Source organism: Serratia sp. L9, assembly GCF_050632285.1.
GTDB lineage: Bacteria > Pseudomonadota > Gammaproteobacteria > Enterobacterales > Enterobacteriaceae > Chania.
Genome location: NZ_CP192593.1, coordinates 57,672 through 115,342, shown reverse-complemented (window position 1 = coordinate 115,342; position 57,671 = coordinate 57,672). Strand labels below are relative to the sequence as shown.

The window sequence follows — 57,671 nt, the reverse complement described above, 5'->3', positions numbered from 1 at the left end:
GTCATCATCTGATTGTTCCTGATGTAGTATACATTTCATCCAGATGTTTTTGCAGAGATTTCAGGCCTGCATAGCTGAGCTCTGGGCCATCGCCATACATGACGCAATCATCTATGGCTGGCCTGTGGCCATTAACGCGACACAACCATATGCTATCCCCCACACTATTTTACTTCCAAGAGTAGCATTTACTTTCCGAACAAAATATGTCCATTAAATTTTTTGCCGCTTGTGTTAAGGGCCGATCTGCGGAGTAAAAGAGGCAGAATTCGACATCAGGAAGTCGCTCTTCAATCGGAATAACACTTATACTTGGAGAAAGAAAATGTGAACGTACCATAGGCTTGGTTGCAACAGTCAGATAATCCGCAGTTGTAACCATTTGTAAGGCTGCAGTCTTGCTCCCGCGCATCACCATTTTATCTAAAGAATTAAACAGCAGCAATTCCAGTAAGTTTTTTTGTCCCAATGACATTATTGGCAAGAACCAGTCAGCCTCCTGTAATTGACTCAATGAAGTGCAACGAGATAACCGATGACCTTTGCGAGCGCATACTTTGAATTCGGTTTTAAACAAGGGTTCCTGTACCACTCCACTTAAATACTCTGCAGGTATAGCCGTGCCAATTATAAAATCAAGTTTTCCACTACGCAATGAAGGTAGAAGCTCACTGACTTGCCCCTCCACGTTATAAACATTCAAAGATGGATTACTTAAACTGAATTTTTTTAACACCATAGGGAATATGGTTGAAATGAGTGTTGGTGATAAACCGACGGAAACGGAGCAAGATATCGAATTATTAATGTAGCCAATTTCATCAAGGGCACGATTTAACTCATTTAAGATGATTTCTATACGTGCATTAAATTTTAAGCCGGCCTCGGTAGGTATCACCCCCATTTCCCTCTCATCACCAATTGAGTTCCTAGCGTTTTCTCTAACTCCTGTATACTACGTGTTATCCCTGGTTGGGATTGTTCAAGAGCCTTTGCTGCTGCACGAATACCACCTTGCATAATTACAGTCTGTAATACTTGTAGTTGCTGGAGCTTAACTAAGTATTTCATAAGGCCTCATTCTTAATACAATTAGCATAATGTTTTTTGACAATATTAACGACCCCACAAATGAGGTTTGAAATGACAAAAGTAAAAATACGTGCTGATAATTTATGATGTTGCTACCGTTTACTTTCCCCTTGGTACTTCATTACACATAACAAGGAGTTGATATTTTACTTTCTACGCTTAGAGAGGGTTCTAATTCTTCGTATTTCTTTTTTATAACCAGCATTGATTATCAATGGCTGCAATGTTCTTATGCCCAACTTTATTAATGCAGAGCGCTTATTATGACTCACCGTTTTGATGCTAACTCTTAAGTCTTTAGCAATGAGCGACATTTTTTCCCCATTAAGCAGTCGCCGTAACACGAAATTTTCTCGCAGAGAAAGTGTCTGCATCGCTTTTCTACAAGATTTAGGTTCATCTCTTGCCATTTCGATTACGTCAACTAACTGACTTTCTATCATCCTCAGTGATTTTGAAACATCCAATATTCTATCAATACTGTTGAGTGAAAAGAGTAAATATTGGGCCATGACCCTATTAGGGACAATATCCGCGACCAGTAATATTCTGGCTTTTGGATTTACACTCGGTAAATATTCACCAAAAAACTCAAGGTAGAAACAGGGTCGTCAACTGCGCTACTTAACGTCACTATAATGATATCTACACAACGAAGCACTTTTAAATGCTCCTCAAACTGACCAAAGTGGCTAGTACTGGTAACAATCTTACATTTCTTGGCTACGTTTTTTTACGCAGGAGATCTTCAATACCCATTCTGGTATAGCCACAGGGGCACTGGATCGCTATATTTTTCTTTGTCATGACATCTCCTTATGAAAACAGATATCCTTGTCAAATCCGCATCACTTAGGTGTTCGGGGTAATAATAAAGTTCAGGGAATCCGTGTGCATCCCTGCTTTGGTCGATGCGCTCTTGAACAGGTTTATTTCGGGAGTCCAGCACATCTGGCTGCGACCGTTCCCGATATCATTCCCTTGTTGCAGGCTTATGTAATTGGTTGTGCCAGAGGCGGGGAATTTATAGTCATTCGCCGAACCGCCCACTGAACTCTTCAATTTCAAATTATAAAATAGCTGGCTACTATCAGGGCCGTGCATTGTAAACAGACTGCGTCCCCCTTGTGTGCTCGGGGTATTGCTCACACTCAACGCATAGGTATTTTTCTTCACGCCGGCCAGCACGTAGTTAACGCACAGGTTGTTGCTGTTGATATTTTGGATCGTGGCGAGATAACCGTTACTCGACGCGGTTACATCGGGCAAGTCTCCCACATCCGTTTTGTCAAGCACCCACTTGGCAGTTGACATTTTAAACTCTGGCTCTGGGGGCATCACCTCGGTGATCGGCGGAACCGGCACGCTTGGAGAACCAGAAGTACGTATACAGGTACCGTTCGTTTTGGTGGGTATGAACCAGTAAGTGCCACCACTCACGGAGCCGCCATCATTCGCGGCAGTTGTAGAGATTGCTGCTGCCGGGTATGCCTTATTAGCTACTGTTGGCGTGATAATAAATGTCACATGCCCGCCAGTGGTCAATATCAGATCCCCTGTAGGCGGACCAAGGGTTATGCCTTGGCTGTAATAGCTCGGCGTACCGCGGGTAACCACCCCAGCAGGCAGTGTAAGATCCTTGATGGGTACCGGATTCCACACGAAGTTTGTCGAACTCAAACCCGTCCCTGAAATCGTCGGAATTTTTATTTGGACACTAAGGGACGTGTTAGGATGAATATTAGCGCCGCTTTGGTGCGCCATACGCGTCATATCAAAAACTACTTTCCATTGATTATTACCTATGTCGCTAATTGAACAGTTACTCAAATCCATTCTGTAGACCGTATCAGCAAACGTGGGCTGAATACTGTTGCCCAGCAGGAGCGTACCTAAAAAAGCACAGCATGGAAAACTTACCTTCATCATAATTCCTTAATATTTTACACGCACAATAAATTTAAAAATCACAATTTCTACCACCCAACATACTGACGTATCATCTTTCAATGAAACGGTCTCTTATACGTCACTAGGCATCCCACTTTTTTATGAAATTATTTTAATGGGCAAAACAGCAACAGATTAAAATGGCCAGCTGTCATTCTCAAATTACGACCCTTTAGCCGCAAATTGAGATCTATAATGAGAAGACGATGTTAAACCTTCGCCTCAAACATCAGAACCAGTTCGCCCACATAATTACCCGCGACGTTCCTGAATCCCCCGGCGGGTTCATTGGCCCCTACCGTTATCACATAAAGCCCTGTAGATATCCCGCCACCGACGATCGTATTACTGACGTTCAGCGGGACGGAACTCAGCGTTTGCAACGCAGTACCACTGCTGCCAAACTGCACCCGCTCATGGGTGAAAATCAAAGTAGCGTCGGCTTCATTGGTCAAACTCATCGGTCTGACCAGTGAAACTGCAAAATCACGACCATTGCGGATGTTCACTTCCACGCTGACCTGCGCCTCATAGCGGGTGATATCACTGCCCGTACTGTTTTTCAGCTCCAGCGTGTCGTACCAACCTCCTCCTGGCTTCTGTACCGTAATTTGCGGTAGATCGGTCAGCTCAACACTGACCTGTACAGTACCCAGATTGGTGTCTGCCGCATTCACAGTGCTCCCTGACAGCAGCAGAGCAGCCGCCATCATCTGTAACCATTTCTTCATCATGCTGACCCCTTCTTTATTATCTCTTATGTACCACACTGCAGAGTAAACGGTTGGTCTTGTGCCTTGCCGTGCAAGGCCTTGCCTGCAATCTGTCGCGGCGTTCCGGGGTAGATATTAATATCATCCACGTCTTTGCCATCCTGCTTTAGTTCGCTGAATTGCACCCGTATTGTGCCAGTAGCCTCCAGTTGCATTCCTTGTGCATTACAATTATACCGCCAGGTCGCCACCTGATTCATCGGTAGTTGGCGTATCAACCCCATATATCCCAGATTAATCAGCATCACATTACCGCCAGTTCCGCTGACGCTTGCCTTCTGCTGGGGTATCACGCCTAACCGGTACACTTTTTCCCGTTCAGGACGTTTCAACGCCGTGATCTTCACCGGTTTATCCTGGCCAGGCCCCAGTGACAACTTGAAAGGGGCGGCGTACAGATAGGGATCTTTGATGATACCCAACGGTATCCGCTGCTCTTCTTGCGGCGGAACGCCGGGGTTAGCCACTTCGAACAGGGTGATCTCGACATATTCTTGCTTGTCCCCGATGTTCAATACCCGAACGTCAGTCTGAGCGTCCTTCATCTCGATGATTTTTGGGGAGATGTCAATTAACGCCAGAACCATTCCCCAAGGGAGTCCACACAGCAGTATCCCGATGGCAACCTTACGGGCAGCGCACGTCAAACGGTTTGCCATCAGCATTTCCTTTCACACTTTTTGCCGCAAACACCAGCGGTGTCCCAGGATACACATTCTGCTCGGATGGCATACTGCCCGCCGGGTTCACCTGCAAACCGGTGAACGACATGTGTACATTTCCCGTTGATGTCAATTGCAACCCCTGTGCCGTGCACTGATGTGTCCATCCATGCGTTTGAGCTGTCGTCGGGGGCTTGTGATGCACCACCACACCATACGCAACACCAAAATTTACCGGGGCCTTGATTTTGTCCTTACTCCCGTCATCCACCACCTTGATGCTGGACACGGGCACGATGTACAGCCGGTAGACCATTTCCCGTGCGGGGGCCTTCAACGCCACCAGATTGATATCCCGTTTCTGTCCGGGCCCCAACGTCAATTTGCCTGGGTTGACCATCATCTCCGGCAGGGCAACATCACCCATCGACTTTTTGCGCTCCGGACTTTGGCCGGGATTTTCAACCAGGACCAGATCGATCTTCAGGTACAGTGGCTTATCACCGAGGTTACTGACCTGCACTGTACGGTTCTGCTTGCCCTCCACCGTGCTGCGTGCCGGCATCACCATCAACTGACCATCCGCCTGTACCGGACCGCAGGTCATCAGCAACCCGACGGCACCGGTGAGAAAGAGCAGGTTCATCATTTTCTTCATGGTATTACTCGCTTGTTGTCTGGCTGTTACGTATCGGACCCTGCACCTGTGCTAGCAAGGCGGTACCGATACGGTATTTACCGGGGCATCATCTGGCCGTCACGCACAGATAGCGGCTGTCTTTGGGTTCCGTCAGATCACAACGGTAGCGTTGTTGCTGGCCTTCTACCGTGATATGCCTGAGCAGCGTAGAGGACGCAACGGAGAACAGGCCGTTCGGGTACACGGTGTCACCGGTCTCTTTCACCGTGCCACTGACTGGCTGACCGCTGGCTGTCACCAAGAAACCGTTGTACAGCATGTTCATCTCCACCTCGGCGTTCACCGGATACACCTGCCCGGGATGCGCGCGAACCACATTTGCCGGCAGACGGATATTCATGTCGGTCCCTGTGTCCACGGACTGCGCACCGGCGAACACCACGTCCTGATAACTCCCCAGTGGCACCGCATAGGTGCTGCCCCCCGCCACCGGGTGCCCCTCAACCCTGAAGCCGTACTTCATATCCCCCAAGTTGGGCGTAGTGACCAGCATCGCCACCCCGCTCGGGCTGGTGCGTCCCAGGGCAAGGCCGTCTTTGCTGGCGGCCACCATTCCATTGTAGTTAAAACTTCCGTTGGTCACTCGGTCGTCCACGCCAACACGTAATGAGGCGTCACCGCGGGTGCCGCTGCGTTTTCCCATCACGCCGAATGAATTGGTCCGCCCCACTTCACTGAAGTCCGCCCCGGCGGTGGTCGTCCCGGTACTGTCCTCAAAGTCACGGGTGTAACTGCCGCCCGTGTGCAATCTGTCATTTTCGTAAGCCGCGTTGAACGTGGCATTACTGTTGTCGAGCATGATGGTGGTGTTCAGAAACACCCCGTAGTTGTTGTCGCTCTGGTTATACCCGCCCTTCTGCACCCCGGTGGAAATCACGGCCCACACCCCGTTCCCGCGCGCATTCCATGAGCTTTGCAATTGATGGAGTTCGCTGCGGTCATACCGGTTGTAGTTGTAACTCAACCGCGTCGGGCCAACCTGTCGGCTGTAGTTAAATGCCGTGCTGTTGCGCGCCTGATAATACTCGGAGATCGACGTATTCTGGTATTGCGAGACGGTCAGGGAGCCCAAGGTCTGACTGCTTGCACTCAGGCTGGCGTACCCCCCGGTACTTTTTTCACCGGCCATGATCCCCAGGGTCGGGGCCACATTCAGATCGCCGATCAGCATGGGCCGGGTGAGGTTGCTCTCTGCCGCCCAAGCATTGCCGCTGCCCTTGAGTAGAGAGCTGCTGGCGGCAAACCAGCTGTTCTGGAAACTGCCCCCCGCATTGACGATTTTCTCCTGGGTGTTCAATTCCTTGCCCAGCGTCAGGTACCAGCCCGACCCGGTGCCGTAATTGACGTTGGCTATCTGCTGGGTTTCACGACTGAGCACCTGACCGTTGCGGTTCACCAGGCGGACTTCCACGCTGTAGAACCCCCGGGCAGCAGGTTGTAGTCAATCTCGTTGCGACCGATCATAGCCGGTACCCGACGAATAAGTCGGCCATCGCGATAGAATTCATAGTCACCCTCGCTTGTGGCGAACAGCACCAGATTGCCCGTGGATTTTTTATCCTGATTGAGGTTGTCCTGGCTTCCCAGGGTGACAAACTGGTCAAAACTCGGGTTCAGGGACGTGTTGACACTGCCCGCCGCCGCATCCCGCGCATCCTGGCGTCCGCCACGCAGGTAGGTGGACGCAAAGTTTTTCTGCAGATACCAGGTACTGATCCCCTGATCTGTCTCTCGGGCGTCATAGTTGCGGTTCTGGCTGTAGTACCAGCTCAGGTACCCATAGCTCTGTGCGGGCAGTCCCAGAAACCCCTGACCAAAAGCGGACACCGCCCGGTATTCTTCCGACGACGCGCGCACATCCAGCGATTGGTTGTGGATGAAGCTCAGTCTCGTTGCAGGTTGTACGTAGCGCGATTCGCCGTTGTTGATGGTCAGCGATTTTTTCACCTTGTCCAGTGAGACCGTCTGGCCACTGAGGGTAAACTCACAGCCGGTCGGGCAGAGCGCATAGGGGATCTGGGAAAGTACGTTGTTCAGTATGGCGATCTGCTCTGCTGAAATCCCGTTGCGGCGGTACAACTCATCATCGAACGTGAGCTGATTCTTCTGTTCAGACCAGTCTAGCGGTCCCGGCAAGGACATGCCGTCCAGCGTGGCCAGAAACTGCGTTGACGTGTCCTGATCGGACTTGGAAAACCCGGCAGGCACCTGATACTCAATTTGGACATCACTTGCATACGTTGCGGCATACGGAGCCAATAGCAAGAAGGATGTCGTTGCCCATCCCGAGAAAACTTTTGCCATGGAGAATCCATTCCATAATTTAAGTAAACGACACTAATAATAATTAGATTGACAATAACCAGCTGAGATATAATTTGTTCTAAACGACGCAACAATAATTAACTACAATAATCAGTCAAGCCTTATCAATTAGACCGACATTCAAAAAAACAATTCTTAATAACAATTTTTAATTTTCACCTTATCACTTGGCGAAAATGCAATTGAACTGAATAATAGGGCCATGGCACATAGCCCTATTGTTATCTCAAAGCCCCTGTCCCGGTATTACACCGGGGTGATTTATGGTTTTGGTTCGAACAGCATCACCAGGTCGCCCTGGTATTGGCCGTTGTTTGCATCCGCGCTGGCTCCCCCCACCATGGTAGGGGCATCGGCCAGGATCTGCAGATCATAGATATTGTCAAAACCGCCGTTGGCCACGGTTGTTTGGGTGATGGTGTTGGCCGATCCCGAGGCAGGCAGGGTTTTACCGGCAAAGTTGACGACCACGTTCTGGAACTCTGCACCATCATCTTTATGAATAACAACCGCCTGAACCAGTGAGACATCAACTTTCTCCGCCTTGCTGAAAATACGCACGGGCAAAACGTTAGATGCAAATTCAGTCTGGGTGTAGTCTTTGGCATAAAGCTCTTCCGTGGTATACCAGGATTTGCCATCGGGCTTTGAAACATAAATTGCATCGTTAATCGTTGCCACGAGGTTGATCTTTTTCTCTACACCGTCAGCGGCATGTGCCATACCGGTGGACAGAACAGCGGCGGCAACAACAGACAGAAGCATCTTTTTCATTAGTAATTTCCTTATGATATCAATTAATTGACAACCTTCACCAATACGAGGCGTCAATATTTTCCGTTCTATAATGAACCTGGTTCAAATAATCCTTTAAAAAAGATTATTTGGAATGAACTCATATAGAAAAGAGTCTAAAAACAATAATTAATCGGTCACCTTTGTTGTTATATCTATACTTTACAGAAGAATTTTACACATAGGAAGATGTTTATTTTCTATACATGATGCGGCTTTGTTATATCACATGAAGCATATTAGGACTCTTCTCGGTTTAATTAATTTAAACCCTTACATCACGTGGCTTTTAATAAGTTATTTCTTAAAAAATAAAATAAAAATACGATGATTTTAAATTACTATTTACAAAAATTTACAAAAAGCGAAGCAATGAGGCATATGAAAAGCAACAGTAGCCTGCATGCGGCGGGAGCGAAGAGTTTGTTAGAGAGTGATTTCATTCAGCCATCGTAGCTTATTATACTCCCGCCGGCACTGTTGCAAAAATCTGGAGGTGATAAACTCATCGTCACCTTTTGCTGACGGAGCTGCACATGAACCCATTCAAAGGCTGGCATTTTCAGCGTGATATCATCCTGTGGGCGGTACGTTGGTACTGCAAATACGGTATCAGTTACCGTGAACTGCAGGAGATGCTGGCCGAGCGTAGTGTAAATGTCGAGCACTCCACTATTTACCGCTGGGCTCAGGGCTCTGTCGCATTAAGAGCTTGTCGGGTAACATGCCGTATCTTCAGGGTGTTATCTATCCATGTCTATGATCCAAAATGCCTTCAGTCGCCTGCATTACCCCATCGATGTTATCGTTAAGTGTGTCCGCTGGTATCTGGCTTACTCACTGAGTTTGTGTAACTTGGAAGAAATGATGGCAGAACGCGGTATTGTCGTTGACCATTCCACGCCTCTTCGCTGGGTAATCCGTCTGGTGCCCTTGCTGGATAAGGCATTTTGCCGACATAAACGCCCCGTGGGTCGTCGGTGGCACATGGATGAAACCTACATCAAAATCAAAGGGCAATAGAAATCTCTGTACCGCGCGGTGGATACTTCAGGCCAGACCATCGACTTCCTGCTGACCGCCAAACGGGATGTTGCAGCCGCCTTGCGCTTTTTTCGCAAGGCTATTCGTCACCACTGCGAACCGGAGGTCGTGACAATTGATAAAAGTGGCGTCAATACGGCAACGCTGGCCACACTCAACGCCGACAGACACTATGAGGAAACGATTTTAGACAAAGCAAATATCTGAACAACCTGGTTGAACAAGATCACCGGAATATCAAACGCCGGATACGGTCGATGCTGGGATTCAAATCGTTTCGACGAGCACAAGCGCCCTAGCAGGTATCGAACTGATTCACATGATACGCAAAGGGCAATATCAACCTCCGCAAAGTGAGGGATTGTCACCTGCGGAACAATTCTATTTGCTGGCAGCCTAAATAATCGGCAGCGCTAACTATGGCTGGCCTATGGCCGTTAACGCGACACAACCGGGTTCAGCGTTATGCGCCTGAAATGGAAAAACGACTACGCTGGTACTGGCGTAACCCTTCCGATCTTTGTCCGTGGCATATTGATGAAACGTACGTGAAGGTCGATGGTCACTGGGCTTATCTTTACCGGGCCGTTGACAACAAGGGCCGCACTGTCGATTTTTGTGCTACCTCATCGCGAACTTTGCAACATTGCCATAATTAGTGATAAGTTGCCCCTATCGTTTATTTGCTTTTGCTCAATATGTAAAATATCACAAACAACAATATCTTGAAAAATAAGTAAACCTGCAGTGGTCGAAAGCCGTGTCATTGCATTATGGTTAATCTAAAAAATCGGTATCAACCAGATGAAAATATCAATAACTGCTATAATTTCAAATGTGTAAAGGTTCTGTGTTTAGTTAGTGGAGTGATCATCCATAAGCCACAATCGACGCATCGAAGGAATGAATGAGACATAATTTAACATATTGAAACTATTAACATAATAATGGGTGAAGGATGTTTATGCGCTACATTATTGACTCAAATTTTGAGTTTTGCCCAGAAAGTTGCCAATTGACCACCTTCGGTACGGAAAATTTTACTATTACTCTTAATGCCCCAGCCAGTCGATACTTGGAGTTGCTCCTTGAGCGGCGTTCTGACCTGGTACTCCAACATGACTTTTACGAGTATGCTTGGGGGGACGATGCAAAGAGCGTATCCGTTAATACGCTTTACCAAAATATAGCCTTACTGCGTAAATCATTACGAAGCATATCAAAAGACTATAATACAATGGTATTGACAATACCGAAGCAGGGATTTCAGTTTAATAACAACTTCTCTGTACAACAGTTGCTTGGCGTACAAGAGCCTATCCCATCAGTAAACGATGATGTCGAGATAAACAGTGTCTCTCTGCAGGAAATGCTTAATGAGTCTCCGCCCCCCGCCAGATGGTTGGCGTTCAAGAAAAAATTGAAAAAACCTCTCATTTATAGCGTTATAGCACTAGGTGTTATGGCTTTTTTTCAGCATTTTATTTCTTCCAAGCAAAAAAGAGAGGGTATCGCCATTGAATAATTACACCCTTTACCCGGATAATTCCAAATGTGTGATCTATGCCAATTCAAATGCTCACGATATAGCAAAAATAATCAACTCTATTCAATCATTAGGTGTTGATTGTAAAACACACCCCTATCTCTATATCACAACGTTTAAATATAGTAATCGTACCTCAGTTGTCGCCTGTCCTCTTCCCATCGAAAGCCCTAAGTCGCCTGTATGCACAACCTTTAACCTAATTGGCATGAACATAAAATGAAAAGAAAGTCCATTATCCTCAGTATTGTTGCCATTGGCATACTATTTTCATCGATTTACCTCTTTTTCATTGGTAACCGAGAGGAAATAAGCATCACTTGTCATGGCATTCTCGTCACCAAGAATAATCTCACTTCTAGCAGGGCACGGATTTCGATATTCTTGTATGCGACGAATGGCAGAGTTAACTTTGACGGGATTGTGAATACCAAAGACAATAAGGCAACCATTATACGTCGTGCTTCATCATTCAACTTCAGCCATTACGGGCACACTTTTATAATATACCAATCAACAGTATCCGAACTACCGGGCAATACGACTCCCTCAGATTTTCTCATAGGGATGTACCCTTCATTTATGTTATTTAATGGTAATGACTATCGTTTTAATATGTACCAAGTAGGGAACAGTGGCTATCTATTTATGAGTGATAAATTTGTCACCCTTTACTGCGTCCGTTGATCCCAGTGATAACATACCACTCGGTTGATATATTACTGTTCGAGCTGTATTGTTGCCCTGATTTGACCCGCACTTATCAAACTTGCTCAGGTACCAGACCCACTTTCGACGTATAAAACCCTTCAAGCAATAACGGCAGGATACGTATTGACATTAACCCTAAAAATTTTATTCCGGTTATGGTCTAACGTTTTCTCTTGAAAAATCTCGAGTCCAACGAAGATTTTCACAGTTTTCACCTTAAGCCTCACATACTGGGATCATACAAATATCACAGCATATGGTTACAGACATTCCTCTGCCTCCTCAGAAGATAAAATGTCTTTGAAAAACCGTAACACGAGTTAATACATGACGATCTCCTTCATTAACAGTGTAAATATGCAGAAAACTTTCTGAATGTAAGTAGACTAATTTACGAGGTGACTACTCGTTGATTCGCTCACAACATAAGTCATCATAGTGAACATACTTTCTACGATTTAGAGACCATTATAATTATTATAGCATGATAAAAATCTTATTAAGGTTGACTTTTCACACATTTAGAATTCGAAGTTATTGCTCATTCGATGAAAAAACAATCGTCAATTTAGTGAATACATTTTTATTTAATGTGACCCGCTCAACATAGTACTTGTTAGTAATATATTTATCAAAAGCATAAGAACAACCCCATGAAGATACACTTTTTTTGACTGACTTGTCATCTACATAGCCTGGATGTAAAACGCAGACAACGTTGTAAAGGGCGGGCTATCCTGCGACTGGCGGCCTCCCACCTGACGTGGTCAAAGGACGATATCATGGTTGCGCAAAGCTATAAATAGTTGTCGTGTTATATGACTGACCCACGTGGAGGGCTTCACGATAGTGTGCCTGACCATCCATTCCTCCGACATGACTAACTGAGCGTTGTCTCTAATCCTAGGTACGATAAAATGTTATTAATTGAATGTTATCTCATCTTAAGATGTTAATAAAAAATAATTATCGTTTAATTCAGAACTTGATTAAGCTGATTTTTCTATCATTCGTGTTTTTAGCAACGTAGCATATTTCCCATTAAGCCACACGTATCGGAAATGATTTTCTATAAGGCTTAAATTTATGTTCATGCAATACATAAAGTGTTCCAACGTAACTATTTTATTGGTTGCGATATTCATTTAGAAAAATTGTGATGATTCGTAAATGAGCTGAATAGGGAACTTAATGTTTTGGACGCTATTTTTAACTTGATTGTATGCGTCAGAAATCGAAGTTTTTAAATCAATAAAGATACACTCATATGTCTTTATTAAAAAATTTAGTGGGAGTATTTAGATGAAAAAAATGGCGTGTTATATATAGTTTCTGATGACAACTATTTTTCATTAGGTGCTAAAGAGGTATTGACACAATCAGGATATCAAGTGGCCATCATTGATACAAAACGCTTGCTGCGCCTAGATACTTTTATTAAACTCCAGCATGAAGATACTATTTTACTATCATCTGAAAATGAAGACCTGAGTCAAATTACATTATTTCTTGCCATCGCATCAAATGTTAAAATCATTCACTCCATTTCTGGTAACGTACCTTCAGATATATGGAAAAAAGGTATTCTATCAAAAAAACCGCAATACATGAATTTCCTTGCTTCACTAAATATTTGTTAAGTCAAAAGTATAAATTTAACTCAATTGAGCTCACGTCTCGTGAAGTAGAAATCATAGGTGATTTACTAAAAGGTAAAAAAACCATGAGATTTCTAAAGAAATGAAAATATCGGAAAAAACTGTAAGCGCCCATAAAATAAATGCGTTAAAGAAGCTAGGTCTGATCAGGCTAAACTCTCGAGCTATCGTCATTTACACAAATCATCACAACCTGTTGCAGTCAAGAACAAAGCAGTAAAGGGGTTTGAGGGCCAATGATGTAAAAAAATCACGCTAAGAAGATAATTAATTGTTTATATCGAGATTTAACGGCCTCAATTCCTCTTCATGGGGCCCTCCGCCGGAACCGTCGAAATTTCCGTTACCTCAGTTTCAGCCCGGCAACCAGCGTGTCCAGAACAATAATTTCATTGCTGCTCTGGAAGGTATAAGGGGTCAGTTTGGATATCGAAAATTATTGTACGTTAAGGCTATTTTTTGACCTTTCGACTTTAGCGGGTCTCAGCCTACGAAACTTACCGGAAGCCGGTATCCGGTTGCTTTTCCAGATATAATCGCCTGTCAGATTGATATGCTCCCAGCCTAGCGGGGACAAATGCGACAGCAATTGCTCGTTGATCTTCACCCCTTTACGCTTCAGGGTATCGACAGCTCTTTCCATATAGACGGTATTCCACAGCGAGATAGCTGCCGTCAGCAGCGTCAGTCCACTGGCGCGATAGCTCTGATTTTCCGGTTTTCTGTCCCTGATTTCACCCAGCCGGTGCAGGAATACCGCACGCGCCAGCGCGTTACGGGCCTCTCCTTTATTCAGTCCCGCCTGCACCCGCCGACGAAGTGCCGGATCACGGAACCAGTCGAGCATAAACAGCGTTCGTTCAATACGCCCAATTTCTCTCAATGCTTTGGCAAGTCCATTTTGCTTTGGGTAGCTGGCAAGCTTTTTCAGCATCAGGGATGCCGTCACTGTTCCCTGCTTTATCGAGGTTGCCAGACGCAACACTTCACGCCAGTGAATTTCTATCTCTTTCAGGTTCAGCCTGGTCGTTGATATCAGTGACTGAAGCGCTGGGTACTGGTCCACTTTCCCTTTGATAAACAGCTTCTTGTCGTGGAGATCCCTGATTCGCGGACAGAACGCAAATCCCAGCAAATGCATCAAGGCAAAGACATGATCGGTGAACCCAGCGGTATCGGTGTAATGTTCCCTGATTTCAAGGTCGCTTTCGTGGTACAGCAAGCCGTCGAGCACATGGGTTGAATCCCTGACCCGACTGATGATGCAGGTGTAAAACGGGCTGTATTGATCCGAGATATGGGTATAAAACTGACGTCCAGGCTCCTGCCCGTATTTCGGGTTAACCTGCCCTGCGTAGCGGCCTGAGCTGCCAGTTCTGAAATTCTGTCCATCTGATGATGACGTTGTCCCGTCTCCCCAGAATGCCGCCAGTGGTCTTTTCCCCTGCGCGTTTACCAGTTCTGCGAGGGCGGCTGAATAGGTTTCGTCGCGGATGTACCATGCCTGGATATCTTCCAGTGATGATTTGGTGCTTCCGGGGCAGGCTTCTGCCATTTTGGTCAGACCAAGATTGATGCCATCCGCAAGGATGGTGGTGAGGAGCAGGCGGGTATCGGGACGGGTAATGTCATTTTTTATATGCGAAAAATGTCGGGTAAACGTCGTCCAGCTGTTTACCTCATCGAGAATTTCCGTGATTTTAGGGCGCGGTAGCATGCTATAAACCAGCTCTGCCAGCGGTGAAACCTGCACCGGGACGCAGTTATCAAGCGGAGAGACTTTTACTCCCCTGTCAGATATTTCCACATCGGGCAGCTCACCAAGGGCAGCCATGGCATTGACCTCTTCAAGCCTGGACTGAAGCAGGGTCATACGGCTGGTAATGTACTCATGATAATCAGCAGATACGGGCAGGGGCAGCGCCGGTGTGAGTTTGTCAAAGTCCTTTTCGGGAATGAGGTAATCATCAAAGTTTTTGTAGCGGCGTGAGCCTTTAACCCAGATGTCCCCGGAGCGCAATGCACCCTTAAGCTCGCTGAGCGCACAAAATTCATAATACTGCCGGTCGATACCCGCTGGTGTGATCACCACCTTGCGCCAGCTTTCAGGAACAAACTCAAGCGGCGCTGTCGCCGGAACTTTACGTGACTGTTTCCGGTACATATCCTTAATCACAACCAGCGCATCAGCCAGAGGTTGCGCTGCCGGGGTGGCGACTAACTGTAAAGCGGACAACATGCGTGGGGCATATTTCCGTAATGTGCTGTATTTCTCAGTAATAATATGCAGCGGGTCAAAATTATTTTTTCTGGCAAGATGGCGAGTTTCCTCCAGACTGGCGACAAATTCAGGCCACGGGAGTATGTTTTCTATTGCGAGCCATGGATCGCCGCCGGAATCGCGGGCATCAGACAGCGCCTGGCCGACATCGATGTACTGCCTTAGTTTTGACTGGATCAGCTTTCCGGTCTGCTGAAGGCGCTCAGCCTGTGTTCTTTTGGCTTTGCTGAAAAGGCTGTTCAGCATTCGCTCATGCAGCTCAATCACTTCGTCTGTCAGTGTGGCTCTGGCTTCTTCCAGCACGCACACCAGGATCGCATGACGCCGGGCTGCTGAAAATCGGGTCAAATCCCGGCTGCTCATCTTTCGGCCTTCCCGCGCCAGTTTCAGCAACCGGTTCTGGTGAATGGTACGATCTATACCTTCCGGTAATGCCAGCGATTCAATGCTACTGAGCCGATCAAGATGTTGCAGCACGTTCTTACCATTGATTTTACCCGGAGGTTGCAGAAGCCATGTCAGCCTGGAAGACTGATTATCCGATGACTCAAGTAAACGATCCAGGGCATCCCTGTGAGCCGGAGTTAACGGGGCATTCAGGGTCTGAAACACGATTTTATCGCCGCCTGCCATGGCCTCAGCACAGGTACGCTCCACGACATCAATCGCGGGGATTATCACGTTGTTCTGCCGGAGCCAGACCAGCAGTTCTTCGGCCAGGAGAATACCTTTATCGGTGCGCGTCGCCATCGGCAACAAGTGTGTAATACAGTCCTGCTGTATTTTGCCGGTGAACGCTTTTACGCCAAGATAACGGTACAGTTCGGTTAAATGTTCGCGTCGCGTGGTTTCCCTGCCGGAAAGGTAAGCAGGCCAGAGATCCCCGGTAAGTTTTAGCCTGCTGGCGATATGCTTCAGCAGCGCATCAGAGGGTAGGATTTTTTTATCCGGTGCAAAGCCGACATTTTTCAGATAGCAAAGAAGGACGGCAAAACCAAAACGGCTGGCAGGCTTACGGTGGGCACTGATAAGTGCCAGATCATGTTCACTGAAATACGCCATCCGGGTCAGCGTTAACTCATCGTCCGGTAATGCCAGTAATGATTCTCTTTCCGACAGAGAAAGAATCTGCCTCCTTGCCATATAGTTTCCCTCATAAATTATTCGGTGCGGTATTTTTAACAAAAATACCTATCGCACAAGGGTACACCCCGAGGCCATAATCAAAACATGACGGCACACGATGAATGACATAACCTATATGCGATAGAGTAAATGCAATAACCTAAATGCGATAATGTGGTGATAAAATGTTCATCAGAGCTTATTTGAGGGCATCGACGGAAGATCAGTTCGCCGATCGTGCAAAAGAGATGCTGGAGCAGCTCGTCCAGGAGCGGGGGCATAAAATCGCCAGTTACTATCGGGAAAATATCAGTGGTACAAAACTTGAACGCCCGGAGCTGGGACGCTTACTGATGGACAGTCACCACAATGATATCTTACTGGTCGAGCAGATAGACCGCCTGACCCGTCTGAGCAACAGCGACTGGATGACGCTGAAAAAGCAGATAGATCAACATGAGTTGAGGATTGTCAGCCTTGATGTGCCCACATCATGGCAGGCACTGTCAGATAAAGACCCGTCGCAGGCCGACCCGATCACTCGCGCAGTAATAACCGCCATCAATAGCATGCTTATCGACCTGATGGCCGCAATGTCACATAAGGACTGGCTGAATCGCCGCCAGCGTCAAAAACAGGGGATTGAACGGGCACATACATTGGGAAAATACCGGGGTAAACAGGCCGATCAGGAACGGCATCAGAAAGTCCTGTACTACCGGCAGGTCAAGAAACTGAGCATCCGCGAAACCGCAGATGCAACGGGCTACAGTGCTTCGCAGGTTTGTCGGATACAAGCGCTTTATAAAATGCCTGAAATGCTGTGATAGCGATGTTTACGTATTTTACTAATTGAGCGTTGTATCTAATCCTGGAGCAGGTCAACGTTACAACTTGTATAACTTTATAGAAGATATTAACGGCGTGGACATGCTGGAGTGCTGGACTTTTAAGGTCTATGTACCATTATTACTTTAACTAATATTTTCATAAATAAATCACTATGGACATTCAGTCACGGCGTCAACTCCTCTTATTACGTAGTCAAAGTAAAGAAGAACATAAAGAGCTCTTAGCCGATCCTGCGGACTGTGAACCAGAAACCACATTCGCACAGAGAATGGCAGACAGGATTACGGGTGGGATTGCAAGTTGGACATTTATTCTTGCACAGACCACCGTTATTATTGTCTGGACCACCTATAATTTGCTAATCAAAAAAACGGTTTTGACCCATACCCTTTCGTGTTACTAAACCTGTTTTTGTCATTCCAGGCTGCTTATACGGCTCCGGCCATAATGATGAGCCAGAAACGGCAAAACATGAACGATGCTCGTCGGAATGAAATTGCGTCCAATGTCAACGTTAAAACGGATCTTGAGCTTTATGCACTGCATGAAAAAATCGATACCATGAAAGATAAGGAAATCGCAGAACTGAAGAGCTCCATTGCTGAATTGCTTGACGAGTTAAAAAAATACAGCATCCACCGACTAATAGCCTCTGATAGGGCGGCCGACGAAAAGTTTTAGAGTAACGGCACCAGAGGAATAACCCAATGATTAAGAACCTATCCCAAAAGGAATTGTCAGTTAATAAATAATGGCAATTTCTGAGGGACGTATGGCAGGCAACAAGTGGCAGAACAGCGATGAACTTTGGGAGAAAATGGCTCCGCTGCTCCCAGAACATAAAATCCACCATCCGCTAGGCACGCATCACAAGCGGGTTGATAATCGTGCCGCAATGAACGCCATTTTCTTTGTGCTCAGAACAGGTTGCCAGTGGAATGCCCTGAATGCCACAGGAATATGCTCGTCAAGCTCCGCTCACCGCCGCTTCCAGGAGTGGTGTGCAGCAGGGGTTTTTGAACGGTTCTGGCAGAATGGGTTGCTGGCCTGCGAGCAGTTGGATGCCATCGACTGGTCATGGCTGTCGATGGATGGCTGTATGACGAAGTCACCGCTGGCAGGCTCAAAAAACAGGACGGAACCCCACAGACAGAGGGAAACAGGGCGTAAAGCGTAGCCTGATGACCGATGCGAACGGGCTTCCCCTCTCGCTGGTTGTCGCAGGGGCAAATACCCACGACATAAAGCTGGTTGCTAATACTCTCGACGCCCTTCAGACGGGCAGGCCAGGTAGAAGGCTCCGCCTCTGTATGGACAAAGGTTATGAAGCCGAATGGCTGGAGGCCTATCTGAAAAGCCGTCGTTACGAACCTCATATCCAGTCAAGTAAAGAAGAGTCGGAAGCCACCAAAAGCACGGATTTTAAAGCTCACCGCTGGGTAGTGGAGAGAACGCACAGTTGGATGAATCGCTTCCGTCGAGTTCTGACTCGCTGGGAGAAGAAAGTCGAAAATTATGAGGCGATGCTGCATCTTACCTGCGGCATCATTGTCTGGAATAAAATCCTATTGGGATAGGCTCTAAGTGTGGAATGGTCAGCGATAACCCCAAGCTCTGCCATTATCTCTTCCATTTCGATGTATTTGCTGGTACCGCGCTGTACGTTTTGTCTTTCCGGAATCTGCACCTGTGCTTTAAGTGTGGCTTTGTTCCGGGCGGGTCTGATTGCTGCGCAGTTCATGCGTGAACGTATTTCCGGCAAAGATGACGACCCGGACGGGCCGCCACTGGGTTATTTCTTCTTAGCGGGGACTTTATTGCTTTTACTTCCCTTGACTGTTTCATTTTCAATGGGAGGAACAATGCCCAGGTCGGTGCCAGTCACTGGATTCGCGGAGGGATCAGAAGCTGTCCGGTCAGCGAGGTTCTTTAGTTTAGCTTTCTGTCCTGCGGTTAACGCCACGCTTGCCGTCCCATCTCCACCGTCAACCGCAGGGCGTGGGTCTGCAATATAGGTAAAGTTCTCATCTGAGTTCCAGCTCCCCCGGACATTATTGTCGCCAGACATATTGTAATAAACACTGGCGTACTGTTCGATTGGCGGAAGTTTACCCGGCGGGAAATTATCCCGGATAGAGTACAGCGCCTTTTCGAAAGAGATTTGATGAGCTACTTCGCGTGTCATCAGAAACCCCAGTGCGTCCTTCACACCCGGATCGTCTGTGAGATTGATCAGTCGTTCATACAGGATCTTGGCACGTGCCTCGGCGGCAATATTTGAACGCAGATCGGCCGTTACTTCACCGATGGTATCGACATACGCAGCAGTCCACGGAACGCCAGCGGAATTGGTCAGTGCCGGTCCGCCTCCATAGAGAAGAGAAGTAAGATGGCTGTCATTGCCGTTACCTGTAATGGTTCGGTAAAGTTCACCTTCTTTATCTGTTCCTTCTGCGACATCGCCTTTGGCGCCTTTGTTGAGCATGCCCACCAGTGAGCCAATAATTTCCAGGTGGCTCAGTTCTTCAGTGGCAATGTCCATCAGCATATCTTTGCGCCCCGGATCTTCGTCACTCAGGCCCTGCGTAAAATAGCGACAGGCAGCGGCAAGTTCCCCTGAGGGCCGCCAAATTGCTCCAGAAGAAGATTTGCCAGACCCGGATTTGGACCAGCCACCCGGACGGTATACTGAAGTTGTTTTACATGTCTGAACATAGCTCACTCCACCATCATTTGGGAAAAGAGCGCCAGCTCTGAGGCTAGTCGCGCGAAACAAGAGAGGATTATTTTTTGGCTTCCACGCCCGGGGCGGCAGAACGCACCAGAAACTGTTCTGTCACAGCCGGGAGATGGGTAATTAACCACTCAGCCATGGCGACCTCCTGTTCGCGGATAGCCGTAAAAATTCTTGCCCCTTCTTCATCCCCTATCAACTCAGCCGCAGCAATAAGCGAGGTATAGCTTGCAATTTCAAGTTGTTCAAAAACATATCCACTCATCGCACCTTTGACGACCTCATCCTCAGCCATCATTCCGGCAATCGCCTGTCCCTGAGCGGCCAGTTTTCCAAGCGTATCCTTGACTACCGAGCTTGATGTGTCATACCGGTCAATGACGGACTGCACCATATTCTGTTGCTGCTGAGTTTCAGCAATATGTTGTTGAATACGGGCTTTCAAATCCGGGTAATGTTCAAGACGACCGGCCATTTTCTCGAGTATACTTTCAGCCTGTTTCTCCATGGCATATGCGTCTCTTACCCAGTCAAGATAGTGTTCTTCGTAGGTCATATCAAACCTCATGTTCAGTTATGGCCTGCGGATATGCGCAGAAGCATAACCGCAGCCAGAGTTTCAGGGACATGAAAAAAGGTTACGGTTGCTGATCTGAAATAACCGACAATTTTTCGTCAGTGGCCTTCTCTTCTTTCAGAGTGGCCTCGAGCAGCTTTGCTGCTTCCCTGTACCCCAGTTTTTTGGCCAGAGCTAACAGTGTGCCGTAAGTGGCGATTTCATAGTGCTCCACTTTCTGGGCTGCGCCGATAAGACCTGCATCCCGTACCGGACCTGCTTCTACGGCGTCTATGATTTCCTGTGCTTCTTCAGCCAGGCCCTCTAGCGCATGGCATTTCATACGTTTGATTCGTACACCCTCTGTGCTATCAACTAACTGATCCAGGCGTTCAATCTGACCCTGCGTTTCTTCCAGGTGCTGGTTAAATGCGGCAACCAGCGTGGGATCGGTGGCGGCGCGTGCCATTTTGGGTAATGCACGAGTAATTTGCTTTTCTGCACTGTAAACATCAGATAAATCATGAATAAATAGATCTTCGAGTGTATTGATTGTCATTAGTTGCTCCTGTCGAATTCAGCGTGTAAAGAAGAATGAGGCGTATCATTTATGCAGTTATTAAGCGTAGCGGACATTCAGACAGGCGACATGATGAGCCAAAAAACCTGAAATGAGTATGTTTCTGGGAATGTTCCTGGCAAACTGCCATTGATTTTCATTGCTGTGTACGGGGATATGGTGTGGACAGCAGCTCCGCGTCTTTCAGACGTTGAGTATACGCCTGTGATACATGCTGATGAGACCTGCCAACCCACGATGCGACCGGCGAACACATCTATGATAGACGCCAGATAAGCGAAGCCCTGCCAAATGATCACATAGGTGTCTTCGGTGCGATGGGACTGAGAGCAGCCCATTGTGAGTCGTATTCGTCCCGACTATCCAGAACCATACGGAAGGCCCGCTGACGGACCTCAGGGGAAGCGTGTAAGCGGCACTAAAAACTCATGCCCTCTCAGATTAAAGCTGACAGTCATGCCTGCTGAAAAAATAGGCTTAACGTACAATAATTTTCGATATCCAAACTGACCCCATTTAGGCTGATACAGTCCGGTCAGCCCCAGTTGCATCAATAAATCCCGTAGTAAGGATGGGTAAAGAACGCAAGCATCTAAGACTACGGGATAAGGTGAGTGAGTCATCAGTAAAATCCAAGCTCCTGGCTATGGTCTGCCAATTCCTGCATTGCTCTGCAGCTTTCATTATCTCGCTGATCTTTATATCTCATCAAATCGGCGAAAAGTACGCGGCGATGGCGACCTGTTTTGTGAAAAGGTAGCTTCCCGTCTTCCAGAAGTTTCACCATATGAGGGCGCGAAACATTCAGAATATTGGCAGCTTCCTGCGTTGTTAATTCAGCATGCACAGGAACAACCTGAACCGCGTTTCCAACGGCCAATTCTCCCAGAATAGACATAAGCAAAGTCAATGAAGACGTTGGAAGCTCAATCTGGTGAGTGTTGTTATCTGCATCTTGAATCGAAATTTTTTGTGTTTCCATTTTAGTGGAGAGGTAGGCAGCAAGCTCCCTTTGTCCACGTACAGCTGCCTCAATCTCCCCTTGAGCTGGAAGGCTCAGGCTATCAAGAATTGAGTTTGTCATTTTAGTATCCAATTTAAAGGTTTAGTTTCAGTTTTGAGTTTCAGTCTTAAGAAGTTGTCATGCACATATTAATCGAAATAAACGAAAATCGAAATAAACGAAACAACCGAAATGACACTCAGACGTGATAGGTCCCGGAGAGGATGTTCGGACCATAACTTTCCAACAATCATCAACGACTTCACCCACTCTTTAACGTGAAGCCTTTTTGAGATCGTAGAGGTTACTTAGTCAAAACTCTGCCTGGGTAATGGGCAGCAGCGTCGGGATAGGGTCCATTTTCAGGATGAAAGGCAGAAGCTCAATCCTGTCCTTGAAAACATACGCCTCCTCGATATTGTCACAGAAGCACATCGTTTCCAACGACACTTTGCCATTGAACGTTAAGTAGCGGTTTTCATCTTTTTTCATTACCCGGTAACCAATAATGCCCTGCTTTTTATCCGAATCACGGACGATTTTATGTGCCTTCAGTGCTTCAGACTTAATTTGGTTCCAGCTCATCTTATTAATATCTTTCATTTTTATTTTCCTGACTAATTCCAATAGTTATCTAATGGCCACTTTTTGCCGCATCATCAGCTTGTATTGACAGGGTAGAGTGGCATCGCTTTCGAGTACAACCTGCCAGCCACAACGATCAAACAATGTTTCAACGCCCGCGATATTTCCGGTTAGACGAACCATCAGCGGATTTACCTGCTGGCCATCATCATCAAAGGCAGCGTCGAGGTTGGTCCGTGGGATATATATACCGTTCACGCTGGCATTCAGGACAACGGCATAACGACCTGACCACTCGCTGTCACTGAGCAGCCGGTAGGCCCAGAGCATGTCTTTTGCCATTTCCAACGCGTACGTCAGACGAAAAAGGTCATTTTGCTCGGACAGCTCACCGGTACAGGATCGCCACAGGTAATTCAGTTTGCTGGTCAGTTTTGCACTGACACCCAATTGTCGTCCCTGCTTCAACAGCCATTCGATATCGGGACTGACAACACGTTCAAAGCGCCGCTGTTTCAATGCGTTGGCCAGCCAGCGTGTCAGGAAAAGATTTTCCTGCGCCGGTGAATGCACACTGCCATCCTGTTTGGCCAGCGCAAGCGCCACCAGAGCACACCACGCCAGATGGCCCGATTTTTCTGTCAGAGTCACGCAGGCTTACTCCCTGTATCATTATTCATTTCACGCTGTAGCTGGCGTCAGTATTCAGCAACAGTGTTAACCACCCGAGCCGTCATAACGGCGTCAGTGACGGCGGAATGTGCCTCTCCGGCCCAGCTCAGCCCAGCCTGACTGACAGCACCAGAAAGCGATATGGTACCGTAACGGTTGGTGGGTCCGTAATAACCCGCAGCGAGCCGCATGGCGCAGTACACCGTCAGAGAGTCCAGCCAGCTGGCAGGGTCGTTATGCGCTGCCGCTGTCTGCTTCAGAATCCGCGTATCAAAATCAGCATTGAAAATAACCAGCGGGCGTCGGCCGATATGGTGCTGCAGCTGCTGCGTAATATCGGGCCAGGATGGCGCACTGACCAGATCATCGTCACTGATACCGTGTACTGCAGCTGCTGCCGGATCGATGTCGACAGTGGATTTAAGGCGGGTCTCAAATATCGTCTCACCCTGGGCATTCACCAGACCGATTTCCAGTGCCTGCGCGCCGGCATCAAGCCCAGTGGTTTCGGTATCGAGGAAGACAGGGTCCTGTGCTAGCCAGGTATGTGCCAGCATGGCGAACGGTAGCACGCCTACGGCGTGAGCTCGTCTGCTACGCAGCCGAAGTCCTTTTCACCCTTATCGACGCATTTTATACTGTGCATCATGTACATACCGCGACCTGCAAAGCTTCTGTTCCAACACGACGAGGGCTGGGAACGCTTCCTCGAGAAGAATGACCATCAGTTGACCGATTGGACCAAACTCTCCGTCGAGCGCATGCTTGCCTGCGCTATGGGCGTACGACGCTATTGCTGCAGTTCACCTGACTGTACGCACTCTCGCTTTCTCTGCCAGACCTGTAAGTCCAAGGCCTGCAGCAGTTGCGGCCTCAAAGGTACCGAGCAGTGGATTGCCGAGCAGCAGCACATCCTGCCCGACTGCGACTGGCAACATATCACCTTCATCATGCCGCACTTGCTGTGGCCGTTCTTCAATAACAACTGGCCGCTGCTCAACGACCTTTTTCGCTGCGCCACCCGCGCCATGCTCAGGCACGCGCGCAAGCTGGGCATCGAGGTCGGCATCTTCTGCGCGCTGCACACCTACGGACGCCAGCTCAATCAGCATCCGCACATCCACGTCTCCATTACCCGTGGCGGCCTCGATGTCAAACACGGCGTCTGGCGCGACCTGTTCTTTAAAAAACAGCTGGTTGAAACCATCTGGCGCGGTTCCGTTATCCGTCTGCTACGTGCCAGCTACGATCGAGTCAATCCCGGCAAGCTGCCCAACCTCGGCCATATCCGCGATGAGAAGCAGTGGAAACGCTACCTGCAGGCGCAATATCAGCGCCACTGGAAGGTCCACTTCGCCAAAAAGACCCGCGGTGCCTGGCGCAGCGTAAAATATCTGGGCCGCTATCTGAAACGCCCGCCGGTGGCGGCGTCGCAGCTCCGTCATTACCGTGGCGGCTCGGTCGTTCACCAGTACTACGACCACAACACGCAACAGCACAAACGCCAGAAACTGAGCCAGGAGGAAATGCTGTGGCGTTACGTCAGCCACATCCCGTCCCGACACTTTAAAATGGTGCGTTACTACGGCTTCCTGGCAAACCGCAAGCGCGGCACGCTGTTGCCTAAGGTTTACGACGCGTTGGAGATGACGCCACGCGCAAAACCGAAGAAGCCGGGGTTCGCGGTACTGATGAAAACTTTCCTGGGTACCGATCCGTACCAGTGCATCCTGTGCAAGGGCCGACTGCGTTTTGCAGGCGCCGTGGCAGACGAGCACGCCACCAAACTGCTCTCTGACCGGCTGCATCGGATGGCGAAAAAGCGATGGCTTCAGATGCCGTCACTGGGTCAGTGCGCCTGAAAAACAGGTTTTAGATTAAAAATACATCAACGCAGGTGTTTTCACACATAAATCTTGGCAATGCCGCACCGTCAGGGGATATAGCGCACTGCCGTTTAGGGTCAGTCGCTCTCAAAAGATACGATCCAATCTCCTAACCATGAACAGCGCCTTAATGCGACAGAACCGTTTTATCTGTTGGCCGCCTAAAAAATGGCAGGGTAACCTTCACTAACCTCTTTACATTAACAATGTTTATTCTGTTGATGGCAACAGCACCTTAGTAAAGTAGCGCTTACCAAGCAATTCGCCCTCGCCATACCAGTTGATATTCTGCAAGCGCAAGGTGACTACGTTATTTGCTAAAGAGAGCGTATAACCATCGGAACCGGACAAAGAAAACGTGTTATGCAGTTGTACCACATCATAATGTACGTTCTGAGGTGCGTTTTTGGCCAAGATGACAAAATAAAGCGGAGATAGGGCTGATGCCTGCTGGATGATTTCCTGCTTACGCTGGGCGATACTCGTTGCTGGGGTAGACTCGATCTTTTCGGCTATCAATGAAAAGAACTCAGCATTGGTCGTTATAACCTGCATTTTGTAACTCAATTGCTGCGCTAGTTTTTCTTTGTTATCAGTTAATTCTATATTGCTCAATGAAGGCGATGAGGCAATGTGGGCCATGCAGCTAGCCTGTTTTTTGCCAAGATCGTTATCCGCCAGCATCGCAAAACCGGAGTCCAGAGCGGCTAATTTCTGTAATGCGATGTTTTTACTGGCAAAGAACTGATCGAACTGAGCTTGGGTTTTGCTACCTTGAGCCAACGCGCACACTTGTTCCATTATGATATCGTTACGTGAGCCACCAAAAGCCGGAGCCATTACTGAAAGGGTGTTCTGAATTAATGGCAGCGATGCCATAGTAACGGCATTGTCTTTGGTCGGCGGGGTGAGTTTATGACCAGAATCCGTCATATCACAGCCGCCAAGTGTCATTGAAAGTAACCCACAACTCAGCAGGGGAAAAATTTTTTCATTAAAAATGACCTGGAATTTTTAAAAGCAAACTCACGCGATAGCGTGAGTTTGCTAGTTTTATTAAAACGCTATCAGCCGATAGTGTTGTGTTTCGCTAACTGCCTTTTACCACTGATAGCCCACCCCAGCAGAGATACCGAAGTCGCCTTGGGTGTTAGTGCTACCCTGAACTTTAGTCACCCACTTGCCGTTTTCAGACACTTTAGACGCACCGATGGCCAGTGCGGATTCGCCATTATAGCTACCGCCACCCATCGACATCATGCCTGCGTCGGCGCTGTATGGCTGAGGCAACGAGCCCATTGCCATTGCTGACGCTACACCTGCACTCAGTTTGTCTTTCATGTCGTCCATACGGCGGCCCATATCGCGGAAGTTCTGATTGGTGCTGTTACTCAGTGATGATAGCCCTTCTTTGAATTGATCGACGTTAACCGCATCGGTACCCGCGGTGCCACGTGCCACGTTGGTGATCTGACGCTCGTTGCCGAGAGATCCTATAGAGACCGAATTGGCACGGTCGGCCAGTGAATCATTACCCAGTGCGACTGAATTGCTGGCGGTTGCACGAGCATTGCTGCCCAGGGCCATGCTGTTATCTCCAGAGGATTGTGCTCCACCACCCAACGCCGTGCTGTCTTTGCCTGTTGCTACGGCTTTGACACGGTTGCTGCTGTTGTTGGTGGCTACGGTGCTTGATGCAACGGCAATGTCTTTCACCTGCGCAACCGTGGCTGCGTCGTTGTCCGCCACACCGTTAGCAATACCGGTTAACACACGATCACCCTCGGTACCTGCCAGGGAAACGGTGGTGCCGCCTTTGTCTTTACCCACCGACAGTTCTTGAGTTTCTGCATCCTGTTGCACCAGACCTACGGTGCCGTTGGTAATACCGTCGATATTGTTTTTGATATCGCTAATATCTGAGGTGTTTTGCGTTACCTGGCTTTTCACTTCGTACAGTTGGTTGCCGTTAACTGCATCGGTACTACCCACTGCCACGTTGCCTTCTGCCAGATTGGTGATCGTGACCGGAGCTGGCGCTCCGCGCGTTAAGCTGTTCACATTACCCAGCGTCACCTTATTGTTGTTATCCAGGTCATAGGCAATAGCATTGTTGATGTTGGTTTTCATGGTACCGATATGGGTATCCAGTGCGGCGAGCGAGTCACTCAGGTTATAGCTGCGGCCCTGGATGTTGTAGCGTGGCCCGCTGATCTTGCCGGTTGCCGCATCAATTGAGGCATCTGTTGCACCTAGCTCAGCAAACAGATCTTTCAACTGGCTGATGTTCACTGCGTCTTCATCAGCTCGGCCTGCACGCACACCGCTTAAGACACGGCTACCGGACAACCCGCTGAATGAAATGCTGTCACCACCAGACAGCGCTGCCACTGTCAGTTCTTTGCTCACCAGATCTTGTTTTACCAGGCCAACCGAACCGGAGTTCAGATCGTTGGTCATGCTAGCCATGCTGTTGTTCAGGCTATTGATATCACCGCTGTTACGTAGGATGTCGGTGCTGTTTTGCGCGATAACGGCAGTGTTGGTATTTACCCCACCGTTCAAGGCGTTCAGTGCGTCGCCTACAGTCCCTACGGTCTGACCCTGCACGCTGTAGCTTGGTGCAACAAAGTTACCGTCCGCATCAACCGCCGCGCCACCGCCTAAACTGCCTGCCAGCCCACTGATGTTGCCGGTATTTTTGGCGATATCTGCGGTGTGGGTGACAATATTGGCAGTGTTGGCTGCCACATTGTTATTGGTGGCAAACAGCTGGCTGCCGTTGATGGCATCAGTGCTGCCAACTGCCAAGGCCCCGGCTTTTACACCGCTCAGAGTACGCGCACCGTCAGTACCGGCCAGCGACACCGCAGTGCCACCGGTTGCCGCGGCCACGGTCAGGCCCAGCGTATCCGCATCCTGCTGCACCAGGCCAACCGAACCGGAGTTCAGGTCATTGGTGATATTGGTGAGGTTGGTAGTCAGGCTGGTGATATCCCCGCTGTTACGCAGAATATCGGTGCTGTTTTGTGCGATAGCCACACTGTTGGTATTTACCCCCCGTTCAACGCATTCAGGGCATCGCCCACGGTCCCGAGGGTCTGACCCTGTACGCTGTAGCTTGGTGCAACAAAGTTGCCGTCTACATCAACTGCGGCGTTGCCGCCTAAACTGCCTGCCAACCCGCTGACATTGGCGGTGTTTTTGGCGATATCTGCAGCATGAGTGACAAGGGTGGCCGTGTTGGCCGCCACAGTGTTGTTGGTGGCAAACAGCTGGCTGCCGTTAACGGCGTCGGTGCTGCCCGCTGCCAAGGCGCCGGCATTTACACCACTCAGAGTACGTGCACCATCAGTGCCGGCCAGTGATACGAAAGTGCCGCCGGTTGCCGCAGCCACGGTCAGGCCCAGCGTATCTGCATCCTGCTGTACCAGGCCAACCGAACCAGAGTTCAGGTCATTGGTGATATTGGTGAGGTTGGTAGTCAGGCTGGTGATATCCCCGCTGTTACGCAGAATATCGGTGCTGTTTTGTGCGATAGCCACACTGTTGGTATTTACCCCCCGTTCAACGCATTCAGGGCATCGCCCACGGTCCCGAGGGTCTGACCCTGTACGCTGTAGCTTGGTGCAACAAAGTTGCCGTCTACATCAACTGCGGCGTTGCCGCCTAAACTGCCTGCCAACCCGCTGACATTGGCGGTGTTTTTGGCGATATCTGCAGCATGAGTGACAAGGGTGGCCGTGTTGGCCGCCACAGTGTTGTTGGTGGCAAACAGCTGGCTGCCGTTAACGGCGTCGGTGCTGCCCGCTGCCAAGGCGCCGGCATTTACACCACTCAGAGTACGCGCACCGTCAGTACCGGCCAGCGACACCGCAGTGCCACCGGTTGCCGCGGCCACGGTCAGGCCCAGCGTATCCGCATCCTGCTGCACCAGGCCAACCGAACCGGAGTTCAGGTCATTGGTGATATTGGTGAGGTTGGTAGTCAGGCTGGTGATATCCCCGCTGTTACGCAGAATATCGGTGCTGTTTTGTGCGATAGCCACACTGTTGGTATTTACCCCCCGTTCAACGCATTCAGGGCATCGCCCACGGTCCCGAGGGTCTGACCCTGTACGCTGTAGCTTGGTGCAACAAAGTTGCCGTCTACATCAACTGCGGCGTTGCCGCCTAAACTGCCTGCCAACCCGCTGACATTGGCGGTGTTTTTGGCGATATCTGCAGCATGAGTGACAAGGGTGGCCGTGTTGGCCGCCACAGTGTTGTTGGTGGCAAACAGCTGGCTGCCGTTAACGGCGTCGGTGCTGCTGGCCGATAGCTCACCTGTGCTAAGGTTGGTGATACGAGTACCATCTTCGCCGCCTAACTGAATCAAGGCTTTGGACGCTGAATCGACATAGCGCAGTGCTGAGCCCGAAAGATTAGACAGGCTGCCACTCAGGCTTGTTAGCGCATCCCCTACGTTGCTGAATGGGGTAGACACTGACTGGCTGCTACCGGTTGTAGCATTGATTTGTCTCAGAGTGTATTGTGGACCGGTAACTGCCCCGGTAGTGTTATCGAAGGCTGAACCGCCACCCAAGGCAGCAATCACAGGTGTTAATTGTGAAACGTTGGCTGCATCAGTCGCAGTTGTACCCGCAGACAGATTCACCAACTGGCGTGTTGCCCCGGTGCCACCAATAGAAACGCTATTGGCACGGTTTGCCACAGATGATGCACCTAAAGCAACCGAGTTGGCTGCGGTTGCACTGGCGTTGGCACCCACGGCGAGGTTATTGACCAAGGTTGCGGAACTGTTGAGCCCCAGTGCTAGCGTATTATTGGCGCTGGCTTTGGCATTGGTGCCCAGAGCAATGGAGTCGGCGCCAGAGGCGTTAGTATTTGTTGTCGTATCCTGAACAGGATCTGCACCCGAACCGGTATTGGGGCTAGAGCCCAAAGCAATGGAGCGGAGGCCTGATGCCATTGAAGAGGTACCGATAGCCGTGGAATCATCACCGATAGCTCCAGAAACTACGCCAATGGCATTCGCACGTAATCCAGTCGCTACACTCCAGCCCCCTAAAGCGATAGAGGCCGTGTTACTATAAGCTCCGGCACCTATAGCGAGAGCTGCACGCCCTTTAGTTGTTGCATAAGTCCCTAATGCTACACTTCCAAATGCTGTAGTGTCTGTAGCTGCAAAACTGCCGAGAGCTACACTGCCGTTACCAGTAGCGTTGGCACCAGAACCAATGGCCATTGCTATAGGAGCAGCTAAGCCCGCCATAATCACACCTTTACCATCAGTACGACGCTCGCTTGCACTTATAGCCCATCCCCCAGTCGATGCAGTTGCAGCATCTGCACCATTAACCACAATATTAATAACCGGGTTAGTTCCTACCGCACGCCCCATCCCCGGGGTAAATACCGGTGTTTCAGCAACAACTGTATCGTCGAACAACGTTAAATCGTTATCCGCCATCACCGCGGCCACTTGTGCGCCAATCGCTGCAATTTCGGTTAAATCTGGCAGCGTGTTGCTATCGGTAGTGGTTTCTTCCATCGCACTGTCGACGACTTTGGGGATGACATTCTCATCGGCAAAGCCTGTGGTAGCCACAGAGCTTAATATGATCGCTGCCGCAACTTTGCTGGCGGCCTTACTCTTGGTTTTAGCGAATTCAGAAGCCGCAACGAAACATTGCAGCGAATGATTCCAAATAACACGGTAAACTTTATTCATTACTTTGACTCCCTTCTATTTGACAAGAAGAATGCATCCATGTGCATACTGCACTACATGGTATATTTAAAAGTGACTATTTTTTGAAAGGTGATTAAGCGAATTATGTATATGTAGTATTGAGATCTGAGGCTACATGATAATTTCCCTCATGGATATTAAGGTAACAAAAAACAGTCTATTATATTAAATAACTGATTAACAGAACAATATATTAAAACTAAAGTTCTTTAACTAAAAGTGAGTAGCGCTTTTCGTTTACACAGGGCGTGATAATTCTCATAAATTAAAATAGCGCGAGAGTTCAAGCCCGTGAGACCTAGTTTTTTAGCGCATTCAACTTATGTTTACTGACGGTTTTTTTCCGAAATCAGCATTTCTTTTCCCTTTAAGTAATTTCCTCATCACCTCAACTACACTAAGCGTCAGGTCTCTTATACAATCCTCAGTCTTGTGCTGCAAAATATATTTTATGATGCGGGGTAATTCATGCATCGCCGTCAAACCAGACCCTCTATTCTCTATTCTTATTTTTGCCACAATTCGCCATCTCTCTGGTTCAGGGTTATCATTTTACGGTCACTAAGCATTGGTTTTCAAATCAGTTTTTTATTAGATTTAAAGTTCAAAAAAAACCTCATTAAAAAAATTTAAAGCCTAAATATCATGATAATTTGGCATAAAAAACCAAAAAAAGTCACATGCAATGATTATACTTCAATGAGTATTCGAAATTTATCATCAAACATATACGATATGATTTCCATGATTCACAGACAGATAAACCAAATTTTCTGTCTGGTTATTAATTTATCGCATCACTACATCAGCCGTTCTACTGTAAGTCACCCGTTTTAGTTCCACACACTTTTTGAGATTTCCAGGTTTTCAGCCATCAGCCGATATTCTTCCGGCGTCAGGTTATTCAAGGATTCATGCGGACGCTCGCTGTTATATTCACTCAGCCAGCGCTCCGTGATTTCCCGCACTTCATTCAGGGTTCTGAACAGATAAAAATCCAGTATTTCTGTTCGGTATGTCCTGTTAAACCGTTCGATAAACGCATTCTGTGTTGGCTTTCCCGGTTTGATAAATTCCAGCATCACGCCATGAGCTTCTGCCCATTGTGCCAGCGCCAGCGAGACCAGTTCCGGGCCGTTGTCCATCCGCAGTTTCAGTGGATAACCCCGGTTTGCCACGATCCTGTCCAGTACTCTGACCACCCGCTGTGCCGGGATATTCAGATCGATTTCTATTGCGAGGGCTTCGCGGTTAAAGTCATCCACCACGTTGAAGGTCCGCAAGCGTCTGCCACAGACCAGCGCATCATGCATGCATAAAGTCTATCGACCAGCTCTGGTTAAGTGCCTCAGGTGTCACCAGTGGTGCCGGGTTACGGACTGGCAAACGCTGCTTTCCCTTGCGGCGAAAATTCAGTTTCAGCAGGCAGTAAATCCGGTGAACGCGTTTATGGTTCCAGGCATTACCCTGCCTGCGCAGCAACTGGAACTTCAGAGTGCCAAAATCGAAGTACTGGAGGTGATAGCCCCGGATAAAATGGAGTGTCGTAAACGGGGTAAAAGCGATACGATCGATGCAGAAAGCGCTGCCCACGCTGCCCTCTGCAGAATACGTACCGTCACGCCAAAAACACGTAGTGGAATGATCGAAGCACTACGCGTCCTGAAAGTCTGCCGCAAAACAGCTGTCACAGCACGACGCATTGCACTACAAATGATCCAGATGAATATCGTGTCAGCTCCTGATGAGTTACGTGATCAGATACGTCATCTCACGAGGATGCATTTGATTCGTACGCTGGCCTCATGGCGACCCGATGTTACCGCCTATCGGAATGTTCAGGATGCCTATCGTATAACACTGAAATCGCTGGCCCGCAGATATCTTAAGTTGCATGATGAAATAGCCGATCTGGATGTCATGATAACATCAATTGTTGATGAGTTGGCACCAGAGCTTATCAGGCGCAAAGCGGTGGGGTACGAATGTGCATCGCAACTTTTGATTACCGCCGGAGATAATCCTCAGCGCCTGACTTCGGAGTCTGGTTTCGCGGCTTTATGTGGCGTCAGTCCAGTTCCCGTATCTTCCGGTAAAACAAATCGCCACAGACTTAACCGCGGTGGTGATCGTGCCGCCAATAGCGCCCTACATATTATTGCTATTGGGCGATTACGTACCGATACGAAAACACAGGAATATGTCGCCAGACGGATAGCTGAAGGTCACTCAAAAATGGAAGCGCTGCGTTGCCTTAAACGTTATATCTTGCGTGAAGTCTTTACGCTGCTACGTAATCAAAATCGGCTGTTCAACAGTACTCAAATAACAACTTAACTCTTAGAAGGGCGTCCAGGGCAGCCAGTATGGTAGCGACGACTGGCAGCGCTTCTGTCGGGCCAATAACCTGGCACCCAGTATGAGCCGGCGTGGGATCAGAAAACGCATCTATAAAACCCGGGATATGGCCCGGGCCGATATCTTCGATTACATTGAAGTCTTCTATAACCGGTCCCGCCGCCACAGTCATCTCGGCGACGTCAGTCCGGAGGCCTTTGAACAGGCCTCGTCGTGAGGACTGAATTTGTCTACCGATGTGGGGTCAGTCCATTTCTTGTCGGCTGAATCAACCCCTGATCTGTGCGCCAATTCGAGTCAGCATTCCAATCCATTTTCGTGAGTCCATTATTATAAACAATGATCAAGCTAAAGGTTTCATGAACAGGCAACATGATTTTTGTACTCGAACGCCATAGGGTCTCGAACATTCAGAACACCATATCCAAAGCCAACCAGATAACGTAGATTTCCGATCCGCCAATCTCCTGAAAGTTCGATGTATTCAACAAAACCCATCATATCCTCAACAAGAGGATATGATGAGATTAAATACTATTCATACATGTAACATTCATTACTATTGCAAGTTCAGAAGTACGAGCACTGGCACTGAAGTTACCTGTAACCAGAGAGCCAAAATAACGACTCGCACTAGGCCCTATATCTGCTGTCCAGTATGTTACGTTAGTAAAACCCCCGCTGTAATTCAGCATGTTCCCCCATTCCCCAAAAAGAGTTCCAACTTGGCGAATATTCTCACCTGATGTTAACTGGGCTCTTGTGGGTAATACTAATTTTCTACTGTTACAATATTGAACCACTGAATCATTTCTGATGTTTATGCCGGGAGGGCTAAACCACGATTTGATATTGAATGAATAAGCTAATGGCCGAGATCCATTTTTTGGTGTTGCCATTATGGTTATTGCAGCTGAAGTTGGCTGGCTTTCAAGTGTCACTTGACCACTATTGTTGATTGTAACAACATTGCTAGCCTGATTAGAATTCCAAATGTAGTCATCAGGGTTACCAGTCATATCCAACGTGAATGTTGCCTTAGAAAAACCAACACTAGGGAATCCTGCATCAATCTCAAATGTATGACCATTGACCGTCACACCTGTGAATTTCGACGGTATGTACACAATATAGCGATAAAATAGAATTTTCGGCTCTGCCGTGGTCGGTAGGCCTGTTGAGCTACTGGCCGTTACTGGCACACTAACCTCAAGAGTTAATGTCTGAGCCGCGAAGTTCTCCCCAAATGGAGTCGCCAACTGTGCGGGAGACAATTCTGTTCCGTTGTGCATCCAGGTCAATGTGGCGTGTGCAGTATCAACCAATGCGCTCAGTTCAGCATCACCATCAGCATCATGCAATATCAAATCTGCTATCGACGTTGAGATCTTGAACTGGTCGGGTGATTGGTTCCCCTCCAGTATGGCATTGTCTGCCAACACAGTAACGCCGTCCGGGAGCAATACCTGAGGTATTCCCGTTACTGTGGGTACCTGACCCTGTATCTGCCCAGTCTTGTCGCTCAGTATCGCGCTTGCCGGAGTAGGCAGCAACCCTATCAACAATATAAATAACAGTCCCTTCAGCCCACCTTTTGCAATGTCGAGTGTGGAACTAAAGTAAAAGGTCTCATAAATAGGTAACATTGTTTTTAAAATCCCTCGAGCAAGTTGATGAATCGGGGCAATATCCAATTTTACGCTATCCGTTCTGAGCCACCATTGGTAAAGGTCACCAACTGCGGAGCCGTTTCGCCAAATACGCCGAGGTCAACCTTGACCAGGAAAGTGCCCGGCAGGGTGCTGACCAGTTCCATCACGTAGTGACTGATACCGTCACGTACTTCGGTTTGTACCCGTTTTTCCAGCATCAATTCCAGCGCAGGCCCGCCCCGAAATTACCGATAGTACGGCTGTCCTGATCGTGAATACCGGCCTGGGAAAATGCCTCCATGGCGTCATTTTCATACCAAGGGGTAAAAGGGACGCGGTACTCTTGTTGAAATCCCCATTACAATAAGCAGATAGTGTGATCAGTTGATACAGAGTAATTTACACGAAATAAGAACAACCTTAAATAAACTTAAAATTATCACAATGCTTTTTTTGCAGACAAGAAAATGTAACGCATTAAAATAAAAGATGTTTTCATTAAAAGGAAATTTACTTACGAGAGAAAAATTAACGATTTTATTGATTTTTGTCAATTTATGACAACGCATTCCGTGATGCAGTTATCGAAAAGATAAGAAAATCCGTGATATGCCCCATCACATTGACGCAATCGGCCTGCAATACCTAGGCGTAAATTCTTAGCCTAGGACTGGGTAGAGTTGGCCTTTTCGATTTATCCCGGAAGAAGGAAATACTGATAGCCATATCGTCAATAGTTGTTACTTGGGGGATTTAAATTAATTGATTTAAATCAATGGAAAGGATGGTGTTTCTTTTGAAAAAGCACGACATCATTGAATTAAAATACATAATTTTTAATCTGTTGTTAATTTTCTTTTATTAAAAAGGCATCGTGATAATTTTAAGTTAGCTTGAGATTTCTCGCATCAACGGTATGATTCATAATCATTTTGAAATGATATTTTGTGAGGATTAAAAGTTATATGAAGAAAATTCTATTCTGAGATTTTGCACCTTCTGGTGGTCGGGATTAGCGGTTTTCCATATGACAACAGAATTAGAAACAGATACAATAAGCCTCTTTTCCCCCGTATCATTTTCGTAAACTGTCAAGAATTTTAGCCCACTACCTATAATACCTGTCATTCTAACTACCTCATTCTTTCGCTTGCGAGATTATATATGTCACTACGCTCACGCTTGCCCATAGCTACAACAGCAATAATTAACTTGTCATCTATTACCTGGTATACAAGGCGGAATCCAGATGCACGAAGTTTTATTTTGTAGCAATCTTTGATTCCTCGTAATTTCGCCGCAGGAATGTGCGGGTTCTCACAACATTTCTTCAATTTTTTGGCAAATTGTTGTTGAATGGCTTTATCGAGCTTTTGCCATTCCTTCAACGCATCTTCTCTGAACTTGACGGTGTAGCTCATACGAAGCTATCCAAATCCACATCAAGCAATGGCTGATTACTGCGCTCAATCACTAATTTAGCCAGTTCATGATCATCTAGGGCATCAAGCATCTTTTCGTATAGTTCTGCTGGAACACAGTAGAAGGCGGGCTGATTACGATTCAGTATAGCGACAGGAAACCCATCACCGGCACTGACTGTAGCCATTGGATTCTTCTTCAGTTCGCTGACGCTAGCGCTTGTATCGCTTAAGATAATGTTTGGCATAGTACACCTTTAAAGACCATATAACAGGTCTTGATTCTATGCTTTAAAAGACCGTTTAACAAGTCTTTTAACCACTAGACAAAATTGGCTTCTCCTAAAAAAAGTGACTTTTGTATCTAGCAGGGCTAGGTGACATTTTAAAACTGCGTTGACAGACCATATGCTCTTTACCCTCTCTGGCAACGGAGTTCCCGATGCTGTGATCGCTGATTTGGAAACTGTGAGCGCTAATCGGAACCATTACGTCGTGAATTTTCATGTGAAAGACCACGGAGAATTTATCGAGGCAATTTACGAAGAGGTGCGAGACCTTGGAAACGATTGAAGAGCTACGTGCTTTCCTTGTAGCTGCAACAAAGGATGATACGTGGGGGCACCTTTTGTACCGTGGCGCTGCTTGGGCGCTTATGTGTGTCGACGGCAAACTTCCGCCAGAAGCCCCGCAACTTGGCGACTCTATCGAATCAGATTTGGCCGAGCATGGTTTTGCTTTACTTCGGGCTACCCTCAATTTGCGTGACAAAGAAGGCTCTACAAATCTATCGAGCAAAGGATTTGAGAGGAGTGCTAACGCGTTCGAATCGTTGGTGAAAAATGGCCGACAAGATGCCGTGGATCGCGGTTTTTATCGTACGCTGGCGGCTGCTTCCTATCACCTTGCTGGCTTTTCAGCGGTCGCATATTCCCTATTCAATGAACACGACGAAAATCTGAATAGTAATCCTGCAGAAGTTGCGATCATGCTTCTTATTCTTCGGGATATGGATCGGCTACAGGACCATGTGCGCACTTGGTTGAGGTATCCTGAACACGAAGACGATGCACTGACGCAAGCGATCGATACAGGCCAGCTAGAACCAGATGATGCTGTTGCCGTAATTCTGAACACGACAATATGTCGGGCCTTGGCCTACTTTGATTTTGCCCTGCAGACAGGTGAAGCCGTGTTGTATCAGCGGGCAATGGAACTGCTGGCCTTGGCGGTCAGTCTAGCTGGGAATGCCGGAAATGTTCCCTTCTGGTGGATTTGTGAAATCTGCCGAGCACTGATCGATGATCTTTGGGGACATTCGCTCCATGAACGTTTGCCGAATGATATCCCAATTGATGGCGAGGAAGAATATCCACGTCTTCGCAGGATGTTCATCGGTGCTTTGTATGCAAGGAGGACTTCTGAAGTCGAGCTATGGCCGTCGCAGCTTGAGGCAGCAGCCCGCTCAATCGACCTTGCCGATGACCTCGTCGTTGCATTGCCTACGAGCGCCGGAAAGACCCGTGTTGCCGAAATCGCAGCACTCATGACGTTGGCTACTGGAAAACGTGTGCTTGTTGTAACGCCGTTGCGTGTTCTTTCGGCGCAAACTGAGCGATCGTTTCGGAGGACTTTCTCGCCTTTGGGTTTCACGGTCTCGTCGCTCTATGGTGCGAGTGGTATATCGTCTGGCGATGAAGATGCTCTACGTAGCCAAAATATCGTGATTGCTACGCCAGAGAAGCTAGACTTTGCGCTGCGTAACGATGCTGGCCTGATCAACGACGTAGGTCTTATTGTGTTGGATGAAGGACACATGATTGGGCCCACAGAGAGAGATTCGCTACGAGGCATTAGTTCAGCGTCTGCTTCGGCGTGCTGACGCAGCGGAAAGAAGGATTGTGTGTCTCTCCGCGATCCTGCCGAGTGGCGAAGAGTTGAATGATCTAACTACATGGATACGAGGGGATGAACCGGGAGAACCTGTTCGCTCGGATTGGCGGTCTACGCGACAGCGTTTTGGAACATTGGTATGGTCGAGAACCTCTGCTTCTGCCAGGCTGAATTACGATCTAAACAATCATGGCCCGTTTTTGGCGGGGTTTGTCTCTGAAATGGAAGCTCGCCGCCCAGATCGGAATCCATTTCCTAGAAATGTTCGCGGCCTATCTATTCAGGCAGCTTGGGAGTTTGCTACCCAGGGCAAGCGCACGCTCATTTTCTCTACCCAGGCAAACTGGGTAGAGGGATATGGTAAAGAAATCGTCCAATTCGTGGATAAAGGCTATCTCCCTGCATTTCTAAACGTATTGTGCTGCCGAACCATCCCTTCAGCCCCAATCTCTTATGTTAAGATCCATCTACTGTCGGGTGTTTCTCGGGGCCGAGCCAACAAATCGAAAATACTAATGGCAGCTATAATTTCAATAATGTAACCATTTCATTTTGTGAGGAGGTGGGGAATTTTCCCCCAAAAGTTGGCAAGTAACGCACCTACGGAGGGGGCGGTTTGCGAGGTAATATTGGAAATATAATACATAAAAGTGTGGGTAAACATGTTAATACGCTACGTTATCGACTCAAGCTTTGAATTTTGTCCAGAAAGTTGCCAATTGACCATTTTTGGTGCTGAAAACATTACCATTACGCTTAACATTCCAGCCAGCCGATGCCTGGAACTGCTCCTTGAAAGGCGTTTTAAGCTGGTCCTCCAAAATGACTTTTACGAGTACGTCTGGGGAGATGAGGCTAAGAGCGTCTCCGTTAACAATCTTTACCAAAACATCGCGTTACTACGTAAGGCACTGAAAAGTATATCAAAAAAATATCAATCTATGGTATTGACGGTCCCCAAACAAGGTTTCAAATTTAATCAGGCCTTTTCTGTCCAGCAGTTGCTGGGCGACGAGGCGCCAGTGAACTCAGTAGATAATGACTTCAAAATAAAAAATGAGTCTGACCTTCCTTCTCTTCAAGAAATGCTCAATGAATCTCCCACCTCCTCCTGGTGGCAGGAGACCAAGACGAAATTGAAAGAGCCTCGCTTTTACAGCGTAATTGTATTGGCCTTGATTATTTTTTTGCTGCACTTTATCTCTTACTGGCAAAAGAGGGAGTATCACCATTCCATAATTATACTCTTTACCCGAATGATTCCGGTTGCATGGCCTATACCAATTCGAAAACTCACGATATTGCAAAAAGAATTGCAACAATTCAAGCATTAGGTGTCGATTGTAAAACGTCCCCTTACCTCTATATCACAATGTTCAAATATAGCACTCGCACCTCGGTTGTTGTATGCCCCCTCCCCATCGAAAGCACCCCCTTGCCTGTCTGCACAACCTTTAATCTAATTGGGAGGAATATAGAATGAGAAATAAACTTCTTATCCTCAGTCTTGTGACCGTTAGCATGCTATTTTTATTGATTTACTACTTCCTCGTCGGTAACCGAGACAAAATAAGTATCAATTGCCATGGTATTCTGGTAACCCAGAGTGATCTCACCTCTAGCAGAGCCCGGATTTCTGTATTTTTGCATGGAACGAATGGCAGAGTTAATTTTGACGGGATCGCAAATAACAAAGACAATGAAACAACCATTATACGCCGGGCTTCTTCATTTAACTTCAGCCATTACGGGCACACTTATATAATATACAAATCAACAGTATCCGAGCTGCCTGGCAATACTACCCCCGCTGATTTACTCATCGGAATGTACCCTTCATTTATGTTATTTAATGATAAGGATTATCGTTTTAATTTGTACCGAACAAGGGGCAATGGCTATCTTTTTATGAGTGATAAATTTGTCACCCTTTACTGCGTCCGCTGAACCCAATTTTATCGCCTAGGTGCCTGAATGGGTTGTTGATGAGAAAAATCGAGCTGCATTACCGCCTTGATTTGAACCACAGTTACAGGGTCCACTACCATGCCAAGCACCCTGCAGGCCAAATCTAGTGTTGCACTCGTGGAGAGGACAATCCAAATGGTGAATTACTGTCTTATATCATTGGCGCTAACAATGGGGCCAACTCCTGCCGAAGGTCTACGAAGCGCTGTCGATGACGATACGAGAGAAACCGAAGCGGCACGTTTCGCGGTGCTGATGAAAGGCTTCCTGGGCACCGATCCGTACCATAGCATTCTGTGCAAAGCCCGGCTACGTTTTGCCAGTGCCGTTGGCCTCTCTTTATTGCAGTTTGTCACGGTCGTCGGAAAGGATTTTCCGATAGCCGATTTCCGTCATCCATTTTGCGCGCCTTAGATGATCTTCCCAGCAATGACGGGTGCGCTCTGGTTCTGACACAGGGTCACGGTGCAGCACGACTTGGGCGACCTCCTGCCAGTCCGCACCGTCTGCCTCAGCATCGAGAAGCCGCATATAGGTGACAAAATGGGTCTCATCGTAAGGGGTGATCCTGTCGGACCACGGGACTTCATCAGCAACTTCAGGATCGAGCTCGGGCATAGCCTGTCCCCGGTTCATCAGGTGTGTGGATTGGCATCGCTGTTTCCCCCGGCGTACCCCAGGTTTTTAGCCATGCCCCGACTTCTGTCTGCATCAAATGCCGGCCGTTGAGCTGGTAATCCTTCCAGGCCCGCAGCGCGTCATTCTTGAAGCTCTCCCGAGCCTGGCGGCGGCGCGCGTGTTCGTCCATCATGCAGCCACCTTGAAAATCTCGGCCACGAAACGGCGCACCGTCTGGCACATCCATTCGCGCGTGTGAATGTGAAACGGCGCAGGTTCCGCCGTGTCGGTCACGATCTGGGCGCGGAAGGTGTCGGGATCGCGAGAGGCATCAACAACTGTTTGCATGGCGAAGCGGATCACTCCTGCGCCGCTGTATCCATCATCTTGGCATGCCGCCAGAAAAGCGGCTTTTAACTCGGGATCGACCCGAATGGACATGTTGACTAGCTTTACCATGTACTCATTGAGCCTGTCTGTCAGTCGAGTCATGAGGTTTATGCACTTATGAAAAATTGCTACGATCAACACGGACGTACTCTCACGCGGTAGGCAGAAAACGTAGTGATGTTCACAACGTGCCATCCGCAACGCTGGAAAAAGTTCGGTTATATCCTTGAAAGAACGCTGACCGGCGGCTAGAACGGCAATATCCTGTTCCAGCTTCGCGATTTAGCGGCGTACCTGCTCAGCGCGCCATTGCTTGCGTGTGTAGCGGATGGTGCCGCGTAGATCGTCTTCGGCCTGCGCCGTAGGCCGTCAAGTACGAGCCCCGGCGATTTCTTCATCAAGAATTTCGCCGATGCTCTTGGTGGAGAGTCTTCCCCGCAAGTCCATCGTTGATGCGGTTCCCCAGCAAGGCTTTCAGCTCCTGCCATACCTGACCGGCATCAATATCACCGGGGAACAGGCGTTCGAGGGTGTATTGCTTGAAGGTCTTGCCCTGCAACGCGGCCACCGCCCCCAGGCTTTGATGTTGCTGGTCCGTTATGTCGATTGTCAGGTGACTCATAAGATAAGCTCCGTAAATTACACAAACCCACATTAGCACATATGTATTGGGGGAGCCACCGTCTGCTCTGGCGGCGCTGTGATTGTCTTGAAAGCTCGAGCTGGGTAACGTCCACCACGTTGGCCGCAGTGCCGGCTACGCTGTGTACTAATCCCAATTCGTCATCCACGCCGATGTGGGCTCTGTTGCAAAATCTGGAGGTGATAAACTTATCGGCCCCTTTTGATGACGGCTCTGCACATGAACCCATTCAAAGACCGGCATTTATAGCGTAACATCATCCTGTAGGCGGTGCGCTGGAACTGCGAATATGGCATCAAGGACATCCTAGGTATAAATCTCATTCTCCATCATAAGGTGAGACTGTAATTAAAGTTGTGTATCAGCCTGTTTTTGATATGTTCACTCCAACAACGGAGACAGGCAAATTATGGACGAAAAGAAACTTAAAGCCCTCGCAACTGAACTGGCTAAAGGCCTTAAAACCGAAGCCGACCTCAATCAGCTTTCCCGTATGCTGACGAAGCTGACCGTTGAAATGGCGCTCAAGGCAGAGTTAACTGACCACCTCTGGCGCGAGAAAAATGCATCTAAAGCAGGTTCAAACACACGCAATGACTATGCGTCAAAAACGCTGCTGTGTGATGACGGCGATATCGAGTTGAACACGCCGCGTGACCGTGAAAACACCTTCTAACCTCAGCTCATCGAGAAAAACCAGACACGTATTACACAGATGGACAGTCAGATTTTATCTCTGTACGCCAAAGGAATGACCACCCGCGAAATCGTCGCTATCTTCAAAGAAATGTACGATGCCGATGTGTCACCCACGCTGATATCTAAAGTCACCGATACGGTCAAAGAGCAGGTCACCGAATGGCAAAGTCGTCCTCTGGTTACGTTGTATCCTATTGCTTATATTGACTGTATTGTTGTAAAAGTCCGTCACAATGGCAGCGTCATCAACAAGGCCGTGTTCCTGGCTATGGGGATTAATACCGAGGATAAAAAAGAGCTGCTGGGTATGTGGCTGGCCGAGAATGAAGGGACGAAGTTCTGGCTCAATGTGCTGACTGAGTTGAAAAATCGGGTCCTTCAAGACATCCTGATTGCTTGCGTAGATAGCCTGAAGGGCTTCCCGGATGCGATAAACAGCGTGTATCCACAGACACATATCCAGTTGTGCATCATCACATGGTGCACAACAGTCTGAAATACGTATCGTGGAAGAACGACAAAGCGGTCACTGGCGGGCTAAAATGGTGTATCAGGCGCCGACAGAGTAAGCGGCGTTGATGGCGTTGGATACGTTCGCGGGCGTCTTGGACGATAAATACCCGCGAATCAGCAAAAGCTGGCGGGCGCACAGGGAAAACCTCAATACGTTCTTCGGCTATCCGCTCGATATCCGCAAAGCCATCTACACCACGAATGCGATTGAGTCACTGAACAACGTGATCCGGCAGGCGACAAAGAAACGCAAAGTGTTCCCGACAGACGACTCAGTGCGCAAAGTGATTTTATCTGGCGATCAAGGATGCGTCAAAAAAATGGAATATGCCGATCCGAAACTGACGGTTGGCGATGAGCCGTTTTATTATTGAGTTCGGTGACCGCCTGAGCGATCATCTCTAATACAGTGGCAGTTACACAGAATTATTTACAGGCTCTAAGCCAGTATATTTGCAAGACACGACAACATGATGCAATCCGTTTTTTTGGTCTACTCATTGCTTTGTCACGTCATGTTCGGAAGCAGCCGGGATCAGATTGCCGACATCCTTACTTGAAATCCTACCTCGTTTCGCAAGTGAAAATCTGGTGATTTCACCGTGAAATTCCCTTTTATATCTTTTAAATACAAAAGACTACATGATTTTTTTGCATGGAGAAAGGTATTGAATTTTCAATATAAAAAGGCCTTAGAAAGGCATACGCTTGGATAAGTGTCTGACTGAATAGATGTACAACTGTGGAGATTTCAGCGTGAAATTCAAAGAGGATATCCATTACATATAACATGTTAGAACATGTATTTGCCTGGAGAACGTAGTTGTAATTATTAAGGCGTTCGACTTTAAAACTTAGGAACTGACCAAAGCAGGGCGAGTGAGTGTGAATCCTATGGAGATTTCACGGTGAAATCTCCATGGAAAAGCGATTATTTTTAAATAGTTAACACTGAAAAGTTGGTGGAGAATATTTCAATTATGACTTCAGATGCTTGGCCAAGACAGCATTCACCGCATCATCAATAGCACCCTGCAGTTCGGGCGACACACGGCTAAATTCATAGCTAAACATGCGCCCCCGGATCTTCTTGCGGGCATACTTGTTCTTGTCAGAAAACTGCCAGAGTGGGGTGATGACAGCCGCTTCTCCTTTCGCAGGTTCTCCCAATACTGTGGCTTCATCCCGTATTACCGTGAGGATTTTAGTCTTAACCTCATCAGCGGGCAGCAATGACGACTCACGGATCACATTGACGACGTTACTGATATTTTCGATGAGTTCTGAGACCAAACGTTGATTGCTGACCAACAATTCTTCTGCCATCAGCAATACTTTATAGTCAGAAAAAGACAATTCAGATTGGATTGGAAAAAGGGATAGCAACTCAGAAGATACACTGGCAGCCTGCAATGCTCGCGTAACTTTCGCTTGCGACAATCCCTCCACTTCAGCAATTTCTTTTTGTGTCAGTCCACTTTGCTTGAGGGCTAGCAACCGCGTTCCCACTTCACGAATGTTATGTTCCCGGGCCGTCTGAATATCCTGTGCCAGCTTTCTGGCCTCGCTGATCGAGAGTGACTCATCTGTGACCAAAATATCCAGGCCCACATGCTTGATGATGGCCGAGGCGCGACGACGTGAGCCATCCAGGATCTCAACACGGTTATCGCGACGGACACCAATGGCCGGGAAGAACTGCTGTAGACTGATGGTCCGCGTAATATCCTGAAGGGATTCAGGGGTGAGCGCAGACTGATCACGTCCATTTACTTCCTGAAGAACATACGTTTTGGTTTCAACTTCTGCCGCCGGAACGGTCACTTTGGTAAAGGCCGCCTTCCTGCCAGAAGAGAGTGTAAATACCTGTTTGACCGCTTCCGACTCGGTCTCGTTGTGAAGAACTGGCGCGTTAAACGTGCGCCCGATTGTCTGACGTTTTGTGCTCATCGGGCACCTCAATTCATTCGAATAAATTCAATACGGTCAAATACCGCTTTGGCAAAATCTTCAGCTGCGGTACGCGCATTTTTCAAAGCCTCGCTGCTCCCCACATAGGTCGCTGGGTTCGCGGAGATCACCGTATCAAAGGACTCTCCACAACGTTCAAAGCCATCAAGGCGCGGCAAAGCCGCATCAAGCATGTCTCCGCCAAAAATCTCTTTCGCGAGGCTGTGGCAGACTTTGTGATCGGGCTTGTTGGACAATTTGGACATGAAACCGATATTTCCCTGCAACCGGCACGGGCAACCAGAAGCTTCAATGATACTGACCAGCTCAGGCAGACGGGTCAGGTACTTTAATGTCGAATGGAAATCAACCTGTGCAGGCGGGATCGGCGTCATCAGGAGATCGGCGGCCGCAATCGCGTTCTTAAGGAATGCGTCTAGGTGAGGACCGCTATCGACAAAGATAAAGTCATAATCCGCCTTCAATTTATCAATGATGTTATCATGCAATACAGCATGAGGGTTTTGGCCAGGTAAATACTCGGCACACAAACTTTCCCAACCTGAAGCGATAAACGCATCATCAATGGATGCTGGAAGAACGTCGACGCCTGGCACAACAGAAGGCACGATGAATTCATTGAGTAACTCTTCCCGGCTGACATTTTGGAGCATGGCCTGAGCGGAGGTTGACTCAACCAGGCCCACGGCACGGGTATGGTTCAAAAACATGGTAGCCGAGGACTGAGGATCCAAATCAATGACCAGAACGCGTAAATCTTCAAAAAGGAGGTGAGGGTGGGCACGCAGTGCGTGAGCCAATGAAACCGTAGAAACGGTCTTTGAGACCCCGCCCTTTAGGTTGCCGACAAAAAGAGTTATTGCTTCAGGATGGCGATCGCGGTATTTAGGGACACCACGGTGGTGATAAATATCGACAATATTCTGGACGGTCATCGCGTACTTTGTTGACGAACCGGCCGCACGCTTGTCGAAGATATAACCACTGCTTTCCATCTCGCTGACAGCGTAATCAACATTAGCGCGCGTCAACTTTGGAAATTTTGCAACGGCAGCTTTGGCATATACCTGAAAATACTCGTTTTCATTCAGTTCTTTTTTCTGAAGTTGTATCTGCTCAGTCAACGCGGACAGCATTTTTTCGGCACGTAGTGCGACTTTCTCTGTTTGATGAGAATCCATAATCACCAAAACCCCTTCTTATGTAGCTTATTTGAATAAAATCAATATTCCTGCATAATAAATAAAAAAGCAACACCATTGCGAAATTTTATTAATCCTTAACTTGCTCCTTTGTCGCGTTCAGTACATCACTCTGAAGATATACTCGGTAGACCCTTTAAAGCCAGGCAAGCTTCCTTCATTGCTAGGAAGCTCTCCGCTATTGCGCAAGGCTGAGGGGGTAAATACTGCATTTAGATATAGGGTCTTCTGTGCTTTATTTTTTACCAGTGAACGATTATCATGTATACACAACTGTAATTACAAGGAGCTTTGCAATGGCTACGATGAACATTCGCATCGACGACGATTTAAAAGCACGTGCCGGAATAGCACTCGATGGGCTAGGAGTAACAGCATCTGAAGCAGTACGCCTGGTACTTGAATACGTTGCTCAAAACAACCGTCTTCCTGTTCAGGTCGCATTGCTGGCTGACGAAGACGCTGACATCATCGAACAGGCACGCGAGCGTCTGGCTAACCCGGGTAAACGGATCCGCGTATCGCTCGATGACCTATAAAATTGATTTTGACGACGCTGCCTTCAAAGAATGGCATAAATTAGGTGATACCGTGCGCCAGCAGCTAAAGAAGAAGCTGGCACAGATTGTCAAAAACCCCCGCGTTGAGGCTAACCGGCTTCACTCTTTGCCTGATTGCTATAAGATTAAACTCCACGCGTCTGGATATCGACTGGTGTATAAGGTCGAAGATGAGACTGTTGTGATCCTCGTTCTTGCTGTTGGCAAACGCGAACGGTTGGAAGTTTACAAAGCCGCCACCACAAGACTGCGCCAGGTCTGAATCAACACAAATTTGCATTGAAAACAACGATGCCATCAAAAGAGAGCAGGATTGATCCTCTGATAAGTTCCTCCCAACAATATTTACAAAATACGTGGTTGGCGATATACCATCAGTCACAAAAACCCGGCATAACGGCGCTTTTCCAAGATGCCTGTAGCGACCTTCATACTGCCATAGCAGAGTTGGGTGCCCTTACACACCCAATACCATTGCGTCGCAACTCTGGTTTTGTGGTGATGCCAAAGGGGTTGTACAGGAGTACACCAAGGCAGGATGGTAGTGATCAACGATAGAGATTGCCCGCAATCTGCAGCAGAACGGTTTCGATAACAATACCGTCATGAAAATGACCGGTCTGACCGAAGACAGTCTGACGTAGAGTCACTCTCCCTCACTCTCCCTCATTCTGCCTTTATACTCTTTTCACGCTAAAATCCGGCTTGGCGGTCAGTTCACTGGCGCCATAGCGGGATTTGAACAACCGCAGGGCGTTAGCATCCAGGATCTCCAGCTCCCCCACGGCGCAGGGAAGATATAAGTATCATCATTTCAGCCCTTGGTCCGATACAACTGCAGGACCTTTTTCGCAAACCCATCATCAAGAATATAGAAGTAACACTCAGGCACGTTCAGCACCTGAGCCAAGGCACACATCATCGTAAAAGAAGGCGTGTAGGTCCCGCTTTCATACTGTGAGATCCGCGAACGGGCGGTGGACTCATCGATACCGGCCAGAACACCCAGTTTCTCCTGGGTCAGTCCGGCTTGCTGGCGGGCGGTTTTCAATCGTAAAGGGATCATGATCTGCCGTCAAAGAATAGATTGACGACATGTTTAGCATCACTTAACATCCAATATGTTTAGAGTTACTAAACACCAGTGCGATGACGGCACCTTATAACACTAAGATCAGCATCAGGGAAAAGAGCCGGTCACCCTGACCGGCTCACTTGCCTTCGTTCTTCAACATGTTCCCTTGTCCATGAATATTGCGGATCATGCCCATCGCTTCCTGAGGGGGCAAGGTGAACTGCACTTGGCGGCTGGCCACAATATCCAGTGCAAAAACCCGCGTATAGACTTCGGTACTCTCCGCTTTTTCATGCCCCAATAACCCCTGAACCGCCTTCAGTGGTGTGCCCTGGTACAACATGTGCATCGCGTAACTGTGCCGAAACACGTGCGGCGTCACCGGCACGCTAAATCGGATCCCTTCACGTTTTGCCAGATGCTCAGCTTTCGTCAGCCAGTTGCGCACCCCCGATCGCTGATCTGCCAGACAGGCAGAGGGGAACGTTCGCCCGTCTCGGCATCGATTTCAAACAACTCCTTGGTACTGGCAAACAGTCGGCGAAGCTCATCCACAAATTGCGGATCGGTCAACGGTACCGTGCGGTTCGCCGACTTGCCTTTCGAGGGTCGGCCACGCCCGGTTCGGCGTTGTTTGGCCGTACGCAATACCACATGCGGCATGGTCACATTGAGCCGAAAATCCCGCCGCCTCAGTGCCAGGGCTTCATTGATCCGGGCACCGGTATTCCACAAAAGATTGATCAGCGCATGCTGTGTCCAATCCGGCAAGAAGTGCAGGAGGGCGGCGACTTCCGGTGCCAGCAGATACCGGGGCAGCTCATCATAGGTCATGGCCATCTGGCGCAACGACAGCGCACGTTGATAATCTTGCGGTGCCAACATCGGGGTGGATCCACCGGCGGGGGCCCCCGCCATGGCCAGTGCCGGATCATAGGTCATCATCTGCTCCTGTTGTTCTGTCTACCAAGGGTCAGCACCACGGTCACCGGATCTGCCGAAGAACGAGCCTACGGTCGAGGCTGAGTCATAAACGGTCAAAGGCATGAGGTTGCGCTACGTAAAAAATGGGCGTCTACGCCCCACGTCGACGTTCAGATTTCACGTAGCGCAACTTCTTTCAATGCCGGGCCAAAACTGACGTTTTCGTCGTCCATGCAGGACAACGCCTCATCAGTATCGCCAATCCACTGTGCCGGCGCACGAGCAATAATTCGTTTTCGCAATCGGTCATCGCCGCCTTTTCTCTTCCGACTTTTGGAAATATACCATAAATCGGAATCAAAAGAGAGCTAAGCAGGATCGGCGGGGGATCCCAAAAGGATCCGCTTGCACTGTATGTCGTGTTAGCTATGTAACTCTGGCACTACATACGGGATAAAATCCCCAAAAATGCCTCAAGCGGTTCTGCTTCCGGAAATAACAGAGAGCGGAACCCTCGTTCCTGATCAGGCTGCTCCATTTCTGTAAAGAGTAGACATCGAAAAGGCCGATCCCGCTGCAGGAAAAAGCAGATCGCGTCGGTGATCCTCATGCATGGAGCCACGTGGTCTGCGCCGCCAATATCACGACCCGTTCCGAGCGACCGTTCACTCGGACGTGTTCGTCTCGGTGATCACACCTTGGAATTAAATAGACATTTTTTGTAGCCACACTCTTTTCTAAAAAATTTGTCATGTTTATTGCCGTTATTAGGGTTATATTTCTTTCTATATTAGAGATGTATTAATTGACAAGCCTCGATAATTTCAATGCTTTTTTAACTTAAGTTTATAGCAATAATACGAATATGAGGGCACCTGGCCATGATATTTTTGATCTGGCGGAAGTCATAAGTTCTACCCAGTAACTCTTGTACCCGTATGTACTGGCAACGGCTTTATTGTATGAGTGAACCAGAGTCACCTCAATACGATTACAAGGCTCCGGTCAGCGCCAGAGGAGCGGATCATTAACCATATTTGCAAACGCATATCGGGTTTGCCGCATAAAAGAAAATCAATTCCGAACGGCTTAATGATGGCGAACAAACCTGGCCGATAGCGTAAATGCAAGAGATGCCGACGATCCCAACTCATCGGGAAGTGTACCTGGTAAGGGAGTGCTCTCAGATGGGTAAGGGCTGCATCTCAGTCTGTTTCACTCATAACCAATATTTGCTGCTAAACATATAGACTCTTCTTCATAGTGCTTTTAAGAACGGAAGTATCATTTTCATAACCTTCAGAGAAAAGCACGTTGAATTAAAACTTGCTATATTTCTTCAAATCCAGCGATAAGTCGTATTGTGATAGACATTGACGCCGGTTCAGCCAACATATCCTGGAGTCTGCGATTATTGATGGCATATTTGCTGTATCAGCGAACAGCCCATAGGATGATATCGTTCTTAAAATGTCGACCATGGCAAGGGTCTATGTGCTGCCACCTATGCAAAAAAGAGACCTCAGTTTATCACCACTGCCTATTTTGGACTGTGCCATCATAACGAGCCAAACTCGAAAGCTTCCTGCCGATTAAACATAACCATACTGTACAAAAAATAGTTACGGGACACACCCAGTCACGATCTCCGATTGAAACACTTTTATGGGTATATTTTACGGTGGTATGGAAAATGACAAGGCTAAGATTCAGCGACCATTCCACTTGAAGTGTGTAAAAAAATCTGATTAAGGAGGATTTTTCTTAATTAAATGACTTGCTATGGAAATACAGTACCTATGTAATGATAATTATTCTCATAAATAAAATCATTATTTATCATTGAGTTGATTTTTTTGTTCTATCTATTCATGGCATTTTTTCATGCAAGTACGACTACGGCGACGAGTTAAGAATTGTCTTAGATAAATTAAGGATCTAATTAAACGGATTTCCCTACTCTTGATAGCCTTTTGAACGTACTATTTTTCACATCGAGCCGCAGATGGCGGACAACAAGGCTACGACAAGAGGTTCATTTCTGTCTCTACTAAATGAGTCGAACGGTTGGTGTAATGATGCGATATCTTAATAGCCAGACAAAAATTTGGTTTATCTGTCTGTGGATCGTGGAAATCATATCGTAAATGTTTGATGATAAATTTCGCACACCTTTTGAAGCATAATTATTGAACATCATTTTTTTTAGGTTTATATGCTAATTCATCATTGAATGTTGGTGTTAAAGTTCTTTGATGGGATCTTTTTTGAACTTTAAAGCCAATGGCAAACTGATTTGAAAAACAATGCTCAGTGACCGTAAAATGATAACCCAGACCCTGAGAGATGACGAATTATGGCACAAGCAAAAATAGAGGGTCTGGTTTAAGGCTTTATATATGAAGGAATATACTTTATGCGGCTATCGTATTGGATACGATGTTTATGTAGACATATTTCATAAACGGATCATTTATCTTTCTTCAGATAAAAGAAACGCTGACTTACAGGTTGCCTATTTAAGAAGAACCATGATGAGATTATTAATCTACATCTTGGATAATGCGCTATACCATCCTGTTCCTGATGAAGACATCATGACCAATGTTTGGGATGTTCAGGGGCTGAGCTCTTCCAGACAGAGGTTATGGCAAGTCATAAAAGACTTGAATAGAAAACTTGACTCATTTGGTATTGGTGTCAATTTTATAAAGCGAGTGAAAAATCAAGGTTATACTATAAATAAAGAAAATATCACGCTTATCTATTTAAAAAAATGTATGTGAATGGAACTGACTACTGAGAAAGGGAATTCAAAGTATGATAAAAATAATTTCTGACGACAGCTATTTTGCATTAGGTGCTGAAGCATTACTATTACAATCAGGGTACCAGGCTGCGATCATAGATGCACAGTTACTAATGAAATCCAATCAGTTGGTCGGTTATCAGCAAGACGATGTCATTCTATTATCATCCGACAATAGAAACCTGTCGAAGATGACACTATTGTTTGCCGTAGCCGCAGATTTGCGTGTAATCAATTCTGTTTCAGGGAATATCTCATCCGACAAATGGATCTATGGAGTCTTGTCAAAAAAGACGGCGACCTATGAATTCCCTCGCATCATAAAATACATCTTGCAGCACAAAATAGAGAATTGGATAAAAGACTTGACGCTTCGTGAAGTTGAGGTGATGAAGAAATTACTTAAAGGAAAAAGCAATAATGTAGTTTCCAAAGAAATGCTAATTTCGGAAAAAACCGTCAGCAGCCATAAGTTGAATGCGTTAAAAAAACTAGGTCTCACTGGTTTAAACTCTCGCGCCCTTCTAATTTATGGGAATTATCATGCTCTGTGTCAGCGAAAAAGATGTCACTCACTCTCAGTTAAAGATCATTGGTTTTAATATGTTAGGCTTCAAATCCCATGAAGATAGCCTATGCGACAATCAAAGACCTCGAGGTGATGCGCACATTATGCAAAAGACAGATTGCACCCTCGTATTATGGCACATCCTCAGGGGAAGTGCGTCTGGTGAACTACGTTTTCAGTTTCTAAGATCTCGAATAGGGGGAAAACTTTACCCTAAGCGGCTATTTGCAACAGTGCCGTCAGTATTTGTATTTTGTCAGAAGCGTAATTGTACTGCTGAAAATAGTCGCCCCAAGGCAGCCCGCATATCAACTTTAAATATGCCAGGGATAGGTCGTTGATTTAAACATTAAGGAAGGCACTCACCCAACTGCTTTTCGCTCTATTTTAAATGAAAGCCAGGAATAATTCCTTCGTTGCGATGGTTTCGTTTAAATACGTTTATCTGTGCATGCCGTACAGATAAGTGTTGTGTGTTGGCAGACTATCCGCCAGCAACGTGTTGTTTCACTTTTTTAAATGCATAAATTAAGGAATATATAATGCGTAAGACTATTTTTACTTTGACTCCCGTTGTGGTTGCCCTGTTGGTTAGTGCTGGTGTTGCCCAGGCAGCATCTAACGCGCAAATGACCATTACCGCCACCGTGGAAGCGGCGACCTGTGACATTTCACTTTCCAATGCCAATCTGGACCTGGGTAACTATACCGCATCGGATTTCAGCGCAGTCGCTACCCCGGTTGGCGCGAGCGTCAAGACCTTCACTGTAGGCCTGAGCAACTGTGACACGCCGGTGGCCACAGGAGATACCGCCAATCTGATTGTGACGGGTCAGACACTGGGCGGTAACCCAAACATCTTTAACAGCACCGGCACCAATACCGGCATCATGTTAAGTGAAGTGGCCACCCCCACTGCCTACATCACTGCAGGCCAGAAACTGAACGTTGCCACCGCGGGTGCGACACCGGCAACCGGGGATTTCAATGCCAAATCCCTGAGCCTGCAGGCAGCTCTGGCTTCCACCTCCATGACCCCGGATATCGGTCTGGTCAGCGCGCCTATCCTGTTTAGCTTCGCCTATAACTGATGTGTTCCCGGCGGGCCGTTGGCCCGCCTTTTCTGGAGTTACCGTATGACGCGCTTTATCCCTCTGTTTGCGCTGGGGCTGACCCTGCTGGGTACGCCACTGGCTGGCGGGGCCGCCGGGTTTGGTATCAATGCGACCCGTCTGATTTACCCGGAAGGCGCCAGCAGTATCCCGGTAACGGTACGTAATACCTTAAGCCACGGGCCGTATCTGGTCCAGACCACGGTCAGTGGTAAGCAGGACACACAGACTACGGCGCCCTTTGCCGTGACGCCGCCGTTGTTTCGCCTGGAGCCCAAAAGCGTCAACCAGTTACGCATTGCTTTTACCGGGGCGCCCTTGCCAGCCGACCGCGAATCGGTGTTTTATTTTCATGCCACCGCCATTCCCACCAGTACGCCAACAGACCCCGCGCAAAAATCCAATGACATTCAGGCACAGTTGCGTTTCGGTGTAGGCAGCATCATCAAACTGTTCTATCGGCCAGCGAGCCTGAGCGGCTCTTCCGCGTCCGCTCAGAAGGGGCTGCAGTTCTCACGCGCACCGGGAGGGCTGAAGGTGAACAATCCTTATCCTTATTTCGTCAGTCTGGCCACATTGACGGTGAACGGACATAAATTGCCGCTGGATACCCCGGCTTCCCTGATGCTGGCTCCGTTCGGCAGCCACACTTGGCTGGTGAAAACGCCGCTGGCAACGGACAGCAAGGTGCAGTGGCAAACCCTCAATGATAGCGGAGGCACCGATGCGTTCAATACGACATTACCTTAACACGGTGCTGACGGCAGTACTGGCAGGGGGCGCTCTCCTCTCCCCCGGTACGGGCCATCACGCTGAACTTCTCCGCGGTGCTGAACAACGGTACCTGCACGCTCAGCCTGGATAAAAGCATTCTGCCGTTAGGGACGGTAAACCTATCGGCGCTACGCCCTAATCAACTGGTGGTGCCACAGCCCTTTACCCTGTTCGTACAGGATTGTTCCGGTCAGGCTGGCGGGAGCCTGACGCCGATAGTGAAAATTACCGGCAATGGTGTCACTCAGGACAACAAATGGCTTTTCCGTAATGCCAGCTCGGCGGCCGGTACCGGGATTGTGGTGATCCACAGTGACGCTGTACCAGATTACAGTCAGCCTGAAGTCAAAGATAACAGCACGCTTCAACTGGCTAACGTTGGGCAGATACCGATCAACCAGGCGTTTACTTTCTATGCCGGCACCAGCTGCGGTGGCAGTACCGGTTGTGCTTCATTGGCGACCGGCGACGTCACGGCCACGCTGATGTTCACGTTTTCTTATCAGTGAGGCTGCGATGGCACAGGGACGTTATTACATGATGTCAAGTCTGCTTCTGCTCCTCAGCCTGTCTTCGCAGGCCAGCAGTGGCGGTATCAGCCTGGGACAGACACGCATTGTGTTTTCTGCGGCAGACAAAGCGCAAACCGTCACCGTCAGCAACAGCGGGCAACGGGCCTATCTGATACAGGCCCGGGTGCACAATGGCCTTGATGAGACGAGCCTCGCGCCGTTTATCGTCACCCCGCCGCTGTTCCGGCTGGCAGGCGAGAGTCGCCAGATGCTGCGCATCTTGCCACAGGTAGGCACGCTGCCCACCGAACGGGAGTCGCTGTTTTATCTCTCTGTTTCTGCCATTCCTGCGCAGGCAGAACCCATCACGGCGGCCGACCGTTTATCGGTAGGCGTACGTTTTGTGGTGAAGCTGTTTTATCGCCCACTCGGACTCACTCCGCCTGCAGAGTCCACGCCTTGCCTGCTGACGTTCACGCGCGAGGCGCAAGGGCTGCGCGTTGCCAACCCGACCGGGTATTTTCAGACCCTGGGCAGACTGACCGTTAACGGGCGTGATGTGATGTTAGACGGACAAGCGTCGATGGTGCCACCGCAGGGTAGTCTGACGCTGGCCATTCAGGGCCTGGCCAATCTCGTGAGCTGGCAGACGGTCACCGACTATGGCGGGTTGTCCGCAACTTGCCAGCAAACACGCCCACCTATAGCGGAAACCCTCCCATGATGAAATGTCTGCTTTATCCGCTGCTGGCCCTGTGTCTGCTGGCTGGCGGTGCGACACTGACCCAGGCCGAGGACAATGCGGCACCGGGGATAGCGTTTTACGTACTGCGGGTGATTTACCCGGAAGGCGAAAAACAGGGTGTGACACTGACCGCCTACAACAAGAGTTCGGCCCCGTACCTGATCCAGTCTTGGGTGCGCCCGGTCGACCCAGCCACCGGGGATGTCGACCTGAAATGGCAGAGCACGCCGGCCATGCCGTTTATTGTCACCCCGCCGCTGGCGCGTCTGGAAGCGAACAGTGAACTGGCACTGCGCATCCGCCGTAATGATATGCCGTTGCCCAATGACCGTGAGTCGGTCTTCTTTATCTCGATGAAGGCCTTGCCCACCCAACAGCCCGGTGGTGAGCAGATGGTAATGACGGTGGTGAGCAATCTCAAGCTGTTTTACCGTCCGGCCGGGTTGGCAAAACGCGCGGTGGCGGACATGGCCCCCAAACTCACGTTCAGCCAGGAGGGCCACCAACTGACCGCCCATAACCCAACACCCTATTGGCTGACCTTTTCCCGCCTGGCTGTGGAGGGCGTCGCCCTGGACAAACCGGCCCTGCGCCGGATGGTGCCGCCATTTGGCCAGCAGTCCTATTCTTTGCCGGCGGCTGCCAGCGGAAAAGTGACCTGGCAACTGATTGATGAGGATGGCTGGGATACGCCAATTGCACAACAGCATTGATGGCTTTGTTTCTTCTGACGCGTGACGGAAAAGGGAATCACATTATTTAAAATGGACAGAATAACCATGAAGATCCATCCTCTTGCGGCAGCGCTTTCCCCATTTCTGGTGGGCAGTGCATTGATGGCGGGCAGTTCCCTGGCATGGGGCCGCGACTATTTTGACCCGGCACTGCTGTCACTGGGCGGTGGCCTGGAGGCCGTGACCGACCTGAGTGCGTTTGAACGCGCAGGGCAAACGCCGCCGGGCACCTATCTGGTCACAGTATTGGTCAACCGCAGCGAGCGTGGTCAATATCCGGTAGTGTTCACCCCGGGGAAGAAAGGACAGGTCAGCCCAGAGTTGACTCCAGCCTTCCTGGCCGAGATGGGGGTCAATACCACGGCGCTGCCGGCCTTTGCCGGACTGCCCACCGATAAATCGGTCAGTGACCTGGCCACCCTTATCCCTGAAGCCCGAGTACATTTTGACTTTCAGCAGCAACGACTGGAGCTCAGCATACCCCAGGTGGCGATGAAACCGGATGCGAGCCGCACGGTCGACCCGGCCTTGTGGGACCAGGGCATGACGGCCTTTTTGCTCAACTACAACCTCAATGGCGGGCATAGCCGCCAACGTGGGCAGTGGGGGCAGGCCAGCAGCGAACAAACCAACCTGTTTCTGGGGCTGCGTGGTGGGATGAACTGGCAGGCCTGGCGCCTGCGCAGCGACATGACACATACCCGTAGTGACAGCCGCAGTGGTCATAGTGACACACAGCGTAACCAGAAAACGCATTTCTCCAACACCTACCTGCAACGCGATATCCAGGCTTGGCGTTCGGACGTGCTGGTCGGGGAGAGCACGACCAGCAACGACGTCTTCGACAGCGTGCCGTTTCGTGGTATGAAGCTGAGTTCCAGCGAGGAGATGCTGCCGGTCAGTCTACGCGGTTTTGCGCCGGTCATCAGCGGGATAGCACAGAGCAATGCCCGGGTCACCGTCAGCCAGAACGGCAACGTGGTGTACCAGACTTATGTCGCGCCCGGGCCATTTCGCATCAACGACCTGTACCAGACCGGACAGGGGGGCGACCTGACGGTGACGGTAACCGAAGCAGACGGCAGTGTGCGAACCTGGAACCAGGCCTTCTCGGCTCTGCCGGTGATGCAGCGCCCGGGGGGCTGAAATACGAGCTGACTGCAGGACGTTACAATGGGGGTATCACCACCGGTTCCCGGGAGGCTTCCTTTACCCTGGCGACCTTGATTTACGGTTTCCCTCATGA

49 protein-coding genes and 19 pseudogenes (2 of these 68 cut by a window edge) are annotated in these 57,671 nt (G+C 48.5%); 26 read left to right on the top strand and 42 right to left on the bottom strand.

The annotated features are described in order from the left end of the window. The 11 genes and pseudogenes from ACQ86O_RS27770 to ACQ86O_RS27720 all read right to left on the bottom strand — a co-directional run. Positions 1–115: pseudogene (locus ACQ86O_RS27770) on the bottom strand (ISKra4 family transposase) (its annotated part extends 214 nt beyond the left edge of the window); the annotation flags it as partial. Positions 116–169: 54 nt separating this feature from the next. After that, complete coding sequence (locus tag ACQ86O_RS27765) at positions 170–904, bottom strand: LysR substrate-binding domain-containing protein (protein ID WP_431225877.1); 735 nt, start codon at positions 902–904, stop codon at positions 170–172. Beyond that, positions 895–1,020 (bottom strand): LysR family transcriptional regulator, encoded by a 126-nt coding sequence (locus ACQ86O_RS27760; protein WP_431225980.1) that lies wholly within the window; start codon positions 1,018–1,020, stop codon positions 895–897. Before ACQ86O_RS27760 ends, ACQ86O_RS27765 begins: the two co-directional genes overlap by 10 nt. Positions 1,021–1,238: 218 nt before the next feature. Beyond that, complete coding sequence (locus tag ACQ86O_RS27755) at positions 1,239–1,406, bottom strand: hypothetical protein (protein ID WP_431225979.1); 168 nt, start codon at positions 1,404–1,406, stop codon at positions 1,239–1,241. Positions 1,407–1,944: 538 nt separating this feature from the next. Continuing rightward, positions 1,945–3,021 (bottom strand): hypothetical protein, encoded by a 1,077-nt coding sequence (locus tag ACQ86O_RS27750; protein WP_431225876.1) that lies wholly within the window; start codon positions 3,019–3,021, stop codon positions 1,945–1,947. A gap of 230 nt (positions 3,022–3,251) precedes the next feature. After that, positions 3,252–3,776: a hypothetical protein gene (locus ACQ86O_RS27745; protein ID WP_431225875.1), complete on the bottom strand. Its 525-nt coding sequence runs from the start codon at positions 3,774–3,776 to the stop codon at positions 3,252–3,254. Between the two features lie 23 nt (positions 3,777–3,799). Further along, positions 3,800–4,474 (bottom strand): hypothetical protein, encoded by a 675-nt coding sequence (locus ACQ86O_RS27740; protein ID WP_431225874.1) that lies wholly within the window; start codon positions 4,472–4,474, stop codon positions 3,800–3,802. Continuing rightward, complete coding sequence (locus tag ACQ86O_RS27735) at positions 4,443–5,126, bottom strand: fimbrial biogenesis chaperone (RefSeq protein ID WP_431225873.1); 684 nt, start codon at positions 5,124–5,126, stop codon at positions 4,443–4,445. The genes ACQ86O_RS27740 and ACQ86O_RS27735 overlap by 32 nt, the downstream gene beginning before the upstream one ends. A 97-nt stretch (positions 5,127–5,223) precedes the next feature. Further along, positions 5,224–6,588: a hypothetical protein gene (locus ACQ86O_RS27730; protein ID WP_431225872.1), complete on the bottom strand. Its 1,365-nt coding sequence runs from the start codon at positions 6,586–6,588 to the stop codon at positions 5,224–5,226. After that, entirely contained in the window at positions 6,570–7,481 is a 912-nt protein-coding gene (locus tag ACQ86O_RS27725; protein WP_431225871.1) for a hypothetical protein, read from the bottom strand. Before ACQ86O_RS27725 ends, ACQ86O_RS27730 begins: the two co-directional genes overlap by 19 nt. Before the next feature lie 282 nt (positions 7,482–7,763). Then, entirely contained in the window at positions 7,764–8,276 is a 513-nt protein-coding gene (locus ACQ86O_RS27720) for a CS1 type fimbrial major subunit (protein ID WP_431225870.1), read from the bottom strand. A gap of 557 nt (positions 8,277–8,833) precedes the next feature. Between ACQ86O_RS27720 and ACQ86O_RS27715 the strand changes: the two are divergent. From ACQ86O_RS27715 to ACQ86O_RS27690, 6 genes and pseudogenes are all read left to right on the top strand, one after another. Then, a pseudogene (locus ACQ86O_RS27715) lies at positions 8,834–8,989 on the top strand (IS6 family transposase); the annotation flags it as partial. A gap of 61 nt (positions 8,990–9,050) precedes the next feature. Beyond that, positions 9,051–9,741: pseudogene (locus ACQ86O_RS27710) on the top strand (IS6 family transposase). Between the two features lie 40 nt (positions 9,742–9,781). After that, positions 9,782–9,976, top strand: a pseudogene (locus ACQ86O_RS27705) (DDE-type integrase/transposase/recombinase); the annotation flags it as partial. Between the two features lie 329 nt (positions 9,977–10,305). Next, positions 10,306–10,866: a winged helix-turn-helix domain-containing protein gene (locus ACQ86O_RS27700; protein ID WP_431225869.1), complete on the top strand. Its 561-nt coding sequence runs from the start codon at positions 10,306–10,308 to the stop codon at positions 10,864–10,866. Positions 10,867–12,914: 2,048 nt separating this feature from the next. Continuing rightward, positions 12,915–13,238, top strand: a complete 324-nt coding sequence (locus tag ACQ86O_RS27695) for a hypothetical protein (RefSeq protein WP_431225868.1) — start codon at positions 12,915–12,917, stop codon at positions 13,236–13,238. 100 nt (positions 13,239–13,338) lie between these two features. Further along, complete coding sequence (locus tag ACQ86O_RS27690; protein ID WP_431225867.1) at positions 13,339–13,476, top strand: hypothetical protein; 138 nt, start codon at positions 13,339–13,341, stop codon at positions 13,474–13,476. A gap of 216 nt (positions 13,477–13,692) precedes the next feature. Here the strand turns inward: ACQ86O_RS27690 and ACQ86O_RS27685 are convergent, their stop codons facing one another. Continuing rightward, a complete protein-coding gene (locus ACQ86O_RS27685) occupies positions 13,693–16,680 on the bottom strand; it encodes a Tn3 family transposase (protein WP_431225866.1) in 2,988 nt (995 codons plus the stop codon). 167 nt (positions 16,681–16,847) lie between these two features. On the opposite strand from ACQ86O_RS27685, the gene ACQ86O_RS27680 reads away from it, so the two are divergent. The 3 genes and pseudogenes from ACQ86O_RS27680 (at position 16,848) to ACQ86O_RS27670 (ending at position 19,091) form a co-directional block, all read left to right on the top strand. Continuing rightward, positions 16,848–17,489, top strand: a complete 642-nt coding sequence (locus ACQ86O_RS27680) for a recombinase family protein (protein WP_431225865.1) — start codon at positions 16,848–16,850, stop codon at positions 17,487–17,489. Between the two features lie 418 nt (positions 17,490–17,907). Further along, a complete protein-coding gene (locus ACQ86O_RS27675) occupies positions 17,908–18,195 on the top strand; it encodes a DUF1003 domain-containing protein (protein WP_431225864.1) in 288 nt (95 codons plus the stop codon). Positions 18,196–18,265: 70 nt separating this feature from the next. Next, a pseudogene (locus ACQ86O_RS27670) lies at positions 18,266–19,091 on the top strand (IS5 family transposase). A gap of 215 nt (positions 19,092–19,306) precedes the next feature. Here ACQ86O_RS27670 and ACQ86O_RS27665 read toward each other — a convergent pair. The 8 genes and pseudogenes from ACQ86O_RS27665 to ACQ86O_RS27630 form a co-directional block, all read right to left on the bottom strand. Further along, positions 19,307–20,229: pseudogene (locus ACQ86O_RS27665) on the bottom strand (manganese catalase family protein). Positions 20,230–20,297: 68 nt separating this feature from the next. Next, positions 20,298–20,804, bottom strand: a complete 507-nt coding sequence (locus tag ACQ86O_RS27660) for a ferritin-like domain-containing protein (protein ID WP_431225863.1) — start codon at positions 20,802–20,804, stop codon at positions 20,298–20,300. A gap of 82 nt (positions 20,805–20,886) precedes the next feature. Continuing rightward, positions 20,887–21,363, bottom strand: coding sequence for a ferritin-like domain-containing protein (locus tag ACQ86O_RS27655; protein WP_431225862.1), 477 nt, complete (start codon positions 21,361–21,363; stop codon positions 20,887–20,889). Between the two features lie 533 nt (positions 21,364–21,896). Continuing rightward, a pseudogene (locus tag ACQ86O_RS27650) lies at positions 21,897–22,007 on the bottom strand (PIN domain-containing protein); the annotation flags it as partial. Further along, positions 22,007–22,468, bottom strand: a complete 462-nt coding sequence (locus ACQ86O_RS27645; protein ID WP_431225861.1) for a helix-turn-helix domain-containing protein — start codon at positions 22,466–22,468, stop codon at positions 22,007–22,009. The gene ACQ86O_RS27645 and the pseudogene ACQ86O_RS27650, both read right to left, overlap by 1 nt. 231 nt (positions 22,469–22,699) lie before the next feature. Continuing rightward, on the bottom strand, positions 22,700–22,990 hold the full coding sequence (locus ACQ86O_RS27640; RefSeq protein WP_431225860.1) for a hypothetical protein: 291 nt from the start codon (positions 22,988–22,990) through the stop codon (positions 22,700–22,702). Between the two features lie 27 nt (positions 22,991–23,017). After that, entirely contained in the window at positions 23,018–23,623 is a 606-nt protein-coding gene (locus tag ACQ86O_RS27635; RefSeq protein WP_431225859.1) for a DUF2913 family protein, read from the bottom strand. 47 nt (positions 23,624–23,670) lie between these two features. Beyond that, a pseudogene (locus ACQ86O_RS27630) lies at positions 23,671–24,204 on the bottom strand (3'-5' exonuclease); the annotation flags it as partial. 87 nt (positions 24,205–24,291) lie between these two features. On the opposite strand from ACQ86O_RS27630, the gene ACQ86O_RS27625 reads away from it, so the two are divergent. Beyond that, on the top strand, positions 24,292–25,506 hold the full coding sequence (locus ACQ86O_RS27625) for an IS91 family transposase (protein ID WP_431225858.1): 1,215 nt from the start codon (positions 24,292–24,294) through the stop codon (positions 25,504–25,506). 234 nt (positions 25,507–25,740) lie between these two features. On the opposite strand, the gene ACQ86O_RS27620 is transcribed toward ACQ86O_RS27625, so the two are convergent. The 6 genes and pseudogenes from ACQ86O_RS27620 to ACQ86O_RS27595 form a co-directional block, all read right to left on the bottom strand. Continuing rightward, positions 25,741–26,484, bottom strand: a complete 744-nt coding sequence (locus tag ACQ86O_RS27620) for a hypothetical protein (RefSeq protein WP_431225857.1) — start codon at positions 26,482–26,484, stop codon at positions 25,741–25,743. A 147-nt stretch (positions 26,485–26,631) separates the two neighbouring features. Next, complete coding sequence (locus ACQ86O_RS27615; protein WP_431225856.1) at positions 26,632–28,572, bottom strand: YadA family autotransporter adhesin; 1,941 nt, start codon at positions 28,570–28,572, stop codon at positions 26,632–26,634. A gap of 11 nt (positions 28,573–28,583) precedes the next feature. Next, complete coding sequence (locus ACQ86O_RS27610) at positions 28,584–29,075, bottom strand: hypothetical protein (protein ID WP_431225855.1); 492 nt, start codon at positions 29,073–29,075, stop codon at positions 28,584–28,586. Positions 29,076–29,086: 11 nt separating this feature from the next. Beyond that, positions 29,087–29,578: a hypothetical protein gene (locus ACQ86O_RS27605; RefSeq protein ID WP_431225854.1), complete on the bottom strand. Its 492-nt coding sequence runs from the start codon at positions 29,576–29,578 to the stop codon at positions 29,087–29,089. Positions 29,579–29,589: 11 nt separating this feature from the next. Then, positions 29,590–31,263 (bottom strand): ESPR-type extended signal peptide-containing protein, encoded by a 1,674-nt coding sequence (locus ACQ86O_RS27600; RefSeq protein ID WP_431225853.1) that lies wholly within the window; start codon positions 31,261–31,263, stop codon positions 29,590–29,592. An 854-nt stretch (positions 31,264–32,117) separates the two neighbouring features. Beyond that, positions 32,118–32,787, bottom strand: a pseudogene (locus ACQ86O_RS27595) (IS3 family transposase); the annotation flags it as partial. Here ACQ86O_RS27595 and ACQ86O_RS27590 point away from each other — a divergent pair. After that, positions 32,773–33,621 (top strand): annotated as a pseudogene (locus ACQ86O_RS27590) (transposase); the annotation flags it as partial. The pseudogenes ACQ86O_RS27595 and ACQ86O_RS27590 sit on opposite strands and share 15 nt — an antisense overlap. A 16-nt stretch (positions 33,622–33,637) precedes the next feature. After that, positions 33,638–33,859, top strand: a pseudogene (locus ACQ86O_RS27585) (IS3 family transposase); the annotation flags it as partial. Positions 33,860–34,169: 310 nt separating this feature from the next. Here the strand turns inward: ACQ86O_RS27585 and ACQ86O_RS27580 are convergent. From ACQ86O_RS27580 to ACQ86O_RS27560, 5 genes are all read right to left on the bottom strand, one after another. Further along, complete coding sequence (locus ACQ86O_RS27580; RefSeq protein ID WP_431225974.1) at positions 34,170–35,336, bottom strand: hypothetical protein; 1,167 nt, start codon at positions 35,334–35,336, stop codon at positions 34,170–34,172. A gap of 2 nt (positions 35,337–35,338) precedes the next feature. Next, positions 35,339–35,512 (bottom strand): hypothetical protein, encoded by a 174-nt coding sequence (locus tag ACQ86O_RS27575; protein ID WP_431225973.1) that lies wholly within the window; start codon positions 35,510–35,512, stop codon positions 35,339–35,341. After that, the gene (locus ACQ86O_RS27570; protein ID WP_431225978.1) at positions 35,512–35,595 is read right to left on the bottom strand and encodes an inverse autotransporter beta domain-containing protein; all 84 of its coding nucleotides are present in this window, start codon (positions 35,593–35,595) and stop codon (positions 35,512–35,514) included. Before ACQ86O_RS27570 ends, ACQ86O_RS27575 begins: the two co-directional genes overlap by 1 nt. A gap of 832 nt (positions 35,596–36,427) precedes the next feature. Continuing rightward, on the bottom strand, positions 36,428–36,715 hold the full coding sequence (locus ACQ86O_RS27565; RefSeq protein WP_431225972.1) for a type II toxin-antitoxin system RelE family toxin: 288 nt from the start codon (positions 36,713–36,715) through the stop codon (positions 36,428–36,430). Continuing rightward, complete coding sequence (locus tag ACQ86O_RS27560) at positions 36,712–36,963, bottom strand: type II toxin-antitoxin system Phd/YefM family antitoxin (protein WP_431225971.1); 252 nt, start codon at positions 36,961–36,963, stop codon at positions 36,712–36,714. Before ACQ86O_RS27560 ends, ACQ86O_RS27565 begins: the two co-directional genes overlap by 4 nt. A gap of 311 nt (positions 36,964–37,274) precedes the next feature. Here ACQ86O_RS27560 and ACQ86O_RS27555 point away from each other — a divergent pair. The 3 genes and pseudogenes from ACQ86O_RS27555 to ACQ86O_RS27545 form a co-directional block, all read left to right on the top strand. Then, a pseudogene (locus ACQ86O_RS27555) lies at positions 37,275–39,018 on the top strand (DEAD/DEAH box helicase); the annotation flags it as partial. 252 nt (positions 39,019–39,270) lie between these two features. Then, positions 39,271–39,942 carry a winged helix-turn-helix domain-containing protein gene (locus ACQ86O_RS27550; protein WP_431225970.1) on the top strand — a complete coding sequence of 224 codons (672 nt, stop codon included), beginning with the start codon at positions 39,271–39,273 and terminating at the stop codon, positions 39,940–39,942. 809 nt (positions 39,943–40,751) lie between these two features. Beyond that, a pseudogene (locus tag ACQ86O_RS27545) lies at positions 40,752–40,903 on the top strand (IS91 family transposase); the annotation flags it as partial. Between the two features lie 12 nt (positions 40,904–40,915). On the opposite strand, the gene ACQ86O_RS27540 reads toward ACQ86O_RS27545, so the two are convergent. The 6 genes and pseudogenes from ACQ86O_RS27540 to ACQ86O_RS27515 all read right to left on the bottom strand — a co-directional run. Continuing rightward, positions 40,916–41,194 (bottom strand): DNA -binding domain-containing protein, encoded by a 279-nt coding sequence (locus tag ACQ86O_RS27540; RefSeq protein WP_431225969.1) that lies wholly within the window; start codon positions 41,192–41,194, stop codon positions 40,916–40,918. Further along, entirely contained in the window at positions 41,175–41,387 is a 213-nt protein-coding gene (locus ACQ86O_RS27535) for a hypothetical protein (protein WP_431225968.1), read from the bottom strand. Before ACQ86O_RS27535 ends, ACQ86O_RS27540 begins: the two co-directional genes overlap by 20 nt. Further along, complete coding sequence (locus ACQ86O_RS27530) at positions 41,384–41,686, bottom strand: hypothetical protein (RefSeq protein ID WP_431225967.1); 303 nt, start codon at positions 41,684–41,686, stop codon at positions 41,384–41,386. The genes ACQ86O_RS27535 and ACQ86O_RS27530 overlap by 4 nt, the downstream gene beginning before the upstream one ends. Then, positions 41,660–41,914 (bottom strand): annotated as a pseudogene (locus ACQ86O_RS27525) (type II toxin-antitoxin system RelE/ParE family toxin); the annotation flags it as partial. The pseudogene ACQ86O_RS27525 and the gene ACQ86O_RS27530, both read right to left, overlap by 27 nt. A 39-nt stretch (positions 41,915–41,953) precedes the next feature. Then, positions 41,954–42,206, bottom strand: a pseudogene (locus ACQ86O_RS27520) (antitoxin). 94 nt (positions 42,207–42,300) lie between these two features. Further along, positions 42,301–42,399: pseudogene (locus tag ACQ86O_RS27515) on the bottom strand (IS5/IS1182 family transposase); the annotation flags it as partial. A gap of 237 nt (positions 42,400–42,636) precedes the next feature. On the opposite strand from ACQ86O_RS27515, the pseudogene ACQ86O_RS27510 reads away from it, so the two are divergent. Next, a pseudogene (locus ACQ86O_RS27510) lies at positions 42,637–43,784 on the top strand (IS256 family transposase). 633 nt (positions 43,785–44,417) lie between these two features. On the opposite strand, the gene ACQ86O_RS27505 reads toward ACQ86O_RS27510, so the two are convergent. Both ACQ86O_RS27505 and ACQ86O_RS27500 read right to left on the bottom strand, forming a co-directional pair. Continuing rightward, positions 44,418–45,389, bottom strand: coding sequence for a ParB family protein (locus tag ACQ86O_RS27505; protein ID WP_431225966.1), 972 nt, complete (start codon positions 45,387–45,389; stop codon positions 44,418–44,420). An 8-nt stretch (positions 45,390–45,397) separates the two neighbouring features. Further along, entirely contained in the window at positions 45,398–46,591 is a 1,194-nt protein-coding gene (locus ACQ86O_RS27500) for an AAA family ATPase (RefSeq protein WP_431225977.1), read from the bottom strand. Positions 46,592–46,908: 317 nt separating this feature from the next. Here ACQ86O_RS27500 and ACQ86O_RS27495 point away from each other — a divergent pair, with 317 nt between their 5' ends. Then, complete coding sequence (locus tag ACQ86O_RS27495; protein ID WP_431225965.1) at positions 46,909–47,151, top strand: type II toxin-antitoxin system RelB/DinJ family antitoxin; 243 nt, start codon at positions 46,909–46,911, stop codon at positions 47,149–47,151. Continuing rightward, positions 47,141–47,434, top strand: a complete 294-nt coding sequence (locus tag ACQ86O_RS27490) for a type II toxin-antitoxin system RelE family toxin (protein WP_431225964.1) — start codon at positions 47,141–47,143, stop codon at positions 47,432–47,434. Before ACQ86O_RS27495 ends, ACQ86O_RS27490 begins: the two co-directional genes overlap by 11 nt. A gap of 552 nt (positions 47,435–47,986) precedes the next feature. Here ACQ86O_RS27490 and ACQ86O_RS27485 read toward each other — a convergent pair. From ACQ86O_RS27485 to ACQ86O_RS27475, 3 genes and pseudogenes are all read right to left on the bottom strand, one after another. Next, a complete protein-coding gene (locus ACQ86O_RS27485; protein WP_431225963.1) occupies positions 47,987–48,238 on the bottom strand; it encodes a helix-turn-helix domain-containing protein in 252 nt (83 codons plus the stop codon). A 145-nt stretch (positions 48,239–48,383) separates the two neighbouring features. Beyond that, positions 48,384–49,189 (bottom strand): annotated as a pseudogene (locus ACQ86O_RS27480) (tyrosine-type recombinase/integrase). A 152-nt stretch (positions 49,190–49,341) separates the two neighbouring features. Then, positions 49,342–49,473 (bottom strand): hypothetical protein, encoded by a 132-nt coding sequence (locus ACQ86O_RS27475; protein WP_431225962.1) that lies wholly within the window; start codon positions 49,471–49,473, stop codon positions 49,342–49,344. A gap of 2,097 nt (positions 49,474–51,570) precedes the next feature. On the opposite strand from ACQ86O_RS27475, the gene ACQ86O_RS27470 reads away from it, so the two are divergent. The 8 genes and pseudogenes from ACQ86O_RS27470 to ACQ86O_RS27435 all read left to right on the top strand — a co-directional run. Next, the gene (locus tag ACQ86O_RS27470; RefSeq protein ID WP_431225961.1) at positions 51,571–51,957 is read left to right on the top strand and encodes a winged helix-turn-helix domain-containing protein; all 387 of its coding nucleotides are present in this window, start codon (positions 51,571–51,573) and stop codon (positions 51,955–51,957) included. A 34-nt stretch (positions 51,958–51,991) separates the two neighbouring features. Next, positions 51,992–52,582: a LuxR C-terminal-related transcriptional regulator gene (locus tag ACQ86O_RS27465; RefSeq protein ID WP_431225960.1), complete on the top strand. Its 591-nt coding sequence runs from the start codon at positions 51,992–51,994 to the stop codon at positions 52,580–52,582. 508 nt (positions 52,583–53,090) lie between these two features. Continuing rightward, positions 53,091–53,639 carry a fimbrial protein gene (locus tag ACQ86O_RS27460; protein WP_431225959.1) on the top strand — a complete coding sequence of 183 codons (549 nt, stop codon included), beginning with the start codon at positions 53,091–53,093 and terminating at the stop codon, positions 53,637–53,639. A 45-nt stretch (positions 53,640–53,684) separates the two neighbouring features. Further along, a complete protein-coding gene (locus tag ACQ86O_RS27455) occupies positions 53,685–54,410 on the top strand; it encodes a fimbrial biogenesis chaperone (protein ID WP_431225958.1) in 726 nt (241 codons plus the stop codon). A gap of 77 nt (positions 54,411–54,487) precedes the next feature. After that, on the top strand, positions 54,488–54,943 hold the full coding sequence (locus ACQ86O_RS27450) for a fimbrial protein (protein ID WP_431225957.1): 456 nt from the start codon (positions 54,488–54,490) through the stop codon (positions 54,941–54,943). A 28-nt stretch (positions 54,944–54,971) separates the two neighbouring features. After that, positions 54,972–55,670 carry a fimbrial biogenesis chaperone gene (locus ACQ86O_RS27445; RefSeq protein ID WP_431225956.1) on the top strand — a complete coding sequence of 233 codons (699 nt, stop codon included), beginning with the start codon at positions 54,972–54,974 and terminating at the stop codon, positions 55,668–55,670. Then, on the top strand, positions 55,667–56,404 hold the full coding sequence (locus ACQ86O_RS27440) for a fimbrial biogenesis chaperone (RefSeq protein WP_431225955.1): 738 nt from the start codon (positions 55,667–55,669) through the stop codon (positions 56,402–56,404). Before ACQ86O_RS27445 ends, ACQ86O_RS27440 begins: the two co-directional genes overlap by 4 nt. 51 nt (positions 56,405–56,455) lie before the next feature. Then, positions 56,456–57,671: pseudogene (locus tag ACQ86O_RS27435) on the top strand (fimbria/pilus outer membrane usher protein); its annotated part runs 1,036 nt beyond the window's last position; the annotation flags it as partial.

What these genes read in the sequence shown, in the direction of transcription:
- ACQ86O_RS27765 (WP_431225877.1), bottom strand. Translation starts at nt 904, where the DNA reads ATGGGGGTGATACCTACCGAGGCCGGCTTAAAATTTAATGCACGTATA.
- ACQ86O_RS27760 (WP_431225980.1), bottom strand. Translation starts at nt 1,020, where the DNA reads ATGCAAGGTGGTATTCGTGCAGCAGCAAAGGCTCTTGAACAATCCCAA.
- ACQ86O_RS27755 (WP_431225979.1), bottom strand. Translation starts at nt 1,406, where the DNA reads ATGTCGCTCATTGCTAAAGACTTAAGAGTTAGCATCAAAACGGTGAGT.
- ACQ86O_RS27750 (WP_431225876.1), bottom strand. Translation starts at nt 3,021, where the DNA reads ATGATGAAGGTAAGTTTTCCATGCTGTGCTTTTTTAGGTACGCTCCTG.
- ACQ86O_RS27745 (WP_431225875.1), bottom strand. Translation starts at nt 3,776, where the DNA reads ATGATGAAGAAATGGTTACAGATGATGGCGGCTGCTCTGCTGCTGTCA.
- ACQ86O_RS27740 (WP_431225874.1), bottom strand. Translation starts at nt 4,474, where the DNA reads ATGGCAAACCGTTTGACGTGCGCTGCCCGTAAGGTTGCCATCGGGATA.
- ACQ86O_RS27735 (WP_431225873.1), bottom strand. Translation starts at nt 5,126, where the DNA reads ATGATGAACCTGCTCTTTCTCACCGGTGCCGTCGGGTTGCTGATGACC.
- ACQ86O_RS27725 (WP_431225871.1), bottom strand. Translation starts at nt 7,481, where the DNA reads ATGGCAAAAGTTTTCTCGGGATGGGCAACGACATCCTTCTTGCTATTG.
- ACQ86O_RS27720 (WP_431225870.1), bottom strand. Translation starts at nt 8,276, where the DNA reads ATGAAAAAGATGCTTCTGTCTGTTGTTGCCGCCGCTGTTCTGTCCACC.
- ACQ86O_RS27700 (WP_431225869.1), top strand. Translation starts at nt 10,306, where the DNA reads ATGCGCTACATTATTGACTCAAATTTTGAGTTTTGCCCAGAAAGTTGC.
- ACQ86O_RS27690 (WP_431225867.1), top strand. Translation starts at nt 13,339, where the DNA reads ATGAAAATATCGGAAAAAACTGTAAGCGCCCATAAAATAAATGCGTTA.
- ACQ86O_RS27685 (WP_431225866.1), bottom strand. Translation starts at nt 16,680, where the DNA reads ATGGCAAGGAGGCAGATTCTTTCTCTGTCGGAAAGAGAATCATTACTG.
- ACQ86O_RS27680 (WP_431225865.1), top strand. Translation starts at nt 16,848, where the DNA reads ATGTTCATCAGAGCTTATTTGAGGGCATCGACGGAAGATCAGTTCGCC.
- ACQ86O_RS27660 (WP_431225863.1), bottom strand. Translation starts at nt 20,804, where the DNA reads ATGACCTACGAAGAACACTATCTTGACTGGGTAAGAGACGCATATGCC.
- ACQ86O_RS27655 (WP_431225862.1), bottom strand. Translation starts at nt 21,363, where the DNA reads ATGACAATCAATACACTCGAAGATCTATTTATTCATGATTTATCTGAT.
- ACQ86O_RS27645 (WP_431225861.1), bottom strand. Translation starts at nt 22,468, where the DNA reads ATGACAAACTCAATTCTTGATAGCCTGAGCCTTCCAGCTCAAGGGGAG.
- ACQ86O_RS27640 (WP_431225860.1), bottom strand. Translation starts at nt 22,990, where the DNA reads ATGAAAGATATTAATAAGATGAGCTGGAACCAAATTAAGTCTGAAGCA.
- ACQ86O_RS27625 (WP_431225858.1), top strand. Translation starts at nt 24,292, where the DNA reads ATGTACATACCGCGACCTGCAAAGCTTCTGTTCCAACACGACGAGGGC.
- ACQ86O_RS27620 (WP_431225857.1), bottom strand. Translation starts at nt 26,484, where the DNA reads ATGACACTTGGCGGCTGTGATATGACGGATTCTGGTCATAAACTCACC.
- ACQ86O_RS27600 (WP_431225853.1), bottom strand. Translation starts at nt 31,263, where the DNA reads ATGAATAAAGTTTACCGTGTTATTTGGAATCATTCGCTGCAATGTTTC.
- ACQ86O_RS27575 (WP_431225973.1), bottom strand. Translation starts at nt 35,512, where the DNA reads ATGCTGGAAAAACGGGTACAAACCGAAGTACGTGACGGTATCAGTCAC.
- ACQ86O_RS27570 (WP_431225978.1), bottom strand. Translation starts at nt 35,595, where the DNA reads ATGGAGGCATTTTCCCAGGCCGGTATTCACGATCAGGACAGCCGTACT.
- ACQ86O_RS27565 (WP_431225972.1), bottom strand. Translation starts at nt 36,715, where the DNA reads ATGAGCTACACCGTCAAGTTCAGAGAAGATGCGTTGAAGGAATGGCAA.
- ACQ86O_RS27560 (WP_431225971.1), bottom strand. Translation starts at nt 36,963, where the DNA reads ATGCCAAACATTATCTTAAGCGATACAAGCGCTAGCGTCAGCGAACTG.
- ACQ86O_RS27550 (WP_431225970.1), top strand. Translation starts at nt 39,271, where the DNA reads ATGTTAATACGCTACGTTATCGACTCAAGCTTTGAATTTTGTCCAGAA.
- ACQ86O_RS27540 (WP_431225969.1), bottom strand. Translation starts at nt 41,194, where the DNA reads ATGCCCGAGCTCGATCCTGAAGTTGCTGATGAAGTCCCGTGGTCCGAC.
- ACQ86O_RS27535 (WP_431225968.1), bottom strand. Translation starts at nt 41,387, where the DNA reads ATGATGGACGAACACGCGCGCCGCCGCCAGGCTCGGGAGAGCTTCAAG.
- ACQ86O_RS27530 (WP_431225967.1), bottom strand. Translation starts at nt 41,686, where the DNA reads ATGACTCGACTGACAGACAGGCTCAATGAGTACATGGTAAAGCTAGTC.
- ACQ86O_RS27505 (WP_431225966.1), bottom strand. Translation starts at nt 45,389, where the DNA reads ATGAGCACAAAACGTCAGACAATCGGGCGCACGTTTAACGCGCCAGTT.
- ACQ86O_RS27500 (WP_431225977.1), bottom strand. Translation starts at nt 46,591, where the DNA reads ATGGATTCTCATCAAACAGAGAAAGTCGCACTACGTGCCGAAAAAATG.
- ACQ86O_RS27495 (WP_431225965.1), top strand. Translation starts at nt 46,909, where the DNA reads ATGGCTACGATGAACATTCGCATCGACGACGATTTAAAAGCACGTGCC.
- ACQ86O_RS27490 (WP_431225964.1), top strand. Translation starts at nt 47,141, where the DNA reads ATGACCTATAAAATTGATTTTGACGACGCTGCCTTCAAAGAATGGCAT.
- ACQ86O_RS27485 (WP_431225963.1), bottom strand. Translation starts at nt 48,238, where the DNA reads ATGATCCCTTTACGATTGAAAACCGCCCGCCAGCAAGCCGGACTGACC.
- ACQ86O_RS27470 (WP_431225961.1), top strand. Translation starts at nt 51,571, where the DNA reads ATGAAGGAATATACTTTATGCGGCTATCGTATTGGATACGATGTTTAT.
- ACQ86O_RS27465 (WP_431225960.1), top strand. Translation starts at nt 51,992, where the DNA reads ATGATAAAAATAATTTCTGACGACAGCTATTTTGCATTAGGTGCTGAA.
- ACQ86O_RS27460 (WP_431225959.1), top strand. Translation starts at nt 53,091, where the DNA reads ATGCGTAAGACTATTTTTACTTTGACTCCCGTTGTGGTTGCCCTGTTG.
- ACQ86O_RS27455 (WP_431225958.1), top strand. Translation starts at nt 53,685, where the DNA reads ATGACGCGCTTTATCCCTCTGTTTGCGCTGGGGCTGACCCTGCTGGGT.
- ACQ86O_RS27445 (WP_431225956.1), top strand. Translation starts at nt 54,972, where the DNA reads ATGATGTCAAGTCTGCTTCTGCTCCTCAGCCTGTCTTCGCAGGCCAGC.
- ACQ86O_RS27440 (WP_431225955.1), top strand. Translation starts at nt 55,667, where the DNA reads ATGATGAAATGTCTGCTTTATCCGCTGCTGGCCCTGTGTCTGCTGGCT.